The organism is Streptomyces sp. NPDC005303, from assembly GCF_040607335.1.
Classification (GTDB): domain Bacteria; phylum Actinomycetota; class Actinomycetes; order Streptomycetales; family Streptomycetaceae; genus Streptomyces.
Genome location: NZ_JBEXGM010000014.1, coordinates 40844 through 96906 on the forward strand (window position 1 = coordinate 40844; position 56063 = coordinate 96906).

Annotated in this window: 54 protein-coding genes, 1 tRNA gene and 3 pseudogenes (1 of these 58 cut by a window edge); 37 read left to right on the forward strand and 21 right to left on the reverse strand. The window is 68.0% G+C overall.

Annotated elements, in window-relative coordinates; all coding sequences use genetic code 11:
- The coding region (locus ABZT93_RS20855; protein ID WP_356106395.1) for a tetratricopeptide repeat protein at positions 1 to 2274 on the reverse strand (2274 nt) is incomplete at its 3' end.
- 1049 nt (positions 2275 to 3323) lie between these two features.
- On the opposite strand from ABZT93_RS20855, the gene ABZT93_RS20860 reads away from it, so the two are divergent.
- Positions 3324 to 6206, forward strand: coding sequence for an NACHT domain-containing protein (locus tag ABZT93_RS20860; protein ID WP_356106397.1), 2883 nt, complete (start codon positions 3324 to 3326; stop codon positions 6204 to 6206).
- A gap of 221 nt (positions 6207 to 6427) precedes the next feature.
- Here the strand turns inward: ABZT93_RS20860 and ABZT93_RS20865 are convergent, their stop codons facing one another.
- On the reverse strand, positions 6428 to 6823 hold the full coding sequence (locus ABZT93_RS20865) for a YdcF family protein (RefSeq protein WP_356106398.1): 396 nt from the start codon (positions 6821 to 6823) through the stop codon (positions 6428 to 6430).
- Positions 6824 to 6912: 89 nt separating this feature from the next.
- On the opposite strand from ABZT93_RS20865, the gene ABZT93_RS20870 reads away from it, so the two are divergent.
- Together ABZT93_RS20870 and ABZT93_RS20875 are read left to right on the forward strand one after the other, a co-directional pair.
- Complete coding sequence (locus tag ABZT93_RS20870) at positions 6913 to 8034, forward strand: IS630 family transposase (RefSeq protein ID WP_356106400.1); 1122 nt, start codon at positions 6913 to 6915, stop codon at positions 8032 to 8034.
- Positions 8035 to 8083: 49 nt separating this feature from the next.
- Complete coding sequence (locus ABZT93_RS20875) at positions 8084 to 8653, forward strand: S1 RNA-binding domain-containing protein (RefSeq protein WP_356106402.1); 570 nt, start codon at positions 8084 to 8086, stop codon at positions 8651 to 8653.
- Positions 8654 to 8759: 106 nt separating this feature from the next.
- Here the strand turns inward: ABZT93_RS20875 and ABZT93_RS20880 are convergent.
- Positions 8760 to 9011, reverse strand: a pseudogene (locus tag ABZT93_RS20880) (YdcF family protein); the annotation flags it as partial.
- Positions 9008 to 9802 carry a GntR family transcriptional regulator gene (locus ABZT93_RS20885; protein ID WP_356106404.1) on the reverse strand — a complete coding sequence of 265 codons (795 nt, stop codon included), beginning with the start codon at positions 9800 to 9802 and terminating at the stop codon, positions 9008 to 9010. The pseudogene ABZT93_RS20880 and the gene ABZT93_RS20885, both read right to left, overlap by 4 nt.
- 407 nt (positions 9803 to 10209) lie before the next feature.
- Here ABZT93_RS20885 and ABZT93_RS20890 point away from each other — a divergent pair, with 407 nt between their 5' ends.
- The 4 genes and pseudogenes from ABZT93_RS20890 to ABZT93_RS20905 form a co-directional block, all read left to right on the forward strand.
- Positions 10210 to 10359 (forward strand): hypothetical protein, encoded by a 150-nt coding sequence (locus ABZT93_RS20890; RefSeq protein WP_356106406.1) that lies wholly within the window; start codon positions 10210 to 10212, stop codon positions 10357 to 10359.
- 194 nt (positions 10360 to 10553) lie between these two features.
- Positions 10554 to 10823 carry a DUF6284 family protein gene (locus tag ABZT93_RS20895; RefSeq protein ID WP_356106408.1) on the forward strand — a complete coding sequence of 90 codons (270 nt, stop codon included), beginning with the start codon at positions 10554 to 10556 and terminating at the stop codon, positions 10821 to 10823.
- Positions 10820 to 11137: pseudogene (locus ABZT93_RS20900) on the forward strand (integral membrane plasmid transfer protein); the annotation flags it as partial. The gene ABZT93_RS20895 and the pseudogene ABZT93_RS20900, both read left to right, overlap by 4 nt.
- Positions 11106 to 11921: pseudogene (locus ABZT93_RS20905) on the forward strand (tyrosine-type recombinase/integrase); the annotation flags it as partial. The pseudogenes ABZT93_RS20900 and ABZT93_RS20905, both read left to right, overlap by 32 nt.
- A 45-nt stretch (positions 11922 to 11966) precedes the next feature.
- On the opposite strand, the gene ABZT93_RS20910 reads toward ABZT93_RS20905, so the two are convergent.
- Positions 11967 to 12040 (reverse strand) — tRNA-Thr (locus ABZT93_RS20910).
- Positions 12041 to 12256: 216 nt separating this feature from the next.
- On the opposite strand from ABZT93_RS20910, the gene ugpC reads away from it, so the two are divergent.
- The 4 genes from ugpC to ABZT93_RS20930 all read left to right on the forward strand — a co-directional run bounded on the left by ugpC (position 12257) and on the right by ABZT93_RS20930 (position 15343).
- The gene (ugpC, locus tag ABZT93_RS20915) at positions 12257 to 13393 is read left to right on the forward strand and encodes a sn-glycerol-3-phosphate ABC transporter ATP-binding protein UgpC (RefSeq protein WP_007382936.1); all 1137 of its coding nucleotides are present in this window, start codon (positions 12257 to 12259) and stop codon (positions 13391 to 13393) included.
- 217 nt (positions 13394 to 13610) lie between these two features.
- Positions 13611 to 14069, forward strand: a complete 459-nt coding sequence (locus tag ABZT93_RS20920) for a hypothetical protein (RefSeq protein ID WP_356106410.1) — start codon at positions 13611 to 13613, stop codon at positions 14067 to 14069.
- Positions 14070 to 14129: 60 nt separating this feature from the next.
- A complete protein-coding gene (locus ABZT93_RS20925) occupies positions 14130 to 14861 on the forward strand; it encodes a nucleotidyltransferase family protein (protein WP_356106412.1) in 732 nt (243 codons plus the stop codon).
- 236 nt (positions 14862 to 15097) lie between these two features.
- Positions 15098 to 15343, forward strand: a complete 246-nt coding sequence (locus tag ABZT93_RS20930; protein ID WP_356106414.1) for a hypothetical protein — start codon at positions 15098 to 15100, stop codon at positions 15341 to 15343.
- Between the two features lie 297 nt (positions 15344 to 15640).
- Here ABZT93_RS20930 and ABZT93_RS20935 read toward each other — a convergent pair whose 3' ends face one another.
- The 6 genes from ABZT93_RS20935 to ABZT93_RS20960 all read right to left on the reverse strand — a co-directional run bounded on the left by ABZT93_RS20935 (position 15641) and on the right by ABZT93_RS20960 (position 22010).
- A complete protein-coding gene (locus tag ABZT93_RS20935) occupies positions 15641 to 17299 on the reverse strand; it encodes a DoxX family membrane protein (protein ID WP_356106416.1) in 1659 nt (552 codons plus the stop codon).
- A 117-nt stretch (positions 17300 to 17416) separates the two neighbouring features.
- Entirely contained in the window at positions 17417 to 18358 is a 942-nt protein-coding gene (gene rlmB / locus ABZT93_RS20940) for a 23S rRNA (guanosine(2251)-2'-O)-methyltransferase RlmB (RefSeq protein ID WP_356106418.1), read from the reverse strand.
- A gap of 91 nt (positions 18359 to 18449) precedes the next feature.
- Positions 18450 to 19850 carry a cysteine--tRNA ligase gene (gene cysS, locus ABZT93_RS20945; RefSeq protein ID WP_356106420.1) on the reverse strand — a complete coding sequence of 467 codons (1401 nt, stop codon included), beginning with the start codon at positions 19848 to 19850 and terminating at the stop codon, positions 18450 to 18452.
- Positions 19851 to 19922: 72 nt separating this feature from the next.
- Positions 19923 to 20414 (reverse strand): 2-C-methyl-D-erythritol 2,4-cyclodiphosphate synthase, encoded by a 492-nt coding sequence (ispF, locus tag ABZT93_RS20950; protein ID WP_356106422.1) that lies wholly within the window; start codon positions 20412 to 20414, stop codon positions 19923 to 19925.
- Positions 20404 to 21168: a 2-C-methyl-D-erythritol 4-phosphate cytidylyltransferase gene (gene ispD, locus ABZT93_RS20955; protein WP_356106424.1), complete on the reverse strand. Its 765-nt coding sequence runs from the start codon at positions 21166 to 21168 to the stop codon at positions 20404 to 20406. The genes ispF and ispD overlap by 11 nt, the downstream gene beginning before the upstream one ends.
- Positions 21169 to 21527: 359 nt before the next feature.
- Positions 21528 to 22010 (reverse strand): CarD family transcriptional regulator, encoded by a 483-nt coding sequence (locus ABZT93_RS20960; protein ID WP_003953493.1) that lies wholly within the window; start codon positions 22008 to 22010, stop codon positions 21528 to 21530.
- A gap of 589 nt (positions 22011 to 22599) precedes the next feature.
- On the opposite strand from ABZT93_RS20960, the gene ABZT93_RS20965 reads away from it, so the two are divergent.
- Complete coding sequence (locus ABZT93_RS20965; protein WP_356106426.1) at positions 22600 to 23262, forward strand: DUF461 domain-containing protein; 663 nt, start codon at positions 22600 to 22602, stop codon at positions 23260 to 23262.
- A gap of 81 nt (positions 23263 to 23343) precedes the next feature.
- Here the strand turns inward: ABZT93_RS20965 and ABZT93_RS20970 are convergent, their stop codons facing one another.
- Both ABZT93_RS20970 and ABZT93_RS20975 read right to left on the reverse strand, forming a co-directional pair.
- Positions 23344 to 24024 carry a response regulator transcription factor gene (locus tag ABZT93_RS20970; protein ID WP_007382946.1) on the reverse strand — a complete coding sequence of 227 codons (681 nt, stop codon included), beginning with the start codon at positions 24022 to 24024 and terminating at the stop codon, positions 23344 to 23346.
- Positions 24021 to 25277: an ATP-binding protein gene (locus tag ABZT93_RS20975; protein WP_355744322.1), complete on the reverse strand. Its 1257-nt coding sequence runs from the start codon at positions 25275 to 25277 to the stop codon at positions 24021 to 24023. Before ABZT93_RS20975 ends, ABZT93_RS20970 begins: the two co-directional genes overlap by 4 nt.
- 224 nt (positions 25278 to 25501) lie before the next feature.
- Between ABZT93_RS20975 and phoU the strand changes: the two genes are divergently transcribed.
- The 7 genes from phoU (at position 25502) to ABZT93_RS21010 (ending at position 32027) form a co-directional block, all read left to right on the forward strand.
- A complete protein-coding gene (phoU, locus tag ABZT93_RS20980; protein ID WP_356106428.1) occupies positions 25502 to 26191 on the forward strand; it encodes a phosphate signaling complex protein PhoU in 690 nt (229 codons plus the stop codon).
- A gap of 456 nt (positions 26192 to 26647) precedes the next feature.
- On the forward strand, positions 26648 to 26896 hold the full coding sequence (locus ABZT93_RS20985; RefSeq protein ID WP_356106430.1) for an SCO4226 family nickel-binding protein: 249 nt from the start codon (positions 26648 to 26650) through the stop codon (positions 26894 to 26896).
- Positions 26897 to 27042: 146 nt separating this feature from the next.
- Entirely contained in the window at positions 27043 to 27894 is an 852-nt protein-coding gene (locus tag ABZT93_RS20990; protein WP_356106432.1) for an MBL fold metallo-hydrolase, read from the forward strand.
- 128 nt (positions 27895 to 28022) lie between these two features.
- The gene (locus tag ABZT93_RS20995; protein WP_356106434.1) at positions 28023 to 28550 is read left to right on the forward strand and encodes a DUF6584 family protein; all 528 of its coding nucleotides are present in this window, start codon (positions 28023 to 28025) and stop codon (positions 28548 to 28550) included.
- Between the two features lie 321 nt (positions 28551 to 28871).
- Positions 28872 to 29993: a PP2C family protein-serine/threonine phosphatase gene (locus tag ABZT93_RS21000; RefSeq protein ID WP_356106435.1), complete on the forward strand. Its 1122-nt coding sequence runs from the start codon at positions 28872 to 28874 to the stop codon at positions 29991 to 29993.
- Positions 29994 to 30223: 230 nt separating this feature from the next.
- Positions 30224 to 30646 carry a hypothetical protein gene (locus ABZT93_RS21005; protein WP_356106437.1) on the forward strand — a complete coding sequence of 141 codons (423 nt, stop codon included), beginning with the start codon at positions 30224 to 30226 and terminating at the stop codon, positions 30644 to 30646.
- Positions 30647 to 30764: 118 nt separating this feature from the next.
- Positions 30765 to 32027, forward strand: coding sequence for a DUF3533 domain-containing protein (locus ABZT93_RS21010; RefSeq protein ID WP_356106439.1), 1263 nt, complete (start codon positions 30765 to 30767; stop codon positions 32025 to 32027).
- A 490-nt stretch (positions 32028 to 32517) separates the two neighbouring features.
- Here the strand turns inward: ABZT93_RS21010 and ABZT93_RS21015 are convergent, their stop codons facing one another.
- The 3 genes from ABZT93_RS21015 to ABZT93_RS21025 all read right to left on the reverse strand — a co-directional run bounded on the left by ABZT93_RS21015 (position 32518) and on the right by ABZT93_RS21025 (position 35054).
- On the reverse strand, positions 32518 to 33486 hold the full coding sequence (locus ABZT93_RS21015) for a pentapeptide repeat-containing protein (RefSeq protein WP_356106441.1): 969 nt from the start codon (positions 33484 to 33486) through the stop codon (positions 32518 to 32520).
- Between the two features lie 138 nt (positions 33487 to 33624).
- Positions 33625 to 34299, reverse strand: coding sequence for an ATP-binding protein (locus ABZT93_RS21020; RefSeq protein WP_356106443.1), 675 nt, complete (start codon positions 34297 to 34299; stop codon positions 33625 to 33627).
- Positions 34296 to 35054, reverse strand: a complete 759-nt coding sequence (locus ABZT93_RS21025) for a GntR family transcriptional regulator (RefSeq protein WP_356106445.1) — start codon at positions 35052 to 35054, stop codon at positions 34296 to 34298. Before ABZT93_RS21025 ends, ABZT93_RS21020 begins: the two co-directional genes overlap by 4 nt.
- A gap of 485 nt (positions 35055 to 35539) precedes the next feature.
- On the opposite strand from ABZT93_RS21025, the gene ABZT93_RS21030 reads away from it, so the two are divergent.
- From ABZT93_RS21030 to ABZT93_RS21085, 12 genes are all read left to right on the forward strand, one after another.
- Complete coding sequence (locus tag ABZT93_RS21030) at positions 35540 to 35806, forward strand: DUF6284 family protein (RefSeq protein ID WP_356106447.1); 267 nt, start codon at positions 35540 to 35542, stop codon at positions 35804 to 35806.
- A complete protein-coding gene (locus ABZT93_RS21035; RefSeq protein ID WP_356106449.1) occupies positions 35803 to 36663 on the forward strand; it encodes a protein spdB in 861 nt (286 codons plus the stop codon). The genes ABZT93_RS21030 and ABZT93_RS21035 overlap by 4 nt, the downstream gene beginning before the upstream one ends.
- On the forward strand, positions 36660 to 37031 hold the full coding sequence (locus ABZT93_RS21040; protein ID WP_356106451.1) for an RRQRL motif-containing zinc-binding protein: 372 nt from the start codon (positions 36660 to 36662) through the stop codon (positions 37029 to 37031). Before ABZT93_RS21035 ends, ABZT93_RS21040 begins: the two co-directional genes overlap by 4 nt.
- 81 nt (positions 37032 to 37112) lie before the next feature.
- A complete protein-coding gene (locus ABZT93_RS21045; RefSeq protein WP_356106452.1) occupies positions 37113 to 39344 on the forward strand; it encodes a cell division protein FtsK in 2232 nt (743 codons plus the stop codon).
- 140 nt (positions 39345 to 39484) lie between these two features.
- Positions 39485 to 39736: a hypothetical protein gene (locus ABZT93_RS21050; protein ID WP_356106454.1), complete on the forward strand. Its 252-nt coding sequence runs from the start codon at positions 39485 to 39487 to the stop codon at positions 39734 to 39736.
- Between the two features lie 17 nt (positions 39737 to 39753).
- Positions 39754 to 39948: a hypothetical protein gene (locus tag ABZT93_RS21055; RefSeq protein ID WP_329442597.1), complete on the forward strand. Its 195-nt coding sequence runs from the start codon at positions 39754 to 39756 to the stop codon at positions 39946 to 39948.
- A gap of 16 nt (positions 39949 to 39964) precedes the next feature.
- The gene (locus tag ABZT93_RS21060; RefSeq protein WP_356106456.1) at positions 39965 to 40435 is read left to right on the forward strand and encodes a hypothetical protein; all 471 of its coding nucleotides are present in this window, start codon (positions 39965 to 39967) and stop codon (positions 40433 to 40435) included.
- An 11-nt stretch (positions 40436 to 40446) separates the two neighbouring features.
- Positions 40447 to 40908 (forward strand): hypothetical protein, encoded by a 462-nt coding sequence (locus ABZT93_RS21065; RefSeq protein ID WP_356106458.1) that lies wholly within the window; start codon positions 40447 to 40449, stop codon positions 40906 to 40908.
- A gap of 88 nt (positions 40909 to 40996) precedes the next feature.
- On the forward strand, positions 40997 to 41881 hold the full coding sequence (locus ABZT93_RS21070) for a bifunctional DNA primase/polymerase (protein ID WP_356106460.1): 885 nt from the start codon (positions 40997 to 40999) through the stop codon (positions 41879 to 41881).
- 2 nt (positions 41882 to 41883) lie between these two features.
- The gene (locus tag ABZT93_RS21075) at positions 41884 to 43359 is read left to right on the forward strand and encodes an ATP-binding protein (protein ID WP_356106462.1); all 1476 of its coding nucleotides are present in this window, start codon (positions 41884 to 41886) and stop codon (positions 43357 to 43359) included.
- Positions 43360 to 43827: 468 nt separating this feature from the next.
- Positions 43828 to 44079: a helix-turn-helix domain-containing protein gene (locus ABZT93_RS21080; protein WP_356106464.1), complete on the forward strand. Its 252-nt coding sequence runs from the start codon at positions 43828 to 43830 to the stop codon at positions 44077 to 44079.
- An 89-nt stretch (positions 44080 to 44168) separates the two neighbouring features.
- On the forward strand, positions 44169 to 45404 hold the full coding sequence (locus ABZT93_RS21085) for a tyrosine-type recombinase/integrase (RefSeq protein ID WP_356106465.1): 1236 nt from the start codon (positions 44169 to 44171) through the stop codon (positions 45402 to 45404).
- Positions 45405 to 45482: 78 nt separating this feature from the next.
- Here ABZT93_RS21085 and ABZT93_RS21090 read toward each other — a convergent pair whose 3' ends face one another.
- A complete protein-coding gene (locus ABZT93_RS21090; RefSeq protein ID WP_356106467.1) occupies positions 45483 to 46244 on the reverse strand; it encodes a phosphoglyceromutase in 762 nt (253 codons plus the stop codon).
- Between the two features lie 166 nt (positions 46245 to 46410).
- Here ABZT93_RS21090 and ABZT93_RS21095 point away from each other — a divergent pair, with 166 nt between their 5' ends.
- Positions 46411 to 47676 (forward strand): MFS transporter, encoded by a 1266-nt coding sequence (locus ABZT93_RS21095; RefSeq protein WP_356106469.1) that lies wholly within the window; start codon positions 46411 to 46413, stop codon positions 47674 to 47676.
- 211 nt (positions 47677 to 47887) lie between these two features.
- On the opposite strand, the gene ABZT93_RS21100 is transcribed toward ABZT93_RS21095, so the two are convergent.
- Positions 47888 to 48313 carry a DUF2000 domain-containing protein gene (locus tag ABZT93_RS21100; RefSeq protein WP_356106471.1) on the reverse strand — a complete coding sequence of 142 codons (426 nt, stop codon included), beginning with the start codon at positions 48311 to 48313 and terminating at the stop codon, positions 47888 to 47890.
- Between the two features lie 49 nt (positions 48314 to 48362).
- Here ABZT93_RS21100 and ABZT93_RS21105 point away from each other — a divergent pair, with 49 nt between their 5' ends.
- On the forward strand, positions 48363 to 49199 hold the full coding sequence (locus ABZT93_RS21105) for an AraC family transcriptional regulator (protein WP_356106473.1): 837 nt from the start codon (positions 48363 to 48365) through the stop codon (positions 49197 to 49199).
- Between the two features lie 10 nt (positions 49200 to 49209).
- Positions 49210 to 49737, forward strand: coding sequence for a hypothetical protein (locus ABZT93_RS21110; protein ID WP_356106475.1), 528 nt, complete (start codon positions 49210 to 49212; stop codon positions 49735 to 49737).
- An 18-nt stretch (positions 49738 to 49755) separates the two neighbouring features.
- On the opposite strand, the gene ABZT93_RS21115 is transcribed toward ABZT93_RS21110, so the two are convergent.
- Complete coding sequence (locus ABZT93_RS21115) at positions 49756 to 50256, reverse strand: YbjN domain-containing protein (RefSeq protein WP_356106477.1); 501 nt, start codon at positions 50254 to 50256, stop codon at positions 49756 to 49758.
- The gene (mshA, locus tag ABZT93_RS21120; RefSeq protein WP_356106478.1) at positions 50249 to 51586 is read right to left on the reverse strand and encodes a D-inositol-3-phosphate glycosyltransferase; all 1338 of its coding nucleotides are present in this window, start codon (positions 51584 to 51586) and stop codon (positions 50249 to 50251) included. The genes ABZT93_RS21115 and mshA overlap by 8 nt, the downstream gene beginning before the upstream one ends.
- A gap of 364 nt (positions 51587 to 51950) precedes the next feature.
- On the opposite strand from mshA, the gene ABZT93_RS21125 reads away from it, so the two are divergent.
- The 3 genes from ABZT93_RS21125 to ABZT93_RS21135 all read left to right on the forward strand — a co-directional run bounded on the left by ABZT93_RS21125 (position 51951) and on the right by ABZT93_RS21135 (position 55961).
- Entirely contained in the window at positions 51951 to 52781 is an 831-nt protein-coding gene (locus ABZT93_RS21125; protein WP_356106480.1) for a class I SAM-dependent methyltransferase, read from the forward strand.
- A gap of 523 nt (positions 52782 to 53304) precedes the next feature.
- Complete coding sequence (locus ABZT93_RS21130; RefSeq protein WP_356106482.1) at positions 53305 to 54378, forward strand: NlpC/P60 family protein; 1074 nt, start codon at positions 53305 to 53307, stop codon at positions 54376 to 54378.
- 287 nt (positions 54379 to 54665) lie between these two features.
- Positions 54666 to 55961 (forward strand): SpoIIE family protein phosphatase, encoded by a 1296-nt coding sequence (locus tag ABZT93_RS21135; RefSeq protein ID WP_356106483.1) that lies wholly within the window; start codon positions 54666 to 54668, stop codon positions 55959 to 55961.
- A gap of 91 nt (positions 55962 to 56052) precedes the next feature.
- On the opposite strand, the gene ABZT93_RS21140 is transcribed toward ABZT93_RS21135, so the two are convergent.
- A protein-coding gene (locus ABZT93_RS21140; RefSeq protein WP_082319565.1) for a DUF2516 family protein crosses the window boundary here: on the reverse strand, positions 56053 to 56063 show its 3' end. It continues 328 nt past the right edge of the window; only the last 11 of its 339 coding nucleotides appear in the window; the start codon falls outside the window, past its right edge — the gene reads right to left on this strand; the stop codon is at positions 56053 to 56055.

Sequence of the window (56063 nt, forward strand, 5' to 3'; positions counted from 1 at the left end):
GGAGAGAGTGTCCGGGTGGTCATCACCCAGGATCCGCTCCCTGTCGGCCAGCACCCGCGCACGCAGGTCGAGAGCCTCCTGGACACGCCCAGCATCGCCGTAGGAGTTGGCGAGGTTGCTGCGAGCGGAGAGAGTGTCCGGGTGGTCATCACCCAGGATCCGCTCCCTGTCGGCCAGCACCCGCGCACGCAGGTCGAGAGCCTCCTGGACACGCCCAGCATGACTGTAGGAGACGGCGAGGTTGTGACGGGCGTCGAGGGTGGTGGGGTGATCGTCACCCCGGATGCGTTCGTAGTCGGCCAGGACCCGCTCGCGCAGGTCGAGAGCCTCCTGGACACGCCCAGCATCGCCGTAGGAGTTGGCGAGGTTGTTGCGAGCGGCGAGAGTGTCCGGGTGGTCATCACCCAGGATCCGCTCCCTGTCGGCCAGCACCCGCGCGCCGAGATCGAGAGCCTCCTGGACACGCCCGGTATCGCCGAAGGAGTTGGCGAGGTTGTTGCGGGCGCTGAGGGTGTCCGTGTGGTCATCACCCCGGATGCGTTCGTAGTCGGCCAGGACCCGCTCGCGCAGGTCGAGAGCCTCCTGGACACGCCCAACAGCGCGGTAGGAGACGGCGAGGTTGCTGCGAGCGGAGAGAGTGTCCGGGTGGTCATCACCCCGGATGCGTTCGTAGTCGGCCAGGACCCGCTCGCGCAGGTCGAGAGCCTCCTGGATGCGTCCGGCATGGCTGTAGGAGACGGCGAGGTTGTGACGGGCGTCGAGGGTGGTGGGGTGGTCGGGACCGAGGATGTCGTTGCTGTGACGGGCGGTTCTCTCGTCGTGCTCGATGGCCTGCTGGTAGAGCCCTGCATCCGTGAGGCTGACGCTGACCTGGTAGATGCACGGGTGGGCTTCGGGCTGCCATAGGGCCGGGCGGGTGAGCTCGTCGAGGTGAACCGTGTTGGCACGCAGTATGGCGGCCAGTTCCCGTTCCTCGTGGTCATGGCGAGGCCACAGGCTAAAGATCGCGGCGGCCGCGGTACGGGCCGTGACCGGGAGTATGCCGGACGGGATGGTTTCCCGCACCGCGCGGGCGGTCAGGGCATGCAGACGGATGGGGGCGGTGGCGGTGTCCTGGGTGATCAGGGCATACGTGCGCAGGCATTCCAGCGCGCTGCGCACCTCGCCTGCGGTGACGGCCGAGTAGTTGCGGCGTAGCCAGCGGCGCTGTGGCGGGCGTGCGGTGCGCAGGTAGCCGAGGGCTGCCGGTGTGGTCCATGCGGTGTTCGGGTGGCCGAGGGGGTCCATGAGAGAGGCAAGGTGCAGCAGGGGGCGTGCCAGATGGGTGGGGTCGGCCTTGTCGACCGCGTCGAGGGAGAGCAGCAACGAGGCGGTGACGGGCCGTCCGTAGCCCTCAGTGTCGGCACTGGGCGGGAGTAGATCTCCCAGGCGACTGCTGGTGTCGCGCAGCCGGGTAAGGTAGTCGGCCATCGTCCGCCGAGTGTTGATGAGGTAGGCGGCGGCGTGGCCGAGGGCGAGAGGCAGATCACCGAGTTCACCTGCCAACTCATCCGCCAGGCCCGGGTCGTGGAGGTGGGCGTGCCCAGCGTCCGTGAGCCGACGCCGCAGATAGGCATCTGCCTCATTCCGCGCATAGAGGCCTAGCCGGATCAGCGTCCGGCCCTGGCCGCTGAGCTGGGCATCCTCACGCCGGGTAGTGGCCAGGACCCAGCCGTTGCCCGCACCACTGTCCGGCCACCATTCCTCAAGGGGGGCAGGGTCGGTGAGGTCGTCCAGCACGACCAGCCACCGCCGCTGCGTGGCCGCAAGCCACCGCACAAACAGCCGCGCTGCCCCGCCTTCGTCCTCTTGGCCGGCACCGGCACCGGGCAGATGCAGTTGCCCGGCTGCTTCCGCGTACGCGGTGATGATCTGCTCTGGGCTGGTGGCGCTCGCCCACACAAGTACGTCCAAACCGGCAGCCGCGGTGTGCTCCTGATCCCGCAGTTGCCGTGCCAGGGAGGCTGCCAGCTGGCTCTTGCCCACTCCGCCCGCTCCGGACAGCACCACATCACGACCTTCGCACCGCGCCTCACCAGCCTGGTCCCGGATCGACGTACGCGGCTGGAACGCCGCAGCGAGCCGCGGCACGTCCCCCACCCACACCGGCCACTGCACGGACGGGCCCGGTATCGGCGGCGTGTACACGTGCATGTCCCCCGCCACCTGGGTGAGATCACGCTTCGCCCGCGCCTGCTGACGCGTACGGCGCTTCTCCGAACGCTCCACCACCATCGGCCCCCCTCAGGCTCGGTCCCCGCCGACCTGGTCGACGTCACCGCCGCCTCGCCCCTTCTGGCGGATGCTCTCCCGCATCAGCCGACGCCCGGCCCTGCCAACCGCACCGTCGTTTCCCGCGGTCTGTCTGAGGTTCCCCTTCGCGCGTGCCGACTGCCGCACCGTGCGCCCCGGCCCACCAGCGGGTGCGCCGGTCTGTGAGGCCCACCAGCCCAGCGCGGCCAGCACCCCCGCTGCCACCACACCGCCGACCGGGCCAATCACCTCCCACGGGTCATGCCCACCCGACGACATCACTGCCCACGGCACAGCCACGGCAAAGAACGCCGCAACCGAAGCCACTACCGCCACCATCCACCGCAGCGCAGCCATACCCCGCCCCCCGTTCGAACCGGTCAACGCGCCTGAAACACCCCATGGTTGCACCTCCTCCGCCACCAGAACTCACTCACGTGGAAAATGACGACTGGGCCGTGCGTAGCCGCTGATCCGCCGTCCGGACGCGTAAGCGGTGGCATCCACCCAGCAGCACCCTTTCCAACTGTGCTGGTGGTGGGCGCCCTGCCCAGGGTGTATGACAGCCCCGAGCGTCGGCCGCCAGGCGAGGGAACGCCGTGGACGAGAGTTGTTGTAGCTCTGGCGTTCGTCAACTCACCTTCGCTGATCAGCTCCTGCGCCAGCCCCCACAGCACCGTCTCTGAGCAGGGGGAGGGCCGTCGTCGACTGCCGTCATCTGTCGTCGTTGGCCGCCCTCGGACGGCACACAGACGGCCCGGTTGTGCTGTTAGTGCCTGAGCCTCAGATGCGAAGGCTGAGGTCACGTGAGCTAGTGCGGACGCACGTCCTGGACGCCGATCCTCGCCCGCCGACGTGAGACAGGGTTACGGCCTTACCGCTTCACTCCCACGAGGCCCCACACCGATGTGTGAGTGCAGAGACAGGTAGCGAACGCCTGACCTATTGGCAAGGTTGCGGAATCCGCGAATCCTGATGTCGCACTGACCACCAGCAACTAGCATGTGCCCTCCCAGCGAAGGGAAGTGGCTGTGATCGAAGATCCCATGCTTCAGCAGGCTATTGGTGGCGTTATCTCCAACGTCGTAACCGCAACTGGTATTCGTCTCGGCGTGACACTGCAGGGTCTGGGAAACCGTGCGCTTGCAGAAGACGAAGAGATCGTAAAATGGTTCAACACTTATCAGATTACTGAATCGCGGCCTCAGATTTCAGACCTGCCGCCCGGCGTTACCGAAGAGGAGCTTTGCGGAATACTCAATAGTGATGGTTTCCATTCAGTGGTGCACGAACTGCTAGCAGCTCGACTAACTGACGCCACTGAGGAAGAAGTGGAGCGCATTCGCTCGATTCTTCGCTGCACCGTATCCTTCTTCAAGCCAGCAATTGACCTCAGCGATGTGTCTGATTCGCTTTTCGAATATTATGATGGCGAAGTTAGTGCAATTGTTGGAAGGTTGCAAGGAGCGTCGAAAGAGTTCCTCCCGCGACTAAGGGGTGAAGCATTTTCAGCTCGCATGATCTCTTCTTTGAGGGCTATCGAGCGGCGTCTTGATTCTTTCAAGGTGGCGACACCCGAAGAAGAGCGGGAGTTTGTTAGACGTTATCGAAATCACGTTCTTGAAAACTTTGGAAAGATTGAACCCCCTGACTTTGAAAGGCGACGACGCGTCCCAATTGATGATCTTTATGTTCCTCCGGAGATTACGCGAGTGGGCTCCTCGCCTCGCGACTCGGTGAACACATGGCAGCTCGCGGAGCGGATTGACAGAACGGTTCTGTTGGGGGATCCAGGAGGAGGAAAAACCACCGCTTCCAACGTCTTGATGCACTGGCATGCTCAGTCGAACGACCGTCGAGTACCATTTCTTGTAACTCTTCGCGAATTCGCTTCCCAAGATCCACCGGCACGGTCCGTGGTTGGGCATATTGAAAACAGCCTGGAAACCTTCTATCAATGCCCAGCCCCTCAAGGGCTTGTTGGAAAGCTACTTCTGAGTGGATCTGCGCTCGTCATTTTCGATGGACTTGATGAGCTGATCGATACAACCCGGAGGGCCGATGTAACGGCAATTGTGGAACGATTCGGGTCGGAATATCCACTAGCAAGAATTCTCGTCACATCTCGCCTAGTTGGGTACAATCAAGCCCGCTTGGACGATCAGCAGTTTGTTCGATACCGGGTGGGTGGATTCGATACACATCGAGTCGGTGAATACGTAAGAAAGTGGTTCGCTCACGAAGAGGGCATCACTCGCTCAGAAGCTGAGCAACTTGCGTCCACATTCATGGATGAGAGCACTGCAGTTTCCGATCTTCGCTCCAATCCGTTGATGTTGGCGCTCATGTGTATTCTGTACCGTGGAGAGGGGTCTATCCCTCAAAGCAGGCCGGAAGTCTACGAGCAGTGTGCGAATCTGCTTTTTCGGAAGTGGGATGCTAGGCGGCGAATTCACACAGAACTCCGAGCCCGAGCCCACGTAGAGCCGGCGCTGCGTCATCTCGCCTACTGGCTTTTTAGTAGGAAGGAAACGGAATCGGCCGTTACTCAACGACGATTGACGGCCGAGACGGCGGAATTTCTACACCATCGTGGGTTCGAGTCAAAAGAGGAGGCCCGTGAGGCGGCCGATGAATTCGTAAACTTCTGCAAGGGGAGAGCTTGGGTATTTAGTGATGCAGGCACAACGGCGAAAGGGGAGACCCTTTATACCTTCACTCATCGAACTTTCCTGGAGTACTTTACCGCTGCCTATTTGACGGTCGTCAACGATACTCCGGAAAAGCTAGCGAAGGTGTTGGCCCCACGTGTCACGAAACAAGAGTGGGAGGTAGTTGCAGAGCTTTCGGTGCAGATGAAAGATCGCACTGTCGATCAAGGGGCGGCCAGAATTTTTCAGAGTTTGCTGAAGGACCGTCGTTACAAGTCGCAGCAAAGCCGCAGTAATCTACTTTGCTTCCTGGCATCATGCCTGGAATCAGTAGACCCGCCTCCGGCTGTCGTGCGTCACCTGACAGGGCAAATTCTAGATCACTTGTTCGCAGGTGACGTGAATGATGAGATTTGCTATGCCCCGACGGTATTGTTGACCCGTTGCAGCGGCGCATTTCGCGATATTGTGGCGCGAGAAATGAACTCAAAAATTGCAAGTCTCCTGGAATCAGAGGATTCAGAAGTTCGAGTGAAGGCCTTGAGGCTGGCCGTTTGGTGCCTTCCTCGGCTTGCCCATCTGAACCGAGGCCCCCTGGGTGGCGTAGGTAAGGAAACGGGAAACTTCTGGGACGGTTTTGTCGAAGAGAACCGTGAGAGGTACGCCGAGAGGATCGTGTCCGCAGCTGAGTGGGATCCGGGTTTCCTCTTCCTGGCAGCCGACAGAGGGTTGGTAAATTTGGACAAAATCCTTGAGTCTTCTGGCGGTTTTCGAAGGCTCAATGAACGCCATGGCCATCCGGCAGGGATTTTCGGTATCGTATGGGCGCCGTTCCTTGCAAGCAGAGTTACTCGTATGATGTGGGCGGAACCTGAAGACATTTCACAGATTGCTCAGACAATGACATCTGTGGGGAGATACTTCCTGTCCCACCCAGATCTTCCTTGGGGTGACTCGGATGAAAGTACATGGGCAGAATTTGTGACAAAGCAGTCCAGTGATGCCGTGCTGGAGTTGATTCCGCTACATCCCGATGCGCTTTTGGGTGCCTCTGCATTGCTGATGATCATCGTGGAGCGGTCGGGAAACGTAGGAATTCGCCGCGGGCATCCTGAGGATCTGAGGCACCTATCTCCCTTGTATCCATATCTAGCGAAACGCCTCAATCTGGAAGATGTCCCTCTTACGTCTCTACCCATTAGAGATGACCTGCAAGAGGTGTTTAGGAAATGGGCCTGTGGCGAGCTTCATCTTACTGCCTGACCGGTCGCAGGCTGAGTTAGGTCGGCAGAGCGGGTTGGGACTGTGGTGAAAGCCGTGGAGCCGTCCGCCCCAGCCACTGCGCAATCTCTCTGGCGTCAAGCGTTTGGTTGCCGTGCGGTGAGCGGAGCGAGCCGCCTTGATGAGGTACGGAAATCTCAGAAGGAAAACTCCGGGCGGGCTCCTCCCCGCCCCGGCATCAGGCGCCGGGGCGGGGAGCAACGTCAGCTGGCCATGAATCGGCTAGTGAAGCCTTCGATGCACAGCCGCTCAAAGGCGGCTACAACGGTGTCTGGTACGTCCTGCTCGATGGCCAGCCCCAACCTCGGGAAGACGAGCACTCGTTGCAGGGCGCCTACGATCATGTCGATCACCATGCGAGCGTCGCCTACGGAGCTGGCGTATTCCTCCAGGCCCATCGGCGTGGACGCGCACACGACTTCGACGTCGGGCCACATCTTCCGCACCATGGCGTACGAGCGCCGCTCCTCGTACGGCTTGCTCACGAGCAGGACGGACGAGACCTTGACGTCGGCCTCCGCCAACACCGCCTTAGTGAATTCGATGTTCTCGCCGGTGTTCGTGGCACGAGGTTCCAGGAGTACCGCCGAAGCGGGCACGCCTAGTGCTCTGACCGCATAGGTTGGCCGGTTTGGTGATCGCGGCGGTTGGATGGGGGGTGACGTCCGTTCCGACCGCTGGAGGTGCGGTGGCCGAGCCTGTCCGTGTGCGCAGACTGACCGACCGGGAAGGGCAGAAACTGCAGCAGATCGTGCGCCGGGGCAGCACCAACTCGGTGCGCTACCGGCGCGCGATGATGCTGCTGGCCTCGGCCGGCGGGAACCGCGTGCCGGTGATCGCCCAGCTGGTGCAGGCCGACGAGGACACCGTCCGGGACGTGATCCACCGCTTCAACGAGATCGGCCTGGCCTGCCTGGACCCTCGGTGGGCGGGAGGCCGTCCCCGCCAACTCAGCCCTGACGATGAGGACTTCGTCATCCAGACGGCCATCACCCGCCCGACCAAGCTCGGCCAGCCCTTCACCCGCTGGTCCTTGCGCAAGCTCGTCGCCTACCTGCGCAAAGTCCACGGCCACGTGATCCGGATCGGCCGCGAGGCGTTACGCTGCCTGCTCGCCCGCCGCGGCGTGACCTTCCAGCGCACCAAGACGTGGAAGGAATCCCCGGACCCCGACCACGAGGCGAAGCTGGACCGGATCGAGGAGGTCCTCGACCGCTTCCCCGACCGGGTCTTCGCCTTCGACGAGTTTGGCCCGCTCGGGATCCGTCCCACCGCGGGCTCGGGCTGGGCCGAGCAGAAGCGTCCCCACCGGCTGCCCGCCACCTACCACCGCACTCACGGCGTGCGGTACTTCCATGGCTGCTACTCGGTCGGCGACGACAGCCTGTGGGGCGTCAACCGCCGCAGAAAGGGTGCCTCCAACACGCTGGCCGCGCTGAAGTCGATCCGTGCCGCCCGGCCCGACGGCGCCCCGATCTACGTGATCCTGGACAACCTGTCCGCCCACAAAGGCGCCGACATCCGTCGCTGGGCGGGGAAGAACAAGGTCGAGCTGTGCTTCACCCCGACCTATGCATCCTGGGCGAATCCGATCGAGGCGCATTTCGGACCGCTGCGGCAGTTCACCATCGCCAACTCCCACCACTCCAACCACACCGTCCAGACACGGGCCCTGCACGCCTACCTGCGCTGGCGCAACGCCAACGCCCGCCACCGTGACGTCCTGGCCGCCGAGCGCAAGGAACGCGCCCGCATCCGCAGCGAGAAGGGCATTCGCTGGGGCGGACGTCTCCTCAAGACCGCAGCGTGAGCGCACTTCCTACCCGGTGCGAAGCTCCTCGTGAAAGGCTTGGAGCATGATGGGTGGACCGTCTGAGAACCCAGAACTCTGGGCATTCCTGGAGTCATTGCACCGCGGCGAGTTCCTTTCCGGCACCGTCACAGCGATCGAACGGTTCGGTGTGTTCGTGGCGCTGGACGACGGACCCGACCATCCGGTCTTCCCCGGCGTCGGGTTCATCTCCTTCGCTGAACTGTCCTGGCGACGCTTCGAGGCAGCCACCGACGTGGTGCAGGTCGGGCAGCGCGTCTCATGCGAGTTCCTCCAGTTCGACACGTGGAACCTGGAGGCCAGACTGTCCTTGAAAGCCACACAGCCGGACCCCTTTCAGGTATTCGCCGACACCATCGCGGTGGGGCAGAAACTGCCTGGCCAGGTCACCAAGCTGATCCCGTTCGGGGTCTTCGTCCAGGTCGCCGACGGGATCGAGGGACTGGTTCACCTGCGGGAGCTCGCCTGGACACCGGTGGAGACTCCAGCAGATGTCGTCCAGGTCGGCGACGAGATCACGGTGGTCGTCACCGAGATCGACCGAGAGCGACGCAGGCTATCCCTCTCCCGACGACAAGGCTCATCCGCGGGCGTGTGACGCGCTGCGTTCCTGCGACGGTTCCCTTGCGCGAGTGCTCCTGAACGTCTGCTCAGCCAAAGGAAGACACACGCCCCAGGCCGGTGAACCTTTGCGGTCACAGCACTAGCTGCAACGCCCGCTCTCGGTAGTGGACAGCCTCACCGCGCGGCATGCGCGCACGGGTCGTGGGACTGGTGGCCCCCGTGAAGACGATGAGCGGCGCCATGCCCTGGTGGTACAGCTTCGCTGTCACGTCAGCCACGCCAAGATCGTGGCTGCCCAGTCCTACGGCCACCGAACATGGCCGTAGGGCATGGTGCATGAAGTGGTAGTCCCACAGCAGTTGAGCGTCTGCCCATGCCTGTGCCGAGATCATTCCTGCCCCTTATTGTCCTGTGCCGAGTCGGGAACGTTGAAGTCGTACTCCCACGCGAAGCGAGACGCCGAGTGAATGCCCACCGCGAACTCCACCACCGTGCCATCTGCGGTGTACGTGGTGCGGTGCAGCTCGACTACGGGCTCACCAACGGGGAGCTGTAGGAGCTGCACTTCGTCCGCTGTTGGGATGCGGGCGAACAGGGCCTCTCTCATGTGGTCGATCTCGTATCCGGCGTCGTAGAGGACCCGGTACCCGCCGCCACGGCCGGCAGGTACCGGGGTGGGGTCAACGATGCGTGTTCCCTCGACATGTTCCGGCCTGTAGTAGCTGGTCAGGGTGTGCGTCGGCTGCGTCCCCTCCTTGACGAGCCGGGCACGCGCGTACACCTCTGAGCCGAGTGGGACGCCTAGCCCCTCCGCTACGAGGCTGCTCGCTTGGACACGGCTTACGGTCTGCGTCTGCTCGTTCCGCTTGTACGCACGTCCCGAAGCGACGCGGTCGGCGATGAAAGCGACTTCGTCGCTGTCGCGCCACTTCGCCTTGTCGTACCGGGCGATGCCCAAGCGCTTGACTGGCCTGCGCGGCCGCACCACAGTGCCGTGCCCGCGTGTCGAGGTCACCAGCCCTTCAGCCTCCAGGGCCTTGTATGCCTTGTGGACGGTCTCCTTTGAACCTTCCCCTGCCTCGACTAGCTCTCTGATCTGGGGCAACTGGGCGCCCGGCGGATACTCACCGCTCTTGATCTGCTCCGCGAACCTGTCCGCCAGGTCGCGCCACTTCGGTGCCACGCAGAACTCCTCTCGACGCGAACTAGTGAAACACAGTCCTAGGACTGTTGACAGTCCCAGGACTGCGTGTCATCTTCTTCTCGGGCCGCTCGCAGTCCTAGGACAACGGGCGGAAGGGTCTTCTTTGGGCTGTTTCCAGGCTGGTCGGTTCGGGATAGCTCGCCTCCATATGGGGCCCTGAACTGGTCGTTCCTTGAGAACTGAATAGGTGGGCCCCGTCTCCCCGAGTCGAAAAGACGGCAGCGCGGTCCCGATCGCGCACGTTTCTCAATTTCCGTCGCAGCCTTCGCGCTGCGGCCGATTGCCTCCCCCGTCCGTATGACGTCCGCACTTCTGCGGACGTCATACGGGCGGGGTGCGGGGAGCCGTGACGGTTCCGCTTCCACGATCCGAGAGGACCACCCACCATGGCCAAGATCTTCGGCTTCTCCGGCGACGACTTCGCGCCCCTGCCGGACGACATCACTGTTGACAGCACCGTCACCCTGAGCGGTGGCGAAAGCCTGGAGACGACCGACGCCGGCATCACGAACCGGTACGAGACCACGGCCGACTGACCCCGCACTCCTGCGTCACCGCCCCGGCATCTCGCCGTGAGGGCGCCGGATCGAATCCGGCCCGGGGCACTGGCCGCATGCGCGGCCCGCCGCATCACACGCATGCGGCCCCACCACAACGGCGTGCACCCCCGGAGTTGGCCCTCCGGGGGTGCTGTTCGGGCCGTTCCACCTGCAAGGGAGACCACGACCCAATGGAACACATCGGTACTGTTCAGGACGCTGTTACCGCGTTCGCCGACTTCATCGAACCGACCGCCGCTGAGCTGGACGCGATCGAGCAGGAGATGCCGCTGATCCTGGCGGACGTCGACCTGCTCGACGCGCAGATCATCACCCTGGACCGCCTGCCCAACGAGCTGGACGCCCGCCGTATCCGCCGGGCCCGCAACCGGGTGCTCAGTGAGCGGCGGGCCCTCGCCAACCGCACCGCCGGCGCCGTGCTGCCCAGGGGTGCCGCATGAGCGCCCTTCAGCAGGATCTGACGGCCGCGCACGCTGAGGTGAAGGCGGAGATCGCGCGGACCGACACCAAGGTCGCGCTCTTGCTGGCATTCGTCGGCGCGGTGCTGGCCGGAGCGTGGACGATCGCCCGCGACTTGCCCCTGAACCCGCTCGCCTGCGCCGTGGGCGGACTCGGCATGACGCTCCTGATCGCGGCGGCCGACCTGCTGCTGCGCTCCGTACGCCCCAACATCAAGGGTCGGCACGGCTTCCCGCTGTGGGCCACCCTCACCCCCGACCAGATCGGCCAGGCCGTCGACCTTCATGCGGTGGTGCGTCGGCGTCGGCATGGGCTTCCGGCAGGGCGAGACGCTGGGCCTACGGTGGCCGTACGTCGACCTCGACAACGAGCTGTTCCACCCCCAGTGGCAGCTGCAGCGGCTCACCTGGCGCCACGGCTGCCAGGACCCCCACGCCTGCGGTGGGCGCCTCCACCGGTTCGATCCGTGCCCGCAGGACTGCACGACGCACAAGAACTACAAGCGCGGGTGCCCCAAGCCGTGCCCCAAGGGGTGCACAAGGCATGCGAGTGTCTGCCCGGACCGCAAAGGCGGGGGCCTGGTTTTCACTCGCCCGAAGACCAAGAAGAGCAGGAACGCCGTGCCCATCCCGCCGCCGTTCATCCCCTACCTGCGCGAGCACAAGGCACAGCAGGAGGAAGCACGCGTCGCGGCCGGAGACGACTGGCAGGAACACAAGCTGGTCTTCACTCGCCCGGACGGCCGGCCCCTCGACCCCCGCCAGGACTGGGAGGAATTCAAGGAACTCCTCGAAGAAGCCGGAATCGACGACCGCCGCCTCTACGACGGCAGCCGCCACACCGCCGGCACGATCCTGAACGAACTCGGGGTGGACATGCCCACGATCATGGAGATCCTGAGGCACACCCAGATCAGCCAGACCCGCCGGTACGTGAAGGGCAGATCTCACCTCTCCAAGGACGCGATGCGCCGCATGGGAGACGCCTTCATGCCCGGACAGAAACCCCCGACTGAGACCAGGACTGAGACCACAGACAGCCGTGCGGCCCGCGCCCGCCGTCGTCGCCGCATCCGCTGAACGAAAAAGCCCAGCTCAGACACTGTCTGGGCTGGGCTTCGACAGAGCCCCCTGTCGGATTCGAACCGACGACCTACGCATTACAAGTGCGTTGCTCTGGCCATCTGAGCTAAGGAGGCGTGCACCGCTTACGCGGGGGTGCGCCCGAGCAGTGTACCCAGGTCGCCGCGGGGGCCTGTCGAAAATTTCCGCGAAGTTCACCGTCCTCCAGGTACTGACATACGCCTGAACGCCGGGTACCGTCCTGAGCCAGTCCACTCGTGTGGACTACACCACCACCTTCCTACAACGGATCGTCCGGCACGTTCCTGCCGGTAGAAGGGGGCCTCTGAGCCATGGCCACTGTTTCGTTCGACAAGGCGACCCGTATTTACCCGGGTTCCACGAAGCCCGCCGTCGACGGTCTCGACATTCACATCGAGGACGGCGAGTTCCTCGTCCTGGTCGGCCCGTCCGGCTGTGGCAAGTCCACCTCGCTCCGCATGCTGGCGGGGCTCGAGGACGTCAACGGCGGTGCGATCCGCATCGGTGACCGTGACGTGACGCACCTGCCGCCGAAGGACCGGGACATCGCCATGGTGTTCCAGAACTACGCGCTCTACCCGCACATGACGGTCGCCGACAACATGGGCTTCGCGCTCAAGATCGCCGGCATCAACAAGGCGGAGATCCGGCAGAAGGTCGAGGAGGCCGCGAAGATCCTCGACCTCACGGAGTACCTGGACCGCAAGCCGAAGGCGCTCTCCGGTGGTCAGCGTCAGCGTGTCGCCATGGGTCGCGCCATCGTGCGTGAGCCGCAGGTGTTCCTCATGGACGAGCCGCTGTCCAACCTGGACGCCAAGCTCCGTGTCAGCACCCGTACGCAGATCGCCTCGCTGCAGCGCCGTCTGGGCATCACCACCGTCTACGTCACCCACGACCAGGTCGAGGCCATGACGATGGGCGACCGGGTGGCCGTGCTCAAGGACGGTCTGCTCCAGCAGGTCGACTCCCCGCGCAACATGTACGACCGCCCGGCGAACCTCTTCGTGGCCGGCTTCATCGGCTCCCCGGCGATGAACCTCGTCGAGGTCCCGATCACCGACGGCGGTGTGAAGTTCGGCAACAGCGTGGTGCCCGTCAACCGCGAGGCTCTCAAGGCCGCCTCCGACAAGGGTGACACCACGGTGACCGTCGGTGTGCGCCCGGAGCACTTCGACATCGTGGAGCACAACGGTGCCGCCGCCTCGGCGCTGTCCAAGGACACCGAGGACGCTCCGGCCGGTCTCGCGGTCTCCGTGAACGTGGTCGAGGAGCTCGGCGCCGACGGTTACGTCTACGGTTCCGCCAAGGTCGACGGCGAACTGAAGGACCTGGTCGTCCGTGTCAGCGGCCGCGCGGTCCCGGAGAAGGGCGCCACGCTGCACGTCGTGCCGCGGCCGGGCGAGACCCACGTGTTCTCGACCTCGACGGGCGAGCGCCTCTCCGACTGAGGACGCACAGCACCGCATCACGCGGTTTGACGAGAAGGGCCCCGCAGATCATCTGCGGGGCCCTTCTCGTGCCTGGAGGGTGTCGGAACAAATACCCCGGCACACCGGTCATTTCGAGCGTGTGCGTCAACCCCTTACCCAGAAATCGGCACTGCCCTGTCCCCCGAACCGGTGACTAAATGTCGCCAAATCATTACCGCACGCTACCCTCACACGCGTGAAGCACTCCACTTACCAACAGACGCGACGCGGCCGGGGCCCCGCCCGCCGTATCGGCCGCTCCCTCGCCCTTGTCCTGCCCGTCGTCCTGGTGCTCTCCGGGACCCTCGCGGTCACCCGAGTCAACTGGTCGGGGGATCCCTCGAGCTCCTCGGTGCTCACCGCGTCGGACGCGACGGTCATGGACAGCAAGCCGCGCAGCGCCCGCCTGGCCCCGCAGGACGCGCTGCGCGACCATCTCCTGACCGAGCTCCAGGAGAAGAACCCGGGCATCGCCCTCACGCACCTTCAGGAGGCTGTGAACGAGCGTCCGTCGCTCGCCAGACACTGTGTCTCCATCGCGAGGGCGCTGGGCCGTGCGGCGGTCCGTAGGTACGGGCCCACGCGCGCGCAGTCGTATGCCCGCCCCGTCTGCGACACGTCGTTCGCGACGGGTGTGGCGGCGGCGCACAGCTGACCGCCGCGAGAGGGGATGCCGACGGAGGTCGGGTGAGGGGCGCGTCGTACAGTTCCGGTCATGACCGATCCGAACGCCGCGTCCCGTCCCACTCAGGCCGTGATCCTGGCCGGCGGCCAGGGTTCCCGGCTGCGTCCCTACACCGACGACCGGCCCAAGCCGATGGTCGAGATTCCCGGTACGGGGACTCCGATCATCGGCCATCAGCTTGTCTGGCTCGCCGAGGAGGGCGTGACGGACGTGGTGGTCAGCTGTGGGCATCTCGCCGAGGTGCTCCAGGACTGGCTGAGGACGGCTGACCTGCCGGTGCGTGTCCAGACGGTGATCGAGACGGAGCCGCTGGGCCGGGGTGGCGGTCTGAAGTACGCGGCGGCGCGTCTGCCGCATCCGGAGCGGGCGTGGTACGCGACGAACGGTGACATCTGGACCCGGTTCTCGCTGCGGGACATGGCGGACTTCCACGCCGAGCGGGATGCGGTCGCGACGTTGGCGTTGGCGCGGCCGCGGATTCCGTGGGGGGCGGTGCAGACCGATGGGTTCGGGCACATCACGGACTTCATCGAGTCACCGCCGTCGACGTTCGAGATCAACGCCGGTGTGTATGTCTTCTCGCCCGCGTTCGCCGAGCTGCTGCCGGAGCGGGGGGATCATGAGCGGACGACGTTCCCCACGCTCGCCCGTGAGCTGCGGCTGGCCGGGTTCCCGATTCCGCAGGGGGCGTACTGGCGGGCCATCGACACGGCGAAGGATCTGACCGAGGCGGCGAAGGAGCTGGCGGCTCTCGGTCGGTGACGTCGGCTGTCAGGTTGTGGGTCCGTCGAGACCAAGCCCTTGGGGGGCGTGGGACGACCCGGTGCGGGAGTCGGGCTCTGACCTGGCCCAACAGGCCGCAGCAGCCGACCAGTTACCTGACGGGTCGTCAGGTATAGCCAGGGCTGAGTGAGCGGTGGGCCGGCCCTTCGAGGGTCCTTCACCCTTGCGGATGCGCTCGACGAGCAGCTGATCGCGAAGGTGTGCAAGGTGAGTGCATGAACACAACACCTCTCTCCAAGAAGACCGTTTGCCGGATTCCGCGAGTATTCGCGGTCAGTGCCGTCGTGGGCATCGTGTGTGCGGCGGGGATGGCGACCGCCACTTCCGCCGTGGCCGCGACACCCGCCACGCACGTCGCGACCAAGGCTGCCCCTGCCAAGGGTCACGGCGGCGGGGACGGGGACGGCGAGCACTTCCAGTGCGGCAACGGTCTCCTCCCCATCCTCATCTTCTGCAACTGACGGACAGGGCAGGCCAGTTCCTGCCGTAGTCGCAGAAGAAGAAGAAGAAGAAGTAGTCGCACGCCGCAGGGCGATCGGGAGCGAGGGCGGAGTTCCTCTCTCCCTGATCGCCCTGCCGATCCAACCCAGAGCCTGGGCCGAGCGCTGCGGCCCGAGCTTGCGCGAAATGATCCGGTGAACGAAGAAATATCCGCTCCAGATGGCAAAGGTCCCGCACCTCCGGTGAGTGCGGGACCTTTCCTTGGGCTCATGTCTCTCAGCCGGTGGGGGTGCCCAGTACGTCGCCCACCGGCCCGCCTACCCCAACAGGCCACCCACCAGGCCGGGTTCGCCCGAGGAGGAGCCCCCCGTGCCGGAGCCGCCTGTTGAACCACCGGAGGTGCTGGTGCCCCCGGTGGGGCCGGAGGTGGTGCTGGGGGCCTGCTGGGCCGGGGAGGACTGTCGGGGCGAGGTCTGGCCCGTGGTGCCCTGGGTCTGACTGGGCGAGCCGCCGATGGTGGCGCCGGTGTCATGGGTGGCGCCCGGGGCCGCGGACGGGTCGGTGGAGGGGCCGCTCGTGGCGCTGTGGCTGGGCGCGGTGGACGCCGACGGCTTCTTCTTGTGGGCCTTGGCGGAGTCCTGCGGGAGCGGGGAGCCGGGCAGTTCGTTGCGCGGGGCCTCTCCGGGGCCGGGGACGATCACCCGGTCGGCGTCCCGGACGGCACCGCCGAGGACGGAGCCGATCAGGAGGGTGAGGCCGGTGACGATGGCCGTGACGAGGGCACCGCGGCGCAGGACGTAGCTGCGCAGTTCCCAGATGTCGGAGTGGGGTCCGAGGCGGCGCCAGGCGCCGCCCGCGAGGCGTCCGTCGATGGAGTAGACGGGGGCGCCGGCGATGATCAGCGGGGACCAGGCGGCCAGGTAGATGATGTCGGGGGTGTCGTAGACGGGGACGCTCTTCCAGCTGACGGTGACGAGGAGCGCGGCGGAGAGGCCGGCGCCGACGACCGCGGCGACGCGCTGCCAGCAGCCCAGGATCGTGAGGACGCCCACGATGACCTGGAAGAAGGCGATGACGAGGCCGGCGCCGACGGGGTGCTGGAGGGCGAACTGGCGTAGGGGTTCGGCCACTTCCCAGGGGTGCAGGGTGTTGAGCCACTTGACCATGGAGCCGCGCTTGCCGCCGTCGAAGTAGACGGGGTCGCAGAGCTTGCCCATGCCGGCGTAGATGGTGATGAAGCCGAGAAAAATCCGGAGCGGGAGGAGGACGACGCCGAGGTTCATGCGGCGGCCCGGGTAGTAGGCGTGCCGGGCGGCCTCGTCGTTCTGTCGCCTGGCAGCGCGGTCGGCGCGGGTTTCGTCGAAGCCGTCGTCGAAGTGCTCGCCCTCGTGGGCGGGTTCGTCGTACGCGCTGCCGACTGTGCGCATGTGGGGCAGGAGTCGGGCGCCGTCGCCGCCGGGTGTGCGCTGGGCGCCGATGACCGGGGTCTGAGTGGTCTGGGCCAACTCGTCGTCGTAGTCGGCCCGGTAGCCGTGGTCGACGTCGATGCGGGGGATGACCTGGGTGGCTCCGGCGTCGACGGCGGGCCGCTCGGTATGGCCGACGCTGCCGCCCCGCACGGCCTGCAGCAGGCGGTGGGCGCCGGTGTCGTCGGGGTCGGACTTGCCGCTCCACACGACGGGCCGGCGGCGCCCCGCGGCGGGGGCGGCGCCGGCTCTGACCGCCGTGGCGCCGACGGCCGCGATGCGCGCGGTTTCCTCGGCGGCGCTCAAGTGCCGTGTGATGCGCTGGGATTGGGCGGTGTGCCGCGCCGACGCGCCCAGCTGGACGCGGAAGCTGGCGTGGTTGACGATGATCTGCGCCGGATCGCTCGGCACCTTCACCATGCTCAGCGCGGGAGCGTCATCGAGCCCGGTATCGAATCCCGACGAGCCGCCCCCCGTGGGTGTGCGGGGTGTTCTGGTGTCCACACTCATCTAACCGAGTGACGTGTGGTTAGGACACTGCTTTGACTCGCCGGATCTGTCCGGACCCCGTCAAAGTTGCCCCGTACGCCAGGAACACCCCATGTGGGGGACCGGCCGAACAGTCGTTCAGGCCCTTCGGCGAGCCGCCTCGTACAGCACGATCCCCGCCGCCACACCGGCGTTCAGCGACTCGGCGCCACCCGGCATCGGGATCCGCACCCGGTAGTCGCAGGTCTCGCCGACCAGGCGGGACAGGCCCTTGCCCTCGCTGCCGACGACGATGACGACGGGGCCGCCGAGGGCTTCCAGGTCACCGACCTCGTGCTCGCCGTCGGCGGCGAGGCCGACGACCGCGATGCCGGCCTTCTTGTACGCCTCCAGGGCGCGCGTCAGGTTGGTGCAGCGGGCGACGGGGGTGCGGGCGGCCGTACCGGCGGACGACTTCCACGCGCCGGCGGTCATGCCGGCCGCGCGCCGCTCGGGCACGAGGACGCCGTGGCCGCCGAAGGCGGAGACGGAGCGGACGGCGGCACCGAGGTTGCGCGGGTCGGTCACACCGTCGAGGGCGACGATCAGGGGGTCCTGACCCTCGTCGTAGGCGGCGCTCGCGAGGTCCTCGGCGTGGGCGTACTCGTACGGCGGGACCTGGAGGACCAGGCCCTGGTGGTTGAGCCCGTTGGTCATCCGGTCGAGCTCGGGGCGGGGGGCCTCCATGAGGTGGACGCCGCCCCGGTCGGCGACGAGCTGGAGCGCCTCGCGGACCCGCTCGTCGTTGTCGATGAACTGCTGGACGTAGAGCGTCACCGCGGGCACGCCCTCGCGCAGCGCCTCGACGACGGGGTTACGGCCGACGACCATCTCCGAGGTGCCCTTGCCGCCGCGGCCGCGCGGGGCGGGGCGGCGTACCGCCTGCTTCGCCTTGGCGTTGACGATTCGGTTCTTCTTGTGTCCCTTGCGCGCCTCGGCGGGCGGGGTCGGGCCCTTGCCCTCCAGACCCTTGCGCCGCTGGCCGCCACTGCCGACCTGCGCGCCCTTCTTGCCGGACATGCGGCGGTTGTTGGCTGCCATGACCTACCTGTTCTGCGTCAGTGAAACATGCGTGCGTCTATGCAGTGTGCCGCCCGGAGGGCCGGGCGGCACAATCGATCAAGAAAAGGGGCTAGCGGGAACCCAGCGACCAGCGCGGCCCCTGCGGACCGTCCTCGATGGTCAGTCCCGACTGGCCGAGCTGGTCGCGGATGGCGTCCGCGGTGGCCCAGTCCTTACGGGCACGGGCCGCCTCCCGCTGGTCGAGGACCAGGCGTACGAGGCTGTCGACCACGCCGTGCAGGTCCTCGCCGCGGCTCTCGTCGCCGGCCCAGTGCGGGTCGAGCGGGTCGAGGCCGAGGACGCCGAGCATGGCGCGCACCTCGGCGAGGCGGGCCACCGCGGCGTCCTTGTCGTCGGCCGCGAGGGCGCTGTTGCCCTGCCGGACGGTGGTGTGCACGACGGCGAGCGCCTGCGGGACGCCCAGGTCGTCGTCCATGGCCTCGGCGAAGGCGGGCGGGACCTCGGCGGCGGGCTCCACGGTCTTCCCGGTCAGTTCGGTGACGCGCTGCACGAAGCCCTCGATCCGCGCGAACGCCGACTCGGCCTCGCGCAGGGCGTCCTCGCTGTACTCGATCATCGAGCGGTAGTGCGGGGTGCCGAGGTAGTAGCGCAGCACGATGGGCCGCCACTGCCTGACCATCTCGGAGACGAGCACCGAGTTGCCCAGCGACTTGGACATCTTGTCGCCGGCCATGGTGACCCAGGCGTTGTGCACCCAGTAGCGCGCGAAGTCGTCGCCGTAGGCCTTGGCCTGGGCGATCTCGTTCTCGTGGTGCGGGAAGATCAGGTCGAGGCCGCCGCCGTGGATGTCGAAGGCGGTGCCCAGGTACTTGTGGGCCATCGCCGAGCACTCCAGGTGCCAGCCGGGACGGCCGGGGCCCCAGGGCGTCGACCAGGTCGGCTCGCCCGGCTTGGCGGACTTCCACATGGCGAAGTCACGCGGGTCCCGCTTGCCGGTCTCGCCGTCGCCGGACGGCTGGAGCAGGTTGTCCAGCTCCTGCCGCGACAGTTCCAGGTAGCCCGGGAAGGAGCGCACGTCGAAGTAGACGTTGCCGTCCGACTCGTAGGCGTGGCCGCGCTCGATGAGGCCCTGCATCATCTCGACCATCTCGGTCACGTGCCCGGTGGCACGCGGCTCGTATGTGGGCGGGAGGCAGCCGAGGGCGGTGTAGCCGTCGTTGAACGCGCGCTCGTTCTCGTACCCGATCGACCACCAGGGGCGCTTCTGCTCGGCCGCCTTCGCGATGATCTTGTCGTCGATGTCGGTGACGTTGCGGACGAAGGTGACGTCGTAGCCGCGGTACTCGAACCAGCGGCGCATGATGTCGAAGTTCAGGCCGGAGCGGATGTGGCCGATGTGCGGGGCCGCCTGCACGGTGGCGCCACAGAGGTAGATCGAGACGCAGCCCGGCGTGAGCGGGGCGAAGTCACGGATCTGCCGGGCGCTGGTGTCGTACAGGCGAATAGTCACGGGACCTAGGGTAGTGGGCCGAAGGGGGTGCGTGGAGCAGTCCTTTTGTCACCCTTCCCTTACGGCCGATCGTCACCCTTCTCTTACGACCAGAGCCGTCGCCACCGCCATCAGTCCCTCGCCGCGTCCCGGGAAGCCGAGGCCGTCCGTGGTGGCCCCCGACACCGACACCGGGGCTCCCGCCGCCTCCGACAGGATCTTCTGCGCCTCGTCCCTGCGCTTGCCGATCTTCGGGCGCGGACCGACCACCTGTACGGCGATGTTGCCGATCCGGAAGCCCGCCTCGCGCACGATCCGGGCCGCCTCCGTCAACAAGGTGACGCCGGACGCACCCGACCACTCGGGGCGGCCGGTGCCGAAGTGCTGACCGAGGTCTCCGAGGCCGGCCGCGGAGAAGAGGGCGTTGCAGGCGGCGTGGGCGACGACGTCCGCGTCGGAGTGGCCGGCCAGGCCGGTGCCCTCGCCCTCCCACTTCAGGCCCGCGCACCACAGGTCGCGGCCCTCCTCGAAGGCGTGGATGTCGGTGCCGATGCCGACCTGGGGCAGCACGGACTCAGAAGCCATCGTTGAGCCTCCTGCGGGCCAGGACCGCCTCCGCGAGGACCAGGTCCAGCGGGCGGGTCACCTTGAAGGCCTCCTCGTGACCGGGCACGACCATGACGGTGAGCCCGAGTTGCTCGACCATGCTCGCGTCGTCGGTGACGTCCTCGGTGACCGTCTCGTGGGCGCGGATCAGGGTCGCCCGGTCGAAGCCCTGCGGGGTCTGTACGGCACGCAGGCGCGCGCGGACCGGGGTCGCCACCACCGGCTCCGGCGTACCGGGAGCGGTCGCCGGCTCGACCTCTTTCACCGTGTCCGCGAGGGGCAGCGCGGGGACGACGGCGGGCGCGCCCTCGCGTACGGCCTCGATGACGGCGTCGACGGTGTCGACCGGGACGAGCGGGCGGGCCGCGTCGTGGACCAGGACGATGTCGAAGTCGGCGGGCAGGGCTTCCAGGCCGAGCCCGACCGACTCCTGCCGGGAGTCGCCGCCGGGGACGACGAGGAAGTCCGTCCGCTCGGGCAGGGCGTGGGCGTCGAGGAGGGACTTGACCTCGCCGGCGCCGTCGGGCGGGGCCACGACGACGACCAGGGAGACGGCACGGGACGCGGCCATCGCGCGGACCGCGTGGATCAGCATGGGGGTGCCGTTCAGCGCGCGTAGCGCTTTCGGGGCGCCCGGACCGAGGCGTACGCCCCTTCCGGCGGCCGGAATCACCACCGCGGTGCGGGCCCCCGCCCGTGCTTCGGCGGGCGAAGGACGCGAAACGTCAGACATCGGTTCCTGTCAGGTTTGTGTGCTCGGCCAACGTGGGTACGGAGACAGCGTGCCGGGCGCGACGCCTTGACCGGACCCTTCCGTGACACCGGTCGAGCTTGCTGCCCGGGCCCGGCACGCCAAGTATCGGGGGATCTTTCTCCGAGAGGAACACGCACGGGAAACAGGCGCAGGGCACTTCGGGCGTCAAAGGTCCGGCAACAGAATCTCCGGTTCCACAGAACGTCCGGTTGCGGAGACAGACATGCCGCAGCGCCCGGCGACAGCTGTTGCGTCATCGGGCACCGCGGCATTTCAGTGCGGCATTTCAGATTCAGTGTGTGCTGAGCTGGGCGGGCAAGGTGCCTGCACAGGAACGCTCAGGACGCGAGAACCTCGTCGAGCAGCGCCTCGGCCTTGTCCTCGTTCGTGTTCTCCGCGAGGGCGAGCTCACTCACCAGGATCTGCCGAGCCTTGGCGAGCATGCGCTTCTCACCTGCGGAGAGTCCACGCTCGCGCTCACGACGCCACAGGTCACGCACGACTTCCGCGACCTTGATGACATCGCCGGAGGCGAGCTTCTCCAGGTTTGCCTTGTAACGACGGGACCAGTTAGTGGGCTCCTCGGCGTACGGCGCGCGCAGCACCTCGAAGACCCGGTCCAGCCCGTCCTGACCGACCACATCACGCACGCCGACGAACTCCGCATTGTCCGCTGGCACACGTACCGTCAGGTCACCCTGGGCGACCTTCAGCACCAAGTAGGTCTTGTCCACGCCTTTGATCTGGCGAGTTTCGATAGCCTCGATCAGCGCGGCCCCGTGATGGGGATAGACCACGGTGTCGCCAACCTTGAACGTCATGTGACAGGTACCCCTTCCGTGGCTATCCAGGGTAACACGGAAACTGCGGGTTCTGAATGGCGTTTTCGCAGGTCAGGGCATATCTCGGGGCTTGACAACAGCAACAGGAACGTGCTGCGCAGGCCGAGCGGAAGAAGGAATTCGCAGGTCGGAGCGGCTCTCCGGTCGAGGTGAAACGCGTACGTTACACGCATCCGGAGGACCCTCCGAGCGGGCGAACGTCCACAAATGTCCGGTTCCAGGTGTGCGAGTTCCGCTACTCCGTTCGGTGTCCGGAGTCACTTCCCCGCCGAATCCGAAATTGATCACACGCGGTCGGCTGATCAGGTGGTGATCAATTCCGGGGGCGATCGCGCATTCCTTCACGGAAGTTTTGCTACTGGATGCCGAAGACTCTTATGTGAATGCCGGACGAGCGCCGGAGTGCCGGGTACAAGTGACTCACGGGTCACTTGTGAACCGAGTGACACGCCCCTTGGGGAGGGTCGGGTGCGGCCTCGCGGGAACGGCTCGGTAACCTGAGGCCGCTGACAGACACTTAGCGCGGCTTTCCGGGCCGCCCCGCTCAAGTCAAGGAGTTGCCGCCCCCGTGAGCAGCAGCCTTCGACGCGGCGCCCTCGCCGCCTCCGCCATCGCGTTCTCGTTCGCCGCGCTCTCCGCGTGCGCGGCCGGCAGCGACGCCCAGACCCTGGAGGTCAAGCCGGACAACGCGGAGACCCGCGTGGGCGTCATCAAGCTCCAGAACGTCGTGGTGATCACCCAGCCGTCCACCCAGGCCTCCGGCGAGACCAAGGGCCCGGCCGTGGTCTCCGCGACCGTCTTCAACAACGGTGACAAGCCCCAGACGCTGGACTCCGTGAGCGTCGACGGCGGCGGCAGCGCCCAGATCACGCCCGCCAAGGGCAAGGGCAAGGTGACCGTCCCGGCCCACGGCTCCATCATCCTCGGCGGCAAGGACAACGCCGCGGCCGCCGTGAGCGAGATCGGCCCGGGCGTCAAGAACGGCAACGCCCAGAAGGTCACCTTCACCTTCAGCACGACCGGTGACGTGAGCGTGCGCGCCTTCGTGGTCCCGGCCGACAGCTACTACACCCAGTGGGGCCCGAGCGCCGTCCCGTCGGCGCCGCAGACCTCGCCGAAGCCGACCGGCTCCGCGACCCCGACCGGTTCGGCCACCCCGGGCGGCTCGGCCACGCCGACCGACGCGGCGTCCGCGAGCGCGACGGCCACCGAGTCGGCCGCGAGCCACTGAGCAGCCGTACGAGACCCTCGTACGAGACGAAGGGCGGGACCTCCGAGGAGGTCCCGCCCTTCTGCGTACGGCAGCTGTTGTCTACGGCTCGAACTTGTAGCCGAGACCGCGCACCGTCACCAGGTACCGCGGCGCGCCCGGGTCCGGCTCGATCTTGGCGCGCAGCCGCTTGACGTGGACGTCGAGGGTCTTGGTGTCGCCGACGTAGTCGGCGCCCCAGACACGGTCGATGAGCTGCATGCGGGTCAGGACGCGGCCGGCGTTGCGCAGCAGCATCTCCAGCAGGTCGAACTCCTTGAGGGGCAGGTCGACCTTGGAGCCGGAGACCGTGACCACGTGGCGGTCCACGTCCATACGGACCGGACCGGCCTCCAGCGCGGCCGGGGTGACCTCCTCGGGCTCGCCGCGGCGGCGCAGGACGGCGCGGATCCGGGCGACCAGCTCGCGTGAGGAGAACGGCTTGGTGACATAGTCATCGGCTCCTATCTCCAGGCCGACGACCTTGTCGATCTCGCTGTCCTTGGCGGTCACCATGATGACGGGGACGTTGGAGCGGCCGCGCAGCTGGCGGCAGACCTCCGTGCCGGGCAGGCCCGGCAGCATCAGGTCGAGGAGGACGAGGTCGGCGCCGTTGCGCTCGAACTCGTCGAGTCCGTCGGGGCCGGTGGCCGCGATGGCGACCTCGAAGCCCTCCTTGCGGAGCATGTAGGAAAGGGCGTCGGAGAAGGACTCCTCGTCCTCGACGACGAGCACTCTGGTCACGGAAGGACCTCCGGGGCGGGAAGCGGGTCGTAAGAAGCCGACTCGGGGGTGGAATGCCCGTCCTCGTCGTCGAGGTCGGGGTGCTGGAGCGCGCGGTCGCGGGCCGCGCCCGCCTCCGGCAGTCTGAGGGTGAACGTGGAGCCCTGTCCCTCCGAGCTCCACACCGTGACCTCCCCGCCGTGCGAGGCGGCCACGTGCTTGACGATCGCGAGACCGAGGCCCGTGCCGCCGGTCTGGCGGGAGCGGGCCGGGTCGACGCGGTAGAAGCGCTCGAAGATGCGCTCCTTGTCCTTGTCGGAGATGCCTATGCCCTGGTCGGTGACGGCGACCTCGACGAGGTCGCCGCCCGGCACGGACACCCGGCGGGCGGCTATGCCGACGCGGGTGCGGGCGGGCGAGTAGTTGACCGCGTTCTCGACGAGGTTGCCGAGGGCGGCGGCGAGCTGGCCGCGGTTGCCCCAGACGCGCAGGTCGGCCGCGCCGGCGGCGGCCATGGTGATCTGTTTGGTGCCGGCCTGGTGCCGGCAGCGGTCGATGGCCTCGGCGACCAGCTCGTCCACGCGGACCGGCTCGGCGTCCTCCAGCGGGTCGTCGTTCTGCACCCGGGAGAGGTCGATGAGCTCCTGGACCAGGCTGGTCAGGCGGGTGGCCTCGATCTGCATACGGCCGGCGAAGCGTTCCACGGCCTCCGGGTCCTCCGAGGCGTCCATGACGGCCTCGGACAGGAGGGAGAGCGCGCCGACCGGGGTCTTGAGCTCATGGCTGACGTTCGCGACGAAGTCGCGTCGTACCGCTTCGATCCGCCGGGCCTCGGTGAGGTCCTCCACCAGGAGCAGCACCAGCCGGGAGCCGAGGGGCGCGACCCGCGCCGAGACCGCGAGGGCCTCGCCACGTCCGGTCCCCCGCCTCGGCAGGTCCAGCTCGACCTGGCGTATCTCCCCGTCCCGCCTGGTGTCCCGGGCCATCTGGAGCATGGGCTCCACGGAGAGCTTGCCGCCGCGGACCAGCCCGAGGGCGTATGCGGCGGAGCTGGCCTTGACCACGGCGTCGGCCTCGTCGAGGACCACGGCCGAGGAGCGGAGCACGGACAGGACGGTGTCCACGCCCGGCGGAAGCACCGGGTCCGTGTGCAGGGAGGTGCGGGTGGGGCGTTTCTGCTCCCGCTCGCTCCAGCGGAACGCCAGCATGGCGATGACACCGGTGAGCACACCGGCGATCGCTGCCGCTGCGGCGACCGCCGCGTTCACGTCCATGCCACCAGGTTAGGCATGGGATCGGTCGTGGCCACAGCCGTCCGAGTGCGAGCTCGAACACTCGTCGCCCAGAGTTCACCTTGGAGCCGGTGTTGGTTCATTTGGGAGGGCGGAAACGGACGCGTAGGGGGCCGAACGTGGGAGCGTGGGGTACGCAGCACCGGTTTCACGGCCGGTTTTGGCCCCTGGCACCCACAGGAATGACGTACGAGAGGGAACCGAACATGCGGGACGCGTACCACGAGGAACTTGATTCGATCGGCGACGGTCTGGTGGAGATGGCCCGGCTGGTCGGCTCGGCGATCGGACGCGCCACGACGGCCATCCTCGACTCCGACCTGAAGCTGGCCGAAAGCGTGATCGAGGCCGACCAGAAGGTCGACGACCTCCAGCACGACCTGGAGGCCAGGGCCATAGCACTGCTCGCCCGCCAGCAGCCGGTGGCGACGGACCTGCGTATCGTCGTCACCTCCCTGCGCATGTCGGCCGACCTGGAGCGTTCCGGCGACCTGGCACAGCACGTGGCGAAGCTGGCCCGGCTGCGTTTCCCCGAGAAGGCCATCCCGCACGACCTGCACGCGACGATCCTGGAGATGGGCCAGCTCGCGCAGCGCCTGATGGCCAAGGCGGCGGAGGTCATCATCACCAAGGACGTCGACCTGGCGCTCCAGCTGGAGCAGGACGACGACGCGATGGACCTGCTGCACCGCACGCTCTTCCAGCACCTGCTGGACGACAAGTGGAAGCACGGCATCGAGACGGCGGTCGACGTGACGCTGCTCGGCCGCTACTACGAGCGCTTCGCCGACCACGCGGTGTCGGTGGCCAAGCGGGTGGTCTACCTGGTGACGGGTGAGCACGCGGACGACCTCCAGCAGGACATCCAGCCCGTGACGGGGGTCGAGGGCGCCTGAACCGGCGCTTTCGGGTCTTTTCGGGGTGTGCGCGAGCCTCTGTGCGCCGTTGATGCGCCCGTGGGGGCGGGCATGCAATGGGCACAGGGCCTGATCCGACAGTCGGTCCGGCAGTCGGCACGTACTGGCTCTCGCCTCGAGGAGGGACCCATGGCCGAATCCCCCAGCACTCCCCAGCCCGACCCCACGCAGGAACGCCCGACCGAGCAGCCCGCAGCGATCAGGACCCTGACGGTCATCGGCGCGTGCGGCTGCGGCTCGGGATGCGGGTGCGGGTGCCAGTCGGGCAGTCCGTGCCAGTGCGGTTGATCTCGTACGACGGTGAGGGGCCCCGGGTGATCCCGGGGCCCCTTGTCGTTCCGGGTCGCCCGGGCGGGTGGGGAGGGGGAGCATGGGAGGCAGGGGCGGGGCGCAGGAGAGACCGTTCGGCTCGGGGATGGCAGGAAGGTGCAGGCCATGGCGCGGTTCATGGACGTACACCGTGGGATGCACGGCATCACGGCCGACCAGCTGATGGAGGCCCACCAGGCCGACCTCGCGATAGAGAACGAAGAGGGCGTGCACTTCGAGCGCGCCTGGGCGGACCCCGAGTCCGGCCTCGTGTACTGCCTCTCGGAGGCACCGTCACCGGAGGCGGTCCAGCGGATCCACGAACGCACGGGACACAAGGCGGACGAGATCCACGCGGTGCCGCTGTCGGTCTGACCGCGTCTGGGGGCGCGGCCTGACGTCCGCGCCCGTCTCGTGGAACTGGATCCGGCGAACAGAGTCTCCGTCAGCACACCAGGGCAGTCGTGAACGTTCTGCGTTCGACGATGGCCCCACGCGACTCCGTTCCAGGGAGATCAGCGATGACAACCATGGAGAGTTTCGACCTTCTGCAGCCGTACAAGATCGCTGAGGAGACGTTCGTCATCCCGTGGGCCCTTGAGGCCCCGCCGATGGGCCACTTCCCGATGAACTCGATGGTGATCCGGGGAACCGAACCCGTCCTCGTGGACACCGGGGCGCCCGCAGTGCGCGCCCAGTGGCTGGAGGCAGCCTGGTCGGTCGTGGACCCACTGGACGTACGGTGGATCTTCCTCACCCACGACGACCGCGACCACGCCGGCAACCTCCTGGCAGTCCTCGCGGAATGCCCGAACGCGACTCTGCTGACGACATGGTTCTCCATCGGCCGCATGGCCGAGGAGTGGGAGACCCCCGTCAACCGGTGCCGCTTCATGACCGACGGCGACACGATCGACGCGGGCGATCGCACCCTGGTCGCCAAGCGACCGCCCCTGTACGACAACCCCACAACCCGCGCCCTGTTCGACGCGAAGACCGACGTCCTGTGGGCCGTTGACACCTTCGCCACGAACGTGCCGACCCCGGTGCCCGAAACGGCGGCGCTGTCCCCGGACGAATTCCGCGACGGCCAGTTCTTCGGCGGACGGCTGGTCTCCCCCTGGGTCGCCCTGCTGGACGCCCGAAAGTTCGGAGCGGTCGTCACCGACTTCCAGCATCTGAACGCCGAGGTCATCGCCGGCTGCCACTGCCCGGTCCTCCGCGGAACCCAGATCTCCGAGGCCTACGACCTCCTCCGCCAACTCCCCGGAGCCCCGCCGTGGGCAGAGTTCACCCAGGCCGACCTGGACCAGTGGATGGCGGTCGCCGAGAGCTCGGTACCACCGGAACAACCCCGCCCGTCGGGAACGTGACTGCGGCCCGCGCGAGTGCCGCGACGGTGTGACGGCCTGACCAGAGGACTACCCCTGAGCTGTCCGGAGCGAGTGCTGAGCGACAAACCAGGTCGACGTGGATCAGTGCGCCACCCGATCATTTGTTCATGCCCTTGAGAGAGACCCTTACCCGAGTCGATGCAGACCTGGCCGCCGGCCGGGTTCCCGTCGCGCGCCAGCGTCTGCGCGGTCTCGTCTCGTCCTTCCCGTACGACCTGACGCTCCGTCGGCGTCTGGCCGAGGTGTACCGGCTCTTCGGCGACGCCGCCGAGGCCGGCCGCTGGATGTACCTCGAAGAGGACCGCAACGCCGACGAGACCGCCGCCTTCGAGCCGCGGTACGGGTCTCCCGGGTGGCGGATGAAGGCCCTCGCCTGGCGCGGCCCCGAGGCCATGGCTGCCACGGCCTTCGCGGAGGGACAGCTGATCGCAGTGCGGACCGCCTGCGCCGAGGAGCTGGGGCACCCCGTTGACTGGGCCGACCCCGCCTCCTACCGGAACGGCCTGGACGAGAAGTACGAGGTGCCCTCCCAGCCGTGGACGGTCGTCGGCGTGCTGGCGGGCGGCGGCTGCCTGGTGGGCGTCCTTGCGTTCCTCGCGATCTGGGTGACTGGGGTCGTTGCCCTCTTCGACTGACCCAGGCCACGAGGGCCGGTGAACGGGACACCCGGCGACGAGTGAATTGGTCCCGCGGTTTCGGCCCGTCAGTCACGCAGCTACGCGGCGAGGACAAACAGGGGCGGTGGGCTCATGGGCCTGGCGCTCGCCCCCGGTCGTCGTCGGCCGCTGTCGAGTGCCCACTGACGGCCCAGGGACGGCCCAGGGTTCGGGCCGGCCGCTTCGGTGACGACCTTCTGCTCCGTAGCTCTACGCGGATCGGTCGCAGGCGGGCACAGCGGCCTCGTCCAAGGAGCGACTGCCGAGCAAGGATGCGGAGGTAGGTGGAAGGCTTGTGGCATGGCCCTTCGAACTTGGGTGGATTTGCGCGGTTCCTGGCGGCCGGGTCATGCGCCGGCGCTGCTCATGATCCCGCTGGGGCTGATCGTTGCGGTCTGTGTGGTGGATGTGCTGGCTCCGCCGCATATTCACCTCGGTCCACTGCTGGTGGCGGCGCCCGCGATCACGGTGGCGTACGCCGGCGCCCGTGCGACGGCGTTGATGGGAGCGCTCGCGGTGGCGGCCCAGGTGCTGATCGGTGTCCTCAGAGGGGTCCTGACCACGGCGAATATTCAGGCCCAGATCGCTGCTCTGATCATCGTCTCGATCATCTGCGTCACGATCTGCCTCGTGCGGGACCGGCGCGAGTGGCAGTTGCGCCGTGTGCGGTCGGTGGCCGAGGCGGCGCAGAGTGTGCTGTTGCAGCCGCTGCCCACACACGCCGGCCCTCTGCGGATCGCCGCCCTCTACCTCCCCGCGGAGGAAGAGGCCGAGCTGGGCGGAGACCTGTACGCGGCCGCACGGACCGACCACCACAGCACCCGGCTCCTCATCGGAGATGTACGCGGGAACGGCATGGCCGCGATCAGCAACACCGCTCTGCTGCTCGGGGCCTTCCGCGCGGCTGCCCATCGGCAGGCCACCCTTCCCCGCCTCGCTGTCCACCTGGACGGCGCGTTCCGCTGGGACACCAGCCAGTGGCGACCAGAGGCTGCGCAGGACACCAGCGAGGACTTCGCCACCGCCATCCTGCTCGACATTCCCGACCATGATCCGGTCGTCCACCTCATCACCTGCGGCCACCCACCGCCACTCCTCCTTCGCGGGAAACAACTCACCCCACTCACCACCGAGGCCAGTCACCTTCCGATCGGATTCGGTGGTGCCTTCGGCATCTCCACATACGACGTCCAGACCTTCCCGTTCGAGGTCGGAGACCTGTTGCTCCTCTATACGGACGGTGTCATCGAAGCGCGCAATCCTGCCGGTGTCTTCTACCCGTTCACCGAACGGGCGCAGGACTGGACCGCGGACGACCCCGACCAACTGCTGCGCCACCTTCGGGAGGACCTGCTGGCCCACGTCCAGGGACACCTCGATGACGACGCGGCCGTAGTCGCGATCCGACGCCAGGCAGTCTGAGCCCTCCCCCCGGGTCCACAGCGAGTTCGGCGTCGTCGTCGGGGGCGAGCGGGATATCGCTGTGGGAACAGACGGTCCTGATCTCCCCGGACGCGATCACGAAGGTGCGGGCCAAGAACCTGCTGGTGCGCAGTGGCGGGCGGAGGTGCATTCTGAGAGGTGGAGTGCTCAGGTCAGTGAGCTGTACCGGAAGCCGCCGACAGACAACGTCTTGAATCAGGGAGCTGGTCATGCCGTCCCTGCACTTCCATGTGAACTCCTCGATGAGCCCCGCCGAGGTCATGGGTGTTCTGACGAACTTCAGTCCGTCCCGTGTCGAGGAGTGGCCTTCCATCGATGCCGAACACTTCCAGGTCCACGAGCGGGGTGATACATGGGCGGAAGTGACCGAGGGGAACGACAAGTCGTGGGAGCGTGCACGCTACGAATGGGACCCCTCGACGAACATGGTCACCGTCACCACTCGTGACTCGGTGCCTTTCGGTTCGGGTGGCTGGCAGTTTCAGATGACTCCCGCGGACAACGGCACCCGCGTCGACGTCAGACTCGAACGGCACCCCACCTCGTTCAAGTCGAAGGTGATGTCCTCGATCATCCCCTTCGCGGGGCCGGTGTTCCGCAAGTCCTTCAAGGAACCCCTGCACACCACGTAGTCGCGCCGCTGATGCACAGAAGTCGCGTCATCCCGACAGCCCAGGACCGTGCCCCTACGGGAGTTTCATGACCTCACAGGGTTCAGGGAAGCAGCCTTCACTCGCACGCGCTGTCGTTGTGGCGCGTCACGGGAGGCTCTGGCTGGTACCGACCGTCCTGTCCGCACTGGTGGCACTGTGCCTGACGCTGCTCTACATGGGCGGCATCCTCAACCCGAACGGCAACCTGCGCCATCTGCCCATTGCACTGGTCGACTCGGACCAGGGACCGCCGCTGCCAGGACAACAACAGACCCTGGGCGCACAGGTGAGCCGGTCGGTAGCCGCGGCGACCCCACCGGACGCCGTGCAATGGCGCCGGCTCAGCCAGGCTCAGATGCAGGACCAACTCGCGTCGGGCAAGATCTACGGGGCTCTGGTGATCCCGAGCGACTTCACCAGCTCGGTGGCGGCACTGACGACCACCCAGGCCACCACGCGGCCCGCCCTCACCGTCCTGACCAACCCCGGGCTGGGCAGCCTCGGCTCCTCCCTGGCCGGCCAGATCACCCAGCGCGCGGCTCACCAGGCATCCCTGACGATCGGCCGGCAACTGGCAGCCCACGCCTCCGAACGGGGCACCGACACCACGACCCGCTCGCTCCTGGGTGACCCTGTCACCGTCATCACCAAGGTGGGCCATCCCATCGGGGGCCACAGCGGCCTCGGCCTGAGTGCCTTCTACTTCACATTGCTGCTGGTGCTGACCGGATTCGTCGGCGGAAACATCATCAACAACGGCGTCGACGCCGGCCTGGGATACACCGACAACGAGATCGGGCCCTGGCACACCCGACGCCCCACCGTGCCCATCAGCCGCACACAGACGCTGCTGCTGAAGATGCTCATGACCGCGGGCATCTGCGTGCTCACCACCAGCCTGCTCATGATCGCCGCGATCGGGATCCTGGGCATGGACGCCTCGCACCTGCCCCTGCTGTGGATCTTCTCCTACTGCGCGAGCCTGGCCGTGGGCCTGGGAGTGCAGGCCATCAACGCCGCCTTCGGCGGGATCGGCCAAGTGGTCTCCATGTTCGTGTTCATCGCCCTGGCCCTGCCGTCCTCGGGGGCGACGATTCCCCTCCATGCCGTACCGGGTTTCTACCGCTTCCTGGCGCTGTTCGAACCAATGCGGCAACTGAGCGACGGCGTACGGGCCATCCTCTATTTCGACGCCCGAGCCGACGCCGGCCTGACGCGCGGCTGGGTCATGATCGCCATCGGCAGCGCCCTCGCCCTGCTGTTCGGGTTCGCCATGGTTCTGTACTACGACCGCAGGGGACTGCACCGTTTGACCGCACGCCCTGCATCCCCCGCGTCCCCCCGCGCACCGGAGTCGTGACGGCCCTTGCCTGCACGTCTGTCCCCGCGACCTGCCGATCGCGTGCATCGGCACGGCCGGCGGCGCACTCGCCCTGTGGGCCGGGGCCTCGGCCGAGATCGTCACCCCGACGGCCCTGCTGATCGTCCTCGACGTCCGTATCCGACGCCGACGAACGTGACGGCCCGAGGCCATCGAAAAGCCCCCCACCCGCAGCTGAACCGCAGGTGGGGGGCTTGATCGTGTCGCGTTACTTCTTCTTGCCCTGGGTCTGGCGGGCCCGTATTTCGGCCCTGGTCAGCGGGGTGTGCACCTCAACTGACCTGCGGTTGAGCTGTCGTTGTTGGTCGTTGTTGGTCGTCGTCGGTCGACCTCGGAGGGCCCACAGAGGGCCCGGTGGCGTCACCACGGACCTACAACTACGAAGAGGAGCACCCCCAGCCGAGACACTTCATCCTCTGCCTTGGGCGGCTCCATACTGCTGCCACAGCGGAGCGTTGCGCTGGCGAAGCTAATCGACAGGAACGGTCCCGGGCCAAGGCTCCGGCTCGTTCACGACTACCATATTTTCATCACATTCGCGTGCCCGCCTGTCCCATTTTTCCCGAAATTCATCAGGCATTTCAGATGGCGCAGTGGTGTACTTACTCAATCGAGCATCGAACAAAGCACTGGTCAGAATGGGAGGATCCTCAATTGCGGCGAAAGTCAAATCAGCATCAACCATACTTTTGACATTAAGATAGGTTTCGATGAGCTGAGCACGAGTAAAGGTGGCCTTATCAAGAGTCGCACCGGAAAGATTTGTCCGATTGAGACTTGCATAGTCCAGCTTGGCTTTTTCCAGGCGAGCATCCCTGAGATTGCACCCATTGAGATTTGCGTATCTGAGGTCTGCTCCTCTGAGATCCGTTCGGGATAGATCCACCGTTACGCTCTTCACCTGAGGTCGACGAGCGAGAACGGTTAGAGCTGCCTGCACGTCCAGACCCGGGCCACCCGAGTCACCTGTAGTTGACGGTAGGGGGGAACGCGTTCTGACGAAGGCAGCCAGTACCTTAACTACCGTTGAGAAGTCTTTCTCGCTATCTCGCATGATGCGTTCAAGGGCATAAATTCCACCAAGGCGCTGTGTCAGGTCTTCAGAGCTGAGCAACTTAATCGCTTCGACATATCGACCGGTTACTTGTCCCTCGCGAGTCAGTTCCACCTGTTCTCGATCTTTTTCGCGAGCGTGCTCAAATTGTTCTTGACTGTGGAGATAGAGCTTTTCAGCATGGCGATGACTTTGATGGGTGTAGTACAGACCTATTCCGGCGACGAAGCCAGCACCTAGTGCTACAAGGGCGGTGCGGACTCCGGTGATGATCACCCCATCGGCGGGCTGGAGATTCTTGTCACGAATGTGTGCGCCGTCGACCCACCATGGCCCGCGCCATAGCAAAAGCGCATATACGACTACAGCAGCTAGCAGAGCCACCCACGGGAGGATCCTTTTGGTCCGCTTCCAAGTGAGACGCATAATCTTCCAAATGTCATAGAGAGCCGACGCGATGAGTCCGGCCTGGGGCCCGCCGCGTGGGAGCGGGACGGACCGCCTTGATGAGACAAGGAAAGTTCAGGAACAGGCGTCCATGGCCGTGATCACTGCAGCAGTGTCGCCCTGGTAGAGGAAGTGCGGTTCGTCTGCCTGGGGAGGAATGAACCTGGTCCGGTACCGCTGAAGGTCGCTCTCTGAAAAGTAGATTGAGTTCGGATCGCCCGCATGGAACTCGTTACGCTTTTTGATTCTCGCCCAAAGCTCATCGTGACTGGCCGCGAGGTAGACCAGTACGGGGTAGGCGCCAGCGTCAGTGGCAATATCTCGCCATCGGGCCCGGTCTTCCGGGGTCCAAAAGCCGTGGTCAACGACTACATCGTGTCCAGCACTCAGGTGCTCCCTGAGTTCAACCGCCACATCTTCGAGCACAGGCCGCTCAAGAGTGGGGAATGTGCCTCGCGGAAAGTCGACTCCATAGACGCCATGTCGGCGGAACATCTCTTCATCGGGGCACAGACGCACGAACCCGCGATCCGTGAGGGCCCGGGAAAGGGTGGTCTTGCCGGAGCCCGGGAGTCCGGTCATCAGGACGCAGAACGGTGGACGTGGTGGCATCGGTCTCGTCATGGTCTGGGAGATGGCGGCCATCTCCGCTTCGGCTTCGAGCGTGATTGTGCCAGCCGCGCGGGCTGCAAGGAGTGACCCTAGGCGCTCTTCGAGCACGTTCGCGAGCGTGTCATCCATCACCGTCATGGGGCGACCTCCGACTCCGTGCGCCATGTGCGGCCAGGACCTCCGAGGTCCACGCCGTACTCCACGATGTTCCCCTCGCTGTCCACGAACTTTGCCGTCATCACGACCACTGGTTCCGTGGGGGGGCGTTCGGGGTCTAGCTCCAAGAGCTGTGCGTACTCCGGCGTCAGAAGGCGCGCTGTGGCTGTGTCGATGCGATGACTGATCGGGTGGCCGGTCACCTGGGCAATGAGCTGAAGCGAGGTTCCCCCGGTCAGTCGCTCACTCTCCGCTAGTTGCGGGATCAGCTTCCCGTAGCGAGCGGGGATCCATGACGTGCTGTGGGCAACGATGCCGTGCCGGTCTCGGTAGACCCGGCTTCGGCGAATCACGTCGGAGCCGGGCTGAATGTCCAGCGCTTGGGCTACGTCAGCAGGCGCTGACACTACGGCAGCTTGATGCGAGTCGGACCTTTCACCTGTCCCCCAACTGGATCCGGTACGGCGTCCTCGGTCCTGTCGCTGGGACCCCGATGACATCGGAGCCGGCTGATCCAGCACCTCGGTGCCGATCCCATGGATCCCGCGCACAAGCCCCTCGTTGCGCAGCTTGCGCAGAGCCTTTTCGGCTGTCGCGGTGCTCACTTTCCACTCTTCCGAGAGGTTCTTGATGCTCGGCAAGAGCGTCCCTGGCTCTAGCTGACCAGACGTAATCAGCTCCGTGTAGTGGGCGGCAATCTTCGCGTACGGCGCCCGATTGTCGGCCTGGCCTGCCATGTTGCCTGCTCCCTGTCGGTCACTTCCCTGAGGTTCCCTAGCTTACCGCTTGACACCGCAGGGAACCCTAGGGAACCTTAGGGATGTGCCCGCCGGTCACTTCGGGGAGCGGCGGTCGCTGAAACCTCGGCACACCTGTGTTCAAAGCGGGCGTGAACCAGAGGTTGTGTCAACGCCCGGAGGGCTCCGTGAAACGGGCTCGAAGGAAGCGACTGTCGTTTGAAAACTCAACAGCGTGCTGAGGAAGACCGCCCTACCCCTGCAGTGCAACAGGGCGGCGTGCGCGGGTTCTGTCCCCGCGTACGAGTACAGCGCAATCCGACCTTTCCGCAGCTCAACGGCTGCGGCCGGTTGCCTCCGCTGCTCGTCTCGTACGAGTGGCGCTGAGGGGAGCCGGATCAACCGACTTCAACGGCGCGCGGCCCCGGGTGGCTAGACCCGGAGCCGCTGTTCGGGCCGTTCCACGCTGAGAGGAAGACGACCCAATGGACCACATCGTCACTGTTCAGGACGCTGTTACCGCGTTCGCCGACTTCATCGAGCCGACGGGCGCCGAGCTGGACGCGATCGAGCAGGAGATGCCGCTGATCCTGGCGGACGTCGACCTGCTGGACGCACAGATCATCACCCTCGACCGCACGCCGAACGAGCTGGACGCCCGCCGCATCCGCCGCGCCCGCCGTCGGGTGCTGGCCGAGCGGCGCACACTCGCCAACCAGGGCGCCACCGCCACCGCTGGAGGCGCGGCGTGAAGGCCAAGACCGTACTGCCCGCTGTCGCGATGACGGCGGTGTCCATGGTCCTGACCCTGGCCGTGGTGATGATGTGGCTGGGCGCGGCCGTGCCGTGGCCGGTCGCCCTGGTCGTCGGTCTCGGCATCGACGGGGGTTGGCTTGCCACCCTCGCCTACGAACGGCGCCTCGCCGCTCAGGGCGACCACAGCCGGATCGTCACCGGGGTTGGCTGGTTCTTCGGTCTGATCGCGGCCGGTGTCCTGGTCGCCCACGCGCTGACCGCCGAAGAGTCGGCCGGCGCATGGTTGGCCGTGGCGTGGCTGCCGATCGCCGCGAAGGCGCTGTGGCTGGTTCACGGACTGTGGGAGCGCACCGCGCTGACCCCCCTCGCGTTGGACGCGATCCGGGGCATTCAGCAGGAGGCGCGGGATGAGGCGGCCGTGGCGCGGGCCCGGCTGCGGGCGGACGCGGCGACCGAGGAGACCCGGCTGACGGCCGTGACGGGGGCCGGTGCCCGCGTCGCACGCGTGCAGGCCAAGACCGCCAAGACCCTGGCGGGGGCGTGGTCGACGCTGGAGGAGACGCGGCAGGGCGAGGACACCGGTAGGGCGCTGACCAGCGTGACGAGCCGCGTCACATCCGGCGTCACACCGGTGTGGGAGCTCCCCGTGTGGGGGCCCACCGAACCGGTCCCCGCGCTCTCGCTGGAGTCGGGTCCCGCGCTCACCGATGCGGCGCTTGACGCGTTGGTCGACGGGATCACTCACAGCGAGACGCCTGCCCTGTCGTATCGCGAGATGGCTGCCCGGTTTCGCCAGGCCGGTCATTCCGCCTCCGAGGTCCGCCTTCGGGCCGCGTGGAAGCGCGTGGCGTGAGCGCGCGGTTCTGGGACCCACACGGCACCAAGTTCGGCATCCCCACCTACCCGTGGCGCCTAGCGCCGGACGGCTTAGCCACCCGCCGACAGCTCCGCATCCGTGGACTGCGGCCGGGCGGTCAGGACATTGCGGCGCAGGTCCTGCGCCCGCGTCGTCGACGAGGGCCGTTGACTGCGTACCTGTACCGCGTCGACCTCGCCCTGCCGGTGCGGCCGATGACCCCGGCTCGGTGGGCCGCGCTCGCCAAGGCCAATGCCGCTCGCCGCCGCTGCCCCGAGTGCCACCAAGACGCCGGATACATCATCCCGCCCACGCTCGGCATGTGCGTGACCTGCGCCTATTCCGAGGAACAGCGCGCCGCTTGAACCACCGAATCCCGGGTCCGGCCGCCCACCTTCCACAGCAAGCCGGCCGGACCCTTCGACTCCCGAAGGAGTGCGTACATCGTGACGGAGAACCCCACCTTCCCGCCCCCCGAGGACCCGGAAGGCACCGAAGCTCCGACGGCTGAGGTCCTGCCGTTCCCGCTGAAGAAGACCGCCCCCGCCGACTCGCCCGCGCCCACCGGCGAGGGTGTGGTGAAGCCGGGGGAGTGGGAGGCCGAACTCCCCGACACCGACGACCCCGAGGCCGAAGGCTTGACCGACGGGGCGCCGGTGGACCCGCCGCGCGAGGTCTACCCGCCCTCCGTGGCCGAGTGGATGGAGGCCAGGGACAAGGCTCGCCTGCCGGTCCTTCCCGACTGGGTGAAACTGCCGGACCAGCGAACGGCCGTGCGCAAGTGGGCTGTTCGCCACTACTCGGCTGTGGTCGGCTACCACGCCGTTCGCTTGCCCTGCATCTACACCCCGAAGATCCTGTGGTACTCGCCGCGCGGGGCGTGGCGTTGGTCAACGGCGATCGGCCGGTGGGTGTTCGACGCGGAAGGCAAGACGCTGCGCCTGGCGTCGGTGGCGAACGAGGATGCGGCGGAGTACCTGAAGCTGTCGCGGCAGCGCAACGACCGCGTGAGGCTGCGGGGCATCGTGGCCGCGATCGCCTCCCTGGTCGGCCTCGCCGCCGCGCTGACCTTGTACGTCATGGCCCCGTCGTGGCTGCTTCTGCTGGCCGTGGCCGCGCTGACGACCACGTTCGGGGCGGTTGGGGCGCCGGCCGATCGGCCGCTGATCGACATGGCCAAGGTGACGTTCCGCAAGCGGCGGCTGTCCTCGGACATCGTCATCCGCGCGCATGAGGCGTCCGGTCTGACCACCAAGGATCAGACGATCGCGTTCCCGCGGCCGATCGGCCGGGACGGCGACGGCTGGCGGGTGGTGGTGGATCTGCCGTACGGCAAGACCTTCGAGGACGCGGTGAAGGCTCACGCCCGCCTCGCCTCCGGCATGGACATCGCCCCCACTCAGCTCTTCCTCGACAAGGACGAGACGAGCGGGCGGCGGGTGTCGTACTGGATCGCCGACCGCGACCCCCTCGCCGTCCCGTCGGGCAAGTCCCCGCTGCTCGGGGCAACCCGGGTGGACTTCTGGAAGCCGTTCCCGTGGGGTGTCGACGAGCGCGGCAACCCGGTCATGGCCACGATGCTGTGGCTGTCGTTGCTGGTCGGCGCCGTGCCCCGGCAGGGCAAGACGTTCTCTGCCCGCACGATCGCCCTCGCGGCCGCGCTGGACCCGTACGTGCGGCTGTACGTGTTCGACGGCAAGGCGTCGCCGGACTGGCGCAAGTTCGCGCTGGTCGCGCACCGCATCGGGTTCGGCATCGTGCCCAAGAACGGGTTCGACCCGGTGCAGCACCTGCTGACCTCGCTGCGGGAACTCAAGGCGGACGTCGAAGACCGCTACCACCGGCTCTCGGAACTGCCGCTGCATGTCTGCCCGGAGGGCAAGCTGACCCCGGAGATCAGCCGGGACAAGAAGCTGAACATGCCGCTCACGCTGTTCGTGGTGGACGAGGTGCAGGAGTACCTGACCCACCCCGAGCACGGCAAGGAGATCCTGTCCCTGATGGTCTACCTCGCCCGGGTCGCCCCGGCCGTGGGTGTCTCCGTGATGACGTCGACGCAGAAGCCGGACGACAAGGCATGCCCCTCCGAGCTGCGTGACCAGCACCAGGCCCGGTTCGCGCTGCGGGTCGGCGCCTACCAGGTCTCCGACGTCATCCTCGGTGCCGGGTCCTACAGCGAGGGTCTGGACGCGTCCAAGCTGCTGAAGTCCCACAAGGGCGTGGGTCTGCTCAAGGGCATGTCGGACGACTCGGGGATCGTTCGCACCTACCTCGCTGACGGCCGCGACGCGGAACGCATCCTCACTCGTGCCGCCGCGCTGCGGGAGGCGGAGGGCACGTTGTCCGGCGACGCGGTCGGCGAGGCCCCGGCCCCGGAGGTGTCTGCGACGATCCTGGACGACGTTGCTCAGGTGTTGGGCAAGGGCGAGGCCAAGGTGTGGTCCGAGAGCATCGTCGACCGGCTCGCCGACCTGCGCCCTGACGTCTACGGCCCGTGGGCCGAACTGGACGCCAAGCCCAAGGCCGAAGCGCTCACCGCAGCGCTCAAGCCGTTCGGCATCGGCACCCTGCAGATCAGCCGGCGCATCGACGGCGAACAGGTCAACAAGCGCGGCATCAAGCGCGACGACATCGCCACCGCGATTACACAGCGCAACGAAAAGCGGGACGTCGGATAGGTCTCACAGCCTGCTACCGGTAGCGGCATGCGTCGCTACCGGTAGCAACCCTGCTAGCGACCAAAACCGCCCCTGATCAGGCCGCTAGCAGATAGCGGCCCACCTGCGGAAACCCCGAAAACCCGCCTGAGAGGCCCCTGATGAGCCTTCCCCTCCTTGCTATCGCCTGCCTACTCGCCGTCACGCTCGGTTACGGCGTCAAGTGCTGGCTGAGCCCGTTCGGCGACTGCCGCACGTGCCACGGCATGGGCCACGGCTTCAAGACCAACCGCAAGGGCCAGACCAAGCGCGGCCGTGACTGCCGCCGCTGCCAGGCCACCGGCAAGCGCATACGCGTCGGCCGCTGGATCTACAACCGCGCCGCCCGCACCTACCGCGCCGGCACCCGCTGACCCCACCCGGAGGACCCATGGTCATCACCATCCCCCTCGTTCTGCTCCTCGCCGCCGCACTCGCCGCACTGCTGCGCTTCCGCGCGGTCGGCGCCGGTGCGGCCGTCGTCGCCGCGCTCTTCGGCTTCTACCTCGCCGCCACCGACGCGAGCGACACCGTCAACCAACTCGTCACCGCCGTCACCGGCGCCCTCGCCGACATCGGCCGCTAGAAGGGAGACCAGCACCGTGAACGAACCCACCACGTACGGCCGTCCGGCCGGACACACCACGGCGGCCGTGGAAGTCCACCACCCCACACCGCTCACCCCGGTCCAGCACGCCGCGCGGCTCATGCCCATGCAGCCCGGCACCATCCCGTCCGTGACGAGCATCGTCCTGCCCGACGGCCGCGTCGTCACCGGCTACACCCTCGAACCCGCCAAGCCCGAACCGGTCGTCGCCAAGCCCGCCGTCTCGCGCGCCGCGGTGAACGTCGCCCTCGGGGGCGTCGGGTTCCTCGCCGTGTGCGGCGGACTCGTGCTGCTGACCACCTTCATTGCCGCGCTCGCTGCGCTGGTTCACCAGCTCATCATCCTCGCCGCCGTCATCTTCGGAGGCTGGGTCGCCGTGCAGGTCTTCAGCGCGAGCGGCCGTGGCGGCGGGACGACGGTCAACATCCGCAAAGCCGTCATCAAGCGGAACAAGTTCTACGGCTGACAGGAGCCTACGTGTTCGAGATCCGAGCCATCTGCGACCCCGGTGACACCGACCGCGTCACCACCGCGCTCACGACCGCGTTCATGACGGGTGAGGTGCGTACGTACCCGACCCGGGACGGCAAGCGCACCCGCCTCTACCTCACCGCCGACCACCGCCCCACCCCGCAGGACTGGCCCACTCCCGAGCAGGCGTACGCGAACGCCCCCAGCATCAACAGTGAGATCGGCTGGACGGCACGGTTCCTCGTCGACTCCGCATGCTTCACCCAGCTGGGCAGGGAGTTCTACCTCCGCAAGGCCGCCTGCTTGGATCGCATAGCGCTCCTGGACAAGCCCGACATGTTCGGCGACGCCACCGAAGCCGCCGACGCGGCGGCCCTGTACCTGCTCGACCTCGACCAGCCCGGCGTGATCTGCGACCCGCGCGCCTATGTCCGTCAGCAGTACGCACGCTCGCTCGCCGACCAATAACTACGCCAAGGGCGGCCCCCTCGTCTCGCCAAAGTCGCGGGGCCGCCCTTGTCCACCTGCCACGAACTGACCTGTGGAGGTCTCCAGCATGACCCAACCCACGGACATCAGGCGAGAGGGACACCGGGCCTCGCCTGACGAGCACCTGCGCACCGCGCTGCGGCTCGCCGCCTCCGGCGTCCCGCCCCTGCCCCTGCGGGCGGGGAAGCTGCCCTTCGGGAACTGCCAGGCCTGCGCCCGCAACGCGTGCGGTGGCCGGCCGAACATGAAGACCCCCGGCCCCTGCACCTGCCCGGCGCCCTGCCACGGATGGGCCGCCGCCACCACCAACCCCCACGTCATCAGCTCGCCGACGTGGGTACACGCGTGGCGGGAAGCGGCAGCGGTGGCCTACCACCCGGGCGGCGCGGGCCTCACCGTCGTCGACCTCGACAACGCCGAAGCCATTGCGCGGGCCCGCGCGAGCCTGCCCGCCACCCGGACCGTGCTCACCACCCGGGGTGAGCACTGGATCTACCAGGGAGTCATGTCCTCCGCCAACGCCGTACTGCCCGGCGTCGACGTCAAGTCCCTTATGGCGTACGCCCGTTGGCTCGGACCGGGCACCGGCGCCATCGCCCCTCTCCCGGACGCTGTCCGCGCCCTGGCAGTAAAGGAACCATCCCCGGCCCGCAGGCCGCCACAGACGCTCACAACGCCCCTCAGGGGCGGACAGGGGGAGTGCCGCCACCGCACACCTACCTACCTAGACCGTGGCATTGCCATGGCGGAGCAGCGCATCACCGAGGCCCGCAGCGCGATCCACGCCACCGTCTACCGCACGTTCCTCGCCGTGCTCTCGACGCACGGAGGGTGCGACTGCCTCACCGATGCCCATGTCGCGCGGCTGTTCACCGCCGCGCAGGCCAAGGGCGAGTCGGTCCGGCACTGCATCGATGCGTGGACCAACGCCCGCACCGCACTGGGGATGTGACTGTGTCCGAGGACGAGAAGACTCCGGCCCGCCAGATCATCACCGACTACGCGCAAGAGCACTTCCGGTACTTCCGCACCATCGACGGCACCGTCTACGCCCAGCGCAACGGCCACCCCGTCGCCCGGCCCATCCGCTCCCAGGGCACCACCGGCAGCCACCGCCAGGAACTCATGGTCGGCCTCTACAAGGACGGGGTCGGCGTGTTCAACGGCACGGCACTCAAGGAGGCGTTGGACTTGATCGAAGCACTCGCGCTGACCGAGGACGTACAGCCCACCCACATCCGCGTCGCGCCCGGATTCGACAGCGCGACCTGGCTCGACCTGGGCCGCACCGACGGCAAGTCCGTCCGTATCCACCCCACCGGCTGGGACATCCTCACCCCCGACCTGCAGGAAGTCTGCTGGCGGCGCACCCAGCTCACCGGGGAACTCCCCCTGCCGGCCAAGGACACCAACGGCAAGGGAATCGACCTCCTGCTCCGGTTGTGCAACTTCGCCGGCGCCGAGACCGAATGCCTGGCCATCGCCTGGCTGATCGGCTGCCTGGAACCCTCCGTGCCCGTCCCCGCCCCCTTCCTCACCGGTCCCCAGGGGGCCGGCAAGTCCACCGGCGGCCGGATGCTCGTGCGGATCATCGAGGGCATGAGCGGTGACCTGCGCCGGGCCCCGAAGGACGAGGAGAACATGATCACGGCCGTGGCTGCCGGATGGGTCACCGCCCTGGACAACCTCTCCCACCTGCCCCCGGACCTGTCCGACCTCATGTGCTGCATCGTCACCGGGGCCGAGAGCATCAAGCGCGCGCTGTTCACCGACGGGGACGTCGTCCGCTCGCGCTACCGGCGCCCCATGCTGCTGACCGGTATCGACGTCGGCATCATCCGCCCCGACCTCGCCGAACGCCTCCTGCCGTTGCGTCTCGTGCGGCCCCGGGTGCGGCGGACCGAGGCAGAGCTGTGGGCGGAGTACGCGGAGATCCTCCCCGTCGTTCTCGGCTCACTGCTGGACCTGACCGTGAAGGTGCGGGCCGCTCAGGCGGACACCCCCACCGACCTGCGCATGGCCGACTTCGCCCACCTGTGCGCACAACTCGACGCGGCCACCGGCTTCAACTCGCTGGCCGCGTACCGGGCCAGCCTCGACGACCTCAACGACGACGTCATCGAAGGAGACCTGCTCGCGCAGACGGTCTTGAAGCACGCGGCCGGCCTCGCTGAGGGAGCGGACGTCCGTATGACGTCCTCGGAGTGGCTGCACTGCCTCACCACCCTCTACAGCGGCGAGGACTGCCGTCCCCTGCCCAAGGGCTGGCCCACCACCGGCAAGGTCCTCTCCGACCGCCTCAAGCGGCTCCAACCCACCCTGGCCGCACGCGGCGTGCTCATCGACTGGGGACGCACCAGCGCCGCCCGCTACATCGAGATGACCAGCGCCGCCGCCCTCGCCCTCAACCAGCAGGAAACGGCGTTCTGACCGAACCGGCCGGACAAGCAAGAGGAGCACCCCGCGCGGCGACTGGTGCTCCTCTTGTTGTTCCGGCGACGTGCCGCTGCGCGGCTCCGCATTCACGTTCTGAGCCGCGCACCACCACAGACACCACCCCCCCTCTTTTTCCTAAGAGAAGAGCCCCTGCGTCACCCACGTCACCAGCAAACCGAAACCTGTCACTGACCAGCGGTGACGAGCGTGACGCAGACGGCCCCATCCAGCGTCACCGCCCGTCATCCGCGTCACACGTGACAAAACCCCACCCCGCTCTATGACACGCCCTCAACTACCCGCGTCACCGCATCACCACAGGTCAGAACCACAAATGACGGGCGTGACGCGATGACGCAGAAATCCGAACCTCGGACAGACGCACGCTCCGGGCCCGCCCGCCCGCGACTCACCGCAGGACACCTCACCCCACCCCGCCACGGACATGAGGAGTCACCAGCCATGGCCACCGAAGAGCCGACCGACCTGCTTAGAGCCCTGATCGCTCTCCTGCGCGGCGGCCTCCCGGACCGCTACCTCACCCCAGAGGACCTGGTCACCATGTTCAGCCTCCCGAGCGTCGAAACCGTCTACCAGTGGCGCCGCAAGCGCATCGGCCCGCCCGGCTTCCGCGTCGGCCGCTACCTCCGCTTCAACCCCACCGCCGTCAGGGCGTGGGAGGCCGAACGCACCGCCCTCGACGACGCGGCCTGAGCTTGCCCGCGCACCGCGCCAACCAACACCCCGGGGAGGGCCACGCCGTGGCCCTCCCCGTCCCATGCCCAGAAGGGACCGCGCCCCACATGGCAGGCAGCATCCAAGACCGCTGGTTCAAGACCGAGACCAACTCCGCAGGCAAGAGCAGCAAGGTCAAGACAGCCCGGTACGGAGCCGGCATGCGCTACCGGGCCCGCTACTTCGCACCCGACGGCAAGCGCAAGAGCAAGTCATTCGCCGACGGACAGAAGCGCCTCGCCGAGCAGTGGCTAGCCAAGATGGCGGCGGACGTGGCTCGCGGCGACTACATCGACCCGAACGCGTCCCGGACGTCCTTTCAGGAGTTCGCGGAAGGGTGGTTGGCGAGCCAGAGCGGCGACCCGAACACCCGAGCGTCGATGCAATCTCAGCTCAGCCTGCACGCCTTTCCGCGCATCGGGTCACGCGCGCTGGGATCGTTCCAGCCGAGCCACATCCGCGAGTTCGTGACACAGCTCGAAGCGTCTGGCATGTCCGGCGCGTACGCCCGCGTGATCTTCTCCAACGTCCGCGCGGTCCTTTCCGCCGCTGTAGAGGACGGCTACCTACGCCGGAACCCCTGCAACTCGCGCACGGTGACGCTCCCCGAGATGGGCACTCGCCGTGTCGTCCCCTGGCAGCCTGACCGCGTTTTCGCCGTACGTGACTCCATGGTCGAGCGCTTCCGGACCATGGTCGACATGGGCGCCGGCTGCGGACTGCGACAGGGTGAGATTCTCGGCTTGTGCGTCGATGAGCTGGACTTCGACAGCGGCACCCTGCACGTGGTGCAGCAACTCAAGCTGAGCCTGAGTAAGCCAGTGTTCGCGCCTCCCAAGGGCGGCAAGCTCCGGGACGTACCTCTGCCCGAGCCCGTAGCTGAGGCACTGAAAGCGCACATGAAGCGCTTCCCACCGGTCGAGGTCACCTTGCCGTGGATGCGTGCGAGCGGTCAGCCCGTGACCAAGCGGCTCATCTTCAGTGGGCCGCGCGGCGGGCACGTCTGGCGTACGTCACTGAATGAAGACCACTGGAAGCCCGCCCTCGCGAAGGCGGGCGTCATTCCCAAGGCCAAGAGCCGCGAGCACGAGGCCGCTCGCGAACACGGCATGCACGCCCTCCGGCACTTCTACGCGTCCGTTCTCCTGGACGCCGGCGAGAGCATCAAGGCCGTCAGCGAGTACCTCGGACACTCCGACCCGGGGCTGACGCTGAAGGTGTACGCGCACCTCATGCCGAGCAGCCGGGACCGGGCCCGGAACGCCATCGGTCGCGCGCTTCGGCCGGACGGTCCGGAGCACTGAGGGCCCACAGTGGGCCCAGGCCATGAAAACGCCCCTGACTTGCGCCGTGTGCGCAGGTCAGGGGCATGATCACAAACCCTACTTCTTCTTGCCCTGGTTCTTGACCGCCTCGATGGCCGCCGCAGCCGCGTCCGGGTCCAGGTACTTGCCGCCCGGTGTCACCGGCTTGAAGGACGCGTCGAGTTCGTAGTACAGGGGGATGCCCGTCGGGATGTTCAGGCCCGCGATGTCGGCGTCGGAGATGCCGTCCAGGTGCTTGACCAGGGCGCGGAGGCTGTTGCCGTGGGCCGCTACCAGGACCGTGCGGCCGGCCAGGAGGTCCGGGACGATGCCGTCGTACCAGTACGGGAGCATGCGGACGACGACGTCCTTCAGGCACTCCGTGCGGGGACGGAGCTCCGGCGGGATCGTGGCGTAACGGGGGTCGTCCGACTGGGAGAACTCCGTGCCGTCCTCGAGCGGGGGCGGCGGGGTGTCGTAGGAGCGGCGCCAGAGCATGAACTGCTCCTCGCCGAACTCCGCGAGGGTCTGGGCCTTGTCCTTGCCCTGGAGGGCGCCGTAGTGGCGTTCGTTCAGGCGCCAGGAGCGGTGGACCGGGATCCAGTGGCGGTCCGCGGACTCCAGCGCGAGCTGGGCGGTGCGGATCGCACGCTTCTGGAGGGACGTGTGGACCACGTCGGGCAGGAGGTCGGCGTCCTTCAGGAGTTCGCCGCCGCGGACTGCCTCCTTCTCGCCCTTCTCGTTGAGGTTGACGTCCACCCAGCCGGTGAACAGGTTCTTCGCGTTCCATTCGCTCTCGCCGTGGCGGAGGAGGATCAGCTTGTACGGTGCGTCGGCCATGCGTATGAGCGTAATCCACGCCCCCGGTCCGGGCGGAGGCCGCTCGACAGACGGACGGTTGACGGGATCTGTTAATTGAGTGGCCCCCTGTCACCTCGGTTTCGTAAGTTGTGCTCGCCATCTGAGCCACTTACATAGGCATCCGAGACACCGTGGGGGATCCGCCATGCCACTCGCCACCCTGAGACGTGCCACCCGCGAGACCGTCTCCGGGCTCCCCCGCACGTTCTGGTGGCTGTGGACCAGCACCCTCGTCAACCGCCTGGGTGCCTTCGTCGCCACCTTCATGGCCCTCTATCTCACCCTCGACCGCGGCTACTCCGCCTCCTACGCCGGTCTCGTCGCCTCGCTGCACGGGCTGGGCGGGGTCGTCTCGTCGATCGGGGCCGGGGTCATGACCGACAGGCTCGGGCGGCGGCCCACCCTCCTCGTCGCGCAGTCCGCCACCGCCGCCTCCGTCGCGCTGCTCGGGTTCATGCACCACCCCGTCGCCATCGCCGCCGTCGCGTTCCTCGTCGGCATGGCCTCCAACGCCTCCCGGCCGGCCGTGCAGGCGATGATGGCCGACATCGTGCGGCCCGAGGACCGGGTCCGGGCCTTCTCGCTCAACTACTGGGCCATCAACCTCGGTTTCGCCATCTCCTCCATGGGCGCCGGGTTCATCGCCGAGTACAGCTATCTCGCGGGCTTCCTGATCGAGGCCGGGATGACCGCCGTCTGCGCGGTCGTCGTCTTCCTCAAGCTCCCCGAGTCCCGGCCCGGGGCGGAGAAGACCACGGCCACGACCGACGACGTCCGCCTCGGCACGGTCCTGCGCGACGGGCGGTTCATGAGTGTCGTCGGGCTGTCCTTCCTGGTCGCCGTGATCTTCCAGCAGGGTTCGATCGGGCTGCCCGTCGCGATGGGCGAGGCCGGGTTCACGCCCGCCGACTACGGACTGGCCATCGCCCTCAACGGCGTCCTGATCGTCGCGCTGCAGATCCCGGTGACCCGTTTCATCCAGGACCGGGATCCCCAGCGGCTCCTCGTCGTCTCGTCCCTGCTCGCGGGATACGGCTTCGGACTCACCGCCTTCGCCGGGTCCGTGGGCCTCTTCGCCCTCACCGTGTGCGTGTGGACCCTGGGCGAGATGATCAACGCGCCCACCCAGACCGGGCTCGTCGTCCGCCTCTCCCCCGCCCACGGCCGCGGCCGCTACCAGGGCATGTACACCCTGTCCTGGTCCGTCGCCGCCCTCGTGGCCCCCCTGATGTCCGGTTTCGTCATCGACCGGTTCGGGGCGGAGTGGCTGTGGGGGCTGTGCGCGGTCGTCGGCACGGTGGCGGCGGTGGGGTACGCGGCACTGATGCGGCGCCTGTCCGGGGAAACGGCCGCCGAGGTCGCCGTAACCGAGAGGTCCGCCGCCACCACCACCGAGGGCAGCCCGGCGTGACGGCTGGGCCGGCGTGGTGATCGGCCGGTCTGAGCGCTGGGCCGACCTGGTCTGGCGGCTGGTCCGGGCTGGTCTGGCGGCTTGTCCTGCCTGGCCTGATCGGTGATCGGTGATCGGGCCAGCCTGAGCCTCGCAGCACGACCCACCCAGCCCGATGACCGGCCCCGCATCACGACCCACCCCACCCAGCCCGATGACCGGGCCCGATCCGTCAGGGATGCATCCGCGCACCCTTGAGCACCTTGTCCACCGCGTTGCGCGGGCCGTAGACCGCGAGCCCCACCAGGTCCAGTTCCCGCGTCGACACCGCCCGTACCGCCGCGCGGTTGTCCCTGTCGTTGCCCGTCGCGAAGAGGTCGCTCGTGAAGAGCGCGCGCGGGAGCGAGCGGGACAGCACGCGCGCGTGGGCCGCCGTCAGCGTCTCCTTCGTGCCCTCGAAGACCAGCACGGGCTGCCGGAACATCGGCAGGTAGGGCACCCCGTCCGCGTCCTCGTACGGTTCGCCGAGCACCTCGGGGGCCTGGGCGCTCAGGCCGCTGACGAGGAACGCGGTGACGTTAAGGCGCTGCCAGGTCTCCAGGTCCTCGCGCAGCAGGACGGCGATCTTGGTGTCGAAGCGGATGGGTTCAGTACTCATGGAATGAGACTGCCGGGCGTCGTACGGCCTCGTCTTGTACGTTCTTTGCATGGCCACCCGGGAGAACGTCACCGCGTGGCGTCCCACCGTCCCGGGCGTCACCGAGGTCTTCCACGCCCACTTCACCGAGTACGCCTATCCGATGCATGTGCACGAGGCGTGGACGCTGCTCATCGTGGACGACGGGGCCGTACGGTACGACCTCGACCGGCATGAGCACGGCACGCCGGACGACACCGTGTCGCTGCTGCCTCCGCACGTCCCGCACAACGGCTCGCCCGCCACTCCCGACGGCTTCCGCAAGCGGGTCCTCTACCTCGACCGCACCCACCTCGGCGACGATCTCATCGGGCCCGCCGTGGACGGTCCCGACCTGCGGGACCCCGTACTGCGGCAGCGCGTGGGCCAGTTGCACACGGCGCTGACCAGGCCCGGTGAGGAGTTCGAGGCGGAGAGCAGGCTGACGCTCATCGGCGACCGGCTCAGGACCCTGCTACGGCCGTCGCGGTACGAGGGGCCCGCGCGCCGCGACCCCGCTCTCGCCCGCCGGCTGCGCGAGCTCCTCGACGAGCGGATCGTGGAGGGGCTGTCGCTGGAGGCGGCGGCTGGGGTCGTACAGGCCCACCCGGCGCATCTCGTACGGGCGTTCAGCGCGGCCTACGGCATCGCGCCGCACCAATACCTCAACTCCCGCCGTGTCGACCGGGCCCGGCGCCTGCTGCTCGCGGGGCGCGCTCCCGCCGAGGTCGCCGCGCTCACCGGTTTCCACGACCAGGCGCATCTCACTCGGCACTTCAAGCGGCTGGTGGGGGTGACGCCGGGGCGTTACGGGGTGAGCGCGAGGAGATCGTCGGAAGGCGTCCGTCCGGTGATCGGCGCGGGTTAGCGTCGCCGGCATGGATGACAGACAGAACTCCTTACCGTTCAGACGTCTCTCCGTGGCCGTCGCCGGCGCGGCCGCCCTGGTCGCCCTCAGCGTGGGCGGCGCCATCGCCGCGAGCTCGGACGACGAGCCCTCGCCCGAGCCGAGCGTTTCCACCAGCCTTCCGCCGGACGGGAGTTCCGGTGGCAGCGTGGGGGTGAGCGGGGGCGGTTCCTCGGATGGCGGCACCTCGGATGGCGGCACCTCCGGCGGCAGCGAGCCGAGCCCGAGCCCCACGTCCCCCGACGACCCCACCGACGAACCCACCGAGGGGCCGAGCGGCGAACCCACCGCTCCGAGCGAGTTGGAGCAGCTGAACCGCCGTATCGCCGAACTCGACCGGAAGATCGACCAGTTGCCCACCAAGAAGGAACTCGCCGACGCACTGCGGGCCTTCGCCGACGAGCTGGACCAGCCGGCCCCGCCCGAGGGCCCCGGCGAGAGCCATGAGCCGACCAGCGAGCCGCAGCCGTCCGACTCCCTTCCACCCGACCGGTCGTAGACGGCCGGGGAGCCCGAGTCAGTCCTGCGAGCGCTGGGTCAGATGCGCGAACGCGTCCAGGTTGCGTGTCGACTCGCCCCGGGCCACCCGCCACTCGTACTCCTTGCGGATGGCGGTGGCGAAACCCAGCTCCAGCAGGGTGTTGAAGCTGCCGTCGGCCGCCTCCAGGACCTGGCCGAGGAGGCGGTCGACCTCGTCGGCGGTGACCGCGGCGAGGGGGAGCTTGCCGGCGACGTAGATGTCACCGAGGCGGTCGACGGCGTAACCGACGCCGTACAGCTTGAGGTTGCGCTCCAGGAGCCAGCGGTGGACGCCGGGTTCGTTCTCGTCGGGGTGGCGGATGACGAAGGCGTTCAGGGAGAGGGAGTGGCGGCCGACGAGGAGCGAGACGGTCGTCTTCAGCTTTCGGGTGCCGGGGAGCTGGACGACGTAGTTGCCGGGTTCGGGGCTCTCCCACTCGACCTCGGTGTCCTTGAGGACGCCCTCGATGACCTGCGCTGCCTTCTCTGCCTCAGCCATGGAGGGAGCGTACGTGACGCCGGTACGACTGCGCCGCGGCCACGTACACGTCCGCCGTCGCCGCGGCCGCGGTGTCCCAGCCGAAGGACTGGGCGTGCCGGGCGGCCGCCTCGCCCATGCGGGGCGTGAGCGTCGGGTCGTCGGCGAAGTCGCGCAGCACGCGCGCGTAGGCGGCCGGATCGTGGCCGCGTACGAGGAACCCGGTCCGTTCGTCGGCCACGGCCACCGGCAGCCCGCCGACCGCCGCCGCGAGCACCGGGGTGCCTGCCGCCTGGGCCTCTATGGCGACCAGGCCGAAGGACTCGCTGTAGGAGGGCATGACCAGCACGGAGGCGGCCCGGAACCAGTCGGCGAGCTGTTCCTGGCCGACGGGCGGGTGGAACCGTACGACATCGGCGATGCCGAGGCGGGAGGCCAGTTTCTGCAGGCCCTCGGGTTTGGCGAGGCCGCTGCCGCTGAGGCCGCCGACGACCGGGACGAGGATGCGGGAGCGCAGGTCGGGGCGCTGTTCGAGCAGGACCGCCACGGCTCGCAGGAGGACGTCCGGAGCCTTCAGGGGCTGGATGCGTCCCGCGAAGAGGGGGATCAGGGCGTCCTGGGGCAGACCGAGACGGGCGCGGGCCGCTGCTCGGCCGTCCGCCGGGCGGAAGCGGTCGAGGTTCACGCCGGGGTGGACGACGGCGACCTTGGCGGGGTCGGCGGCGTAGTGGTGCACGAGTTCCTCGCGCTCCTCGGCGGTGTTGGCGATCAGGCGGTCGGCGGCGGCGACGATCTGGGTCTCGCCGATGACGCGGGCGGCGGGTTCGGGGGTGTCGCCGTCGGCGAGGTTGGCGTTCTTGACCTTGGCCATGGTGTGCATGGCGTGCACGAGCGGGGTGCCCCAGCGCTGGGCGGCGAGCCAGCCGACGTGGCCGGAGAGCCAGTAGTGCGAGTGGACCAGGTCGTAGTAGCCGGGACGGTGACCGGCCCACGCCTGCATCACACCGTGCGTGAAGGCGCACAGCTGGGCGGGGAGGTCCTCCTTGTTGAGGCCCTCGTAGGGGCCCGCGTCGATGTGGCGGACCAGGACGCCGGGGGCCATCTCGACGGTCGGGGGGAGGCCGCCGGTCGTGGCGCGCGTGAAGATCTCGACCTCGATGTTGATCGCGGCGAGGCGCTGGGCGAGCTCGACGATGTATACGTTCATGCCGCCCGCGTCGCCCGTGCCGGGCTGGTGGAGCGGGGAGGTGTGCACGGAGAGCATGGCGACGCGGCGGGGGCGGCGGTGCAGGCGCAACCGGTGGGGTGCGGCCTGGGAGCGACGCTGGAGCCTGCTGACGTACTGGCTCACGTGGCGTTCCTCCTTGCAGCGGGCATGCCGGACGGAGGGCGTGGGGCACCCTCCACCGGAGGCAACACCGGAGGGGCGCATTCCCATTCCGGGTGGGGTGGTTTTTGCCGAGGCATTACCGGGGGTCGCTCAACCGTTCGACGGTGGGGCGCGTCGTGAGATGTCTGGAGGTGGTCTGGAGGTGGTTCGGGCGCCTGGGGGTGGTGGGCGCGGGGGTTTCGTGGGACCGGTTCCGGAGGTCAGGCCGACCAGTGGGCCGGACGTGGACGCGGTACCTCCTCGGCGCCGGATCTCGGCGCCAGACCTTGCCGCCGGACCTCGCGGCCGGACCTTGGCCCCGTGGTCGCCGCATACCCTCATAGGCATGACATCCCGCGCCGCCTCCCGCCCTGTGGGCACGGTCACGCGCGGGACGACCAACCCCAACCGGCTGCGCCGCATGGACCGCTGGATCGCGGCCGCACACGGCGCCGAACTGCGCCGCGCCGCCGATCCGGTCGCCGTCGACCTCGGATACGGGGCCGCGCCCTGGACCGCCGTCGAGTTGCTCGCCCGGCTCCGCGAGAACGCTCCACGCACACGCGTGGTCGGCATTGAGATCGAACCGGCCCGGGTGGCGGCGGCGAAGCCGTACGAGCGGGAGGGGCTCGTCTTCCGGCACGGGGGGTTCGAGATCCCGCTTCCCCAACGGCCGCTGCTCATCCGGGCGGCCAATGTGCTGCGCCAGTACGACGAGGCCGAGGTGGCCGCCGTGTGGGAGCGGCTGTGCGCCCGGCTGGCTCCGGCCGACCCGGCGCGGGGGTCGCGCGGCGGGCTGCTCGTCGAGGGGACCTGCGACGAGATCGGCCGCCGGCACGCATGGGTCGCGCTCGGTCCGGAGGGGCCGCGGACAGTCACCTTCGCGACTCGGCTGGGCGCACTGGAGCGGCCCTCCGACCTCGCCGAGCGCCTGCCGAAATCGCTGATCCACCGCAACGTCCCGGGCGAGCCGGTGCACCTCTTCCTGCGCGACTTCGACCGCGCGTGGGCAGCGGCCGCGCCCTACGCGTCGTACGGCGCCCGGCAGCGGTGGATCCGCACAGTGCGGGCCCTGACGACCGACTGGCCGGTGACGGACGGGCCTTCACGGTGGCGGCAGGGGGAAGTGACGGTGGAGTGGGGGGCGTTGGCGCCGCGGGGAGTAGCGGTCGCTTGAACTGCGGGGCGCGGAGGGGGCTGACGGCCGCGTGAACACCGGTGCGCCGCCGGGGCCGGCGGTCGCGCGAACACCGGCGTACCCGGCAGAGGGGCCGCCCCATCAACACCGGCCCGTCGCACAGGGTGTCGCTCGCATCAGCACAAGCGCACCACTCGGAATGCCGCACGCCCGAACGCCGTAGCCCGCAGGGCGTCACTCACATCAACACAGGCGCACCACTCGGAATGCCGCACGCCCGAACGCCGCAGTCCCCGCAGGGCGCCACAGCGCCAACACCGGCGGGCCGCGCGGCGACCCCGCTCCGGGTGCCGATCTGACGGGAACGATCTGTGTGAGTCGTTCGTCACACAGGCGGGGAGATCGTCTTCGGGGGCCGGGGAGCGGGGGAGGCATCAGGAAGCGCCGGGGCGCGAAGGGGATGTGCCGGGAAGGCTCGCCTCTGTCGCTTTCGGCCATGACGTGGCACGATCCCCCGAGCACCGTAAGTTACTGACGGTAAATCAGCTTTGGGGGCAGGGGTATGGGGACGGGCAAGCGCGGTCTGATTGCTACGGCCGTGACCGTGATCGGCGCGGTAGCCGTGCTGGCAGCGCCGGGCACCGCCTTCGCCGCCCCGAGTCCGACACCCACCCCCACGGCCTCGCCCACCGCCCTGACCAACAAGGACATCGAAGCCGTACGCAAGCAGCTCGACGCGCTCTACCACGCCGCGGCCGTCGCCACCGACGCCTACAACGCCGCCGAGGAGAAGGCCGAGCAGCAGTCGGCGCAGATCGTCGCGCTGGCCCAGAAGATCGTCAAGGGCCAGGAGAAGCTCAAGAAGCTGAAGGCCCGCGCGGGCGCCGCGGCCGCCGCCCAGTACCGCACCAACGGCCTGCCGGACGGGGCCAAGCTGGTGTTGAGCGACGACCCGCAGGAGTTCCTGGACGGCACCGGCCGTGTCCTCCAGGGCCAGCGCGCCACCAAGGCGCTCATTGCGGAACTGACCCGCACCCAGCAGGACTTGAAGCAGTACGCCGACGACGCCTCAGCCCAGTGGACCAAGCTGGAGGCCAACCGCAAGGCGAAGGCGACGGCCAAGAAGAAGGTCGAGCAGCAGATCGCGGCGGCCGAGAAACTCGAGTCCCAGCTGGAGGAGAAGGAGAAGAAGCGTCTCGCCGAGCTGGAGGAACAGGCCGCCCACCAGGCGCAGACCGCCTGGCTGGACTCCGGCGTCCTCGACGCGATCGACGCCGGCGCGAGCGCGGCCGGGAAGGCCGCCGTCGCCTACGCGACGAATCAGATCGGGAAACCGTACGTATGGGGCGCCGAGGGCCCGGACTCGTACGACTGCTCCGGACTGACCTCACAGGCCTGGGCGAGCGCCGGCAAGCCCATTCCGCGTACCTCGCAGGAGCAGTGGAAGCAGCTCAAGCACATCGACATCAGGGACATGCGGCCCGGCGACCTGATCATCTACTTCGACGACGCCAGTCATGTGGCGATGTACCTCGGCGACGGCGCGATCGTGCACGCGCCGAGGCCCGGGCGGACGGTGACGATCGCCGGGGCGGGTTCGATGCCGATACTCGGAGTCGTGCGGCCGGACGCGTGAGCGTCGCCGAGCGAATCTGAGCCAGACCTGAGTGAGACCTGAGTCATGTGATGCGGGGCACGCCCGAAGGCTCCCCAAACCTGCCGCGAACGTGACGTTCGTCATCCCCGCGACACCCCACACCTGTCCAACTGCGGTGGATAACGCGGCATATGACAGTGGCTACCGGCCAAGCAGCGTGTCTCACGCCATTCCTTTCCCGGCCCGGCACCCGCTATGGTCCCCGTCGGTGGATCGAGACCCCTCGCTCCACCATGCCCTCGGGGGGAGGGAAGGAATCCGAGACCATGCCCGTACCCATACCGCGGCAGCGCGCGATCCCGGCCGCGGAAAGTGGTCAGGCGCCGGCCGTACCCCAGGACGTCCCCTCCAAGGAAGCCCCGCGCAAGGAAGTCACGGTCGACCACAACGCCGCCCCCCAACTGAGCCTGCTGGTGATCGAGGACGATCCCGGCGGGTCCACGGTCGTCCCCGAACTCCTGGACTCGGCCGGAAAGCCGATCCGCGTCCGCACCGCTCGCAACCTCACCGAGGCGGAGCGGCTGCTGACGGACGACGTGCACTGCATCCTGCTCGACCTCGCGCTGCCCGCGCCCGGTCCTTCCGCTGACGACGAGCTCGCCGTACTCCGTCACGTCCTGGAGCTCGCACCCCGGCACGCCGTCCTCGCGCTCACCGCGTCCGGCGACGCCGAGCGCGGTGCGGAGGCGGTGCGGGTGGGCGCCCAGGACTACCTCTTCCGGGACGAGCTGGACGGACGGCTGCTGAGCCGGGCGATCCGGTACGCGGTCGAACGGAAACGTTCCGACACGGCGGAGCGCAGGCTCGCCGAGGGACGGGTACGAGCACAGGAGAACCGGCGCCTGGAGCGCGGGCTGCTGCCCACACCGCTGCTGGAGGGCTCGTCGCTGCGGTTCGCCGCGCGGTACCGGCCGGGTCGGTCGCGTGCGCTGCTCGGCGGTGACTTCTACGACGTCGTACGGACTCCCGACGGAACCGTGCACGCGATGATCGGTGACGTCTGCGGGCATGGCCCCGACGAGGCGGCGCTCGGCGTGGAGCTGCGGATCGCCTGGCGTGCGCTGACCCTGGCGGGGCTGTGCGGGGACGAACTCCTCGGCACGCTGCAGGAGGTACTGGAGCACGAGCGCGCCGACGACGAGATCTTCGCGACCCTGTGCACCGTCGACATCGCGCCGGACGGACGGCGGGCGGGGCTGTGTCTCGCCGGGCATCCGTCACCGCTGGTGGCCCGGCCGGGGCGGCCCGCTCGGCTGCTGCCGTACGACAACAACGGGCCCGCGCTGGGACTGCTGCCGGGAGCCCGTTGGCCTCGGATGCAGGTGGAGCTGGGGGCCGAGTGGAGTCTGATGCTCTACACCGACGGGCTGATCGAAGGGCGCGTCGGGGAGGGCGGGGAGCGGCTGGGGCAGGACGGAATGGTCGCCATGATCCGTCGCCAGCTGTCCGAAGGGCTGCGGGGTGAGGCGTTGCTGCGGGCCGCGGTGAACGAGGTGCGGTCGCTCAACGGCGGCGAGCTGGCGGACGACGTGGCGGTACTGCTCCTCGACCGGGAGGCGTGACGGTCGAGCGGCCCGGGCGGCGCCGCTCGTGCCCACACCGCGGAACCGTACGTCGATACGGCCCCGCGCCCCTGCCCCTGAAGGGCGGGTTCTAGCGGCCCC

Coding starts and splice junctions, on each gene's coding strand:
- ABZT93_RS20875 (WP_356106402.1), top strand. CDS start 8,084: ATGGGTGGACCGTCTGAGAACCCAGAACTCTGGGCATTCCTGGAGTCA.
- ABZT93_RS20890 (WP_356106406.1), top strand. CDS start 10,210: ATGGCCAAGATCTTCGGCTTCTCCGGCGACGACTTCGCGCCCCTGCCG.
- ABZT93_RS20895 (WP_356106408.1), top strand. CDS start 10,554: ATGGAACACATCGGTACTGTTCAGGACGCTGTTACCGCGTTCGCCGAC.
- ugpC (WP_007382936.1), top strand. CDS start 12,257: ATGGCCACTGTTTCGTTCGACAAGGCGACCCGTATTTACCCGGGTTCC.
- ABZT93_RS20925 (WP_356106412.1), top strand. CDS start 14,130: ATGACCGATCCGAACGCCGCGTCCCGTCCCACTCAGGCCGTGATCCTG.
- ABZT93_RS20930 (WP_356106414.1), top strand. CDS start 15,098: ATGAACACAACACCTCTCTCCAAGAAGACCGTTTGCCGGATTCCGCGA.
- ABZT93_RS20935 (WP_356106416.1), bottom strand. CDS start 17,299: ATGAGTGTGGACACCAGAACACCCCGCACACCCACGGGGGGCGGCTCG.
- rlmB (WP_356106418.1), bottom strand. CDS start 18,358: ATGGCAGCCAACAACCGCCGCATGTCCGGCAAGAAGGGCGCGCAGGTC.
- ispF (WP_356106422.1), bottom strand. CDS start 20,414: ATGGCTTCTGAGTCCGTGCTGCCCCAGGTCGGCATCGGCACCGACATC.
- ispD (WP_356106424.1), bottom strand. CDS start 21,168: ATGTCTGACGTTTCGCGTCCTTCGCCCGCCGAAGCACGGGCGGGGGCC.
- ABZT93_RS20960 (WP_003953493.1), bottom strand. CDS start 22,010: ATGACGTTCAAGGTTGGCGACACCGTGGTCTATCCCCATCACGGGGCC.
- ABZT93_RS20975 (WP_355744322.1), bottom strand. CDS start 25,277: ATGGACGTGAACGCGGCGGTCGCCGCAGCGGCAGCGATCGCCGGTGTG.
- phoU (WP_356106428.1), top strand. CDS start 25,502: ATGCGGGACGCGTACCACGAGGAACTTGATTCGATCGGCGACGGTCTG.
- ABZT93_RS20985 (WP_356106430.1), top strand. CDS start 26,648: ATGGCGCGGTTCATGGACGTACACCGTGGGATGCACGGCATCACGGCC.
- ABZT93_RS20990 (WP_356106432.1), top strand. CDS start 27,043: ATGACAACCATGGAGAGTTTCGACCTTCTGCAGCCGTACAAGATCGCT.
- ABZT93_RS20995 (WP_356106434.1), top strand. CDS start 28,023: ATGCCCTTGAGAGAGACCCTTACCCGAGTCGATGCAGACCTGGCCGCC.
- ABZT93_RS21000 (WP_356106435.1), top strand. CDS start 28,872: ATGGCCCTTCGAACTTGGGTGGATTTGCGCGGTTCCTGGCGGCCGGGT.
- ABZT93_RS21005 (WP_356106437.1), top strand. CDS start 30,224: ATGCCGTCCCTGCACTTCCATGTGAACTCCTCGATGAGCCCCGCCGAG.
- ABZT93_RS21020 (WP_356106443.1), bottom strand. CDS start 34,299: ATGACGGTGATGGATGACACGCTCGCGAACGTGCTCGAAGAGCGCCTA.
- ABZT93_RS21025 (WP_356106445.1), bottom strand. CDS start 35,054: ATGGCAGGCCAGGCCGACAATCGGGCGCCGTACGCGAAGATTGCCGCC.
- ABZT93_RS21030 (WP_356106447.1), top strand. CDS start 35,540: ATGGACCACATCGTCACTGTTCAGGACGCTGTTACCGCGTTCGCCGAC.
- ABZT93_RS21050 (WP_356106454.1), top strand. CDS start 39,485: ATGAGCCTTCCCCTCCTTGCTATCGCCTGCCTACTCGCCGTCACGCTC.
- ABZT93_RS21055 (WP_329442597.1), top strand. CDS start 39,754: ATGGTCATCACCATCCCCCTCGTTCTGCTCCTCGCCGCCGCACTCGCC.
- ABZT93_RS21070 (WP_356106460.1), top strand. CDS start 40,997: ATGACCCAACCCACGGACATCAGGCGAGAGGGACACCGGGCCTCGCCT.
- ABZT93_RS21080 (WP_356106464.1), top strand. CDS start 43,828: ATGGCCACCGAAGAGCCGACCGACCTGCTTAGAGCCCTGATCGCTCTC.
- ABZT93_RS21085 (WP_356106465.1), top strand. CDS start 44,169: ATGGCAGGCAGCATCCAAGACCGCTGGTTCAAGACCGAGACCAACTCC.
- ABZT93_RS21090 (WP_356106467.1), bottom strand. CDS start 46,244: ATGGCCGACGCACCGTACAAGCTGATCCTCCTCCGCCACGGCGAGAGC.
- ABZT93_RS21095 (WP_356106469.1), top strand. CDS start 46,411: ATGCCACTCGCCACCCTGAGACGTGCCACCCGCGAGACCGTCTCCGGG.
- ABZT93_RS21100 (WP_356106471.1), bottom strand. CDS start 48,313: ATGAGTACTGAACCCATCCGCTTCGACACCAAGATCGCCGTCCTGCTG.
- ABZT93_RS21105 (WP_356106473.1), top strand. CDS start 48,363: ATGGCCACCCGGGAGAACGTCACCGCGTGGCGTCCCACCGTCCCGGGC.
- ABZT93_RS21110 (WP_356106475.1), top strand. CDS start 49,210: ATGGATGACAGACAGAACTCCTTACCGTTCAGACGTCTCTCCGTGGCC.
- ABZT93_RS21115 (WP_356106477.1), bottom strand. CDS start 50,256: ATGGCTGAGGCAGAGAAGGCAGCGCAGGTCATCGAGGGCGTCCTCAAG.
- ABZT93_RS21125 (WP_356106480.1), top strand. CDS start 51,951: ATGACATCCCGCGCCGCCTCCCGCCCTGTGGGCACGGTCACGCGCGGG.
- ABZT93_RS21130 (WP_356106482.1), top strand. CDS start 53,305: ATGGGGACGGGCAAGCGCGGTCTGATTGCTACGGCCGTGACCGTGATC.
- ABZT93_RS21135 (WP_356106483.1), top strand. CDS start 54,666: ATGCCCGTACCCATACCGCGGCAGCGCGCGATCCCGGCCGCGGAAAGT.